The sequence below is a fragment of the Pseudoselenomonas ruminantium genome (assembly GCF_900142515.1).
GTDB classification, from domain to species: domain Bacteria; phylum Bacillota; class Negativicutes; order Selenomonadales; family Selenomonadaceae; genus Selenomonas_A; species Selenomonas_A ruminantium_D.
Genome location: NZ_FRBC01000007.1, coordinates 1 through 57,671 on the forward strand (window position 1 = coordinate 1; position 57,671 = coordinate 57,671).

49 protein-coding genes, 4 tRNA genes and 1 pseudogene (1 of these 54 running past the window's edge) are annotated in these 57,671 nt (G+C 51.2%); 7 read left to right on the forward strand and 47 right to left on the reverse strand.

The genetic code is table 11. From position 1 onward, the window contains the following. The 5 genes and pseudogenes from BUB68_RS04890 to BUB68_RS04910 all read right to left on the reverse strand — a co-directional run. Nucleotides 1-189: pseudogene (locus tag BUB68_RS04890) on the reverse strand (IS1182 family transposase); the annotation flags it as partial. A gap of 155 nt (nt 190-344) precedes the next feature. After that, complete coding sequence (lacG, locus tag BUB68_RS04895; RefSeq protein ID WP_073088658.1) at nt 345-1,775, reverse strand: 6-phospho-beta-galactosidase; 1,431 nt, start codon at nt 1,773-1,775, stop codon at nt 345-347. 16 nt (nt 1,776-1,791) lie between these two features. Continuing rightward, complete coding sequence (locus BUB68_RS04900; protein ID WP_143188087.1) at nt 1,792-2,109, reverse strand: PTS sugar transporter subunit IIA; 318 nt, start codon at nt 2,107-2,109, stop codon at nt 1,792-1,794. 140 nt (nt 2,110-2,249) lie between these two features. Next, a complete protein-coding gene (lacB, locus tag BUB68_RS04905; RefSeq protein WP_073088659.1) occupies nt 2,250-2,765 on the reverse strand; it encodes a galactose-6-phosphate isomerase subunit LacB in 516 nt (171 codons plus the stop codon). Between the two features lie 14 nt (nt 2,766-2,779). Further along, complete coding sequence (locus BUB68_RS04910) at nt 2,780-3,199, reverse strand: RpiB/LacA/LacB family sugar-phosphate isomerase (protein ID WP_073088660.1); 420 nt, start codon at nt 3,197-3,199, stop codon at nt 2,780-2,782. A gap of 168 nt (nt 3,200-3,367) precedes the next feature. On the opposite strand from BUB68_RS04910, the gene BUB68_RS04915 reads away from it, so the two are divergent. Beyond that, on the forward strand, nt 3,368-4,174 hold the full coding sequence (locus BUB68_RS04915) for a MurR/RpiR family transcriptional regulator (protein ID WP_073088661.1): 807 nt from the start codon (nt 3,368-3,370) through the stop codon (nt 4,172-4,174). A gap of 432 nt (nt 4,175-4,606) precedes the next feature. On the opposite strand, the gene BUB68_RS04920 is transcribed toward BUB68_RS04915, so the two are convergent. From BUB68_RS04920 to BUB68_RS04980, 13 genes are all read right to left on the reverse strand, one after another. Beyond that, complete coding sequence (locus BUB68_RS04920; protein WP_073088662.1) at nt 4,607-5,536, reverse strand: 1-phosphofructokinase family hexose kinase; 930 nt, start codon at nt 5,534-5,536, stop codon at nt 4,607-4,609. Between the two features lie 29 nt (nt 5,537-5,565). Next, nucleotides 5,566-6,420, reverse strand: a complete 855-nt coding sequence (locus BUB68_RS04925; RefSeq protein ID WP_073088663.1) for a tagatose bisphosphate family class II aldolase — start codon at nt 6,418-6,420, stop codon at nt 5,566-5,568. Nucleotides 6,421-6,602: 182 nt separating this feature from the next. After that, nucleotides 6,603-8,081 (reverse strand): glycoside hydrolase family 32 protein, encoded by a 1,479-nt coding sequence (locus tag BUB68_RS04930; protein ID WP_256625783.1) that lies wholly within the window; start codon nt 8,079-8,081, stop codon nt 6,603-6,605. Between the two features lie 34 nt (nt 8,082-8,115). Next, nucleotides 8,116-9,468 carry a hypothetical protein gene (locus BUB68_RS04935; protein ID WP_073088664.1) on the reverse strand — a complete coding sequence of 451 codons (1,353 nt, stop codon included), beginning with the start codon at nt 9,466-9,468 and terminating at the stop codon, nt 8,116-8,118. 72 nt (nt 9,469-9,540) lie between these two features. Beyond that, a complete protein-coding gene (locus BUB68_RS04940; protein ID WP_073088665.1) occupies nt 9,541-10,815 on the reverse strand; it encodes an oligosaccharide MFS transporter in 1,275 nt (424 codons plus the stop codon). 24 nt (nt 10,816-10,839) lie between these two features. Beyond that, nucleotides 10,840-12,216 (reverse strand): glycoside hydrolase family 32 protein, encoded by a 1,377-nt coding sequence (locus tag BUB68_RS04945; RefSeq protein ID WP_073088801.1) that lies wholly within the window; start codon nt 12,214-12,216, stop codon nt 10,840-10,842. 188 nt (nt 12,217-12,404) lie between these two features. Then, on the reverse strand, nt 12,405-13,379 hold the full coding sequence (locus tag BUB68_RS04950; protein ID WP_073088666.1) for a LacI family DNA-binding transcriptional regulator: 975 nt from the start codon (nt 13,377-13,379) through the stop codon (nt 12,405-12,407). A 141-nt stretch (nt 13,380-13,520) separates the two neighbouring features. Beyond that, on the reverse strand, nt 13,521-15,371 hold the full coding sequence (locus BUB68_RS04955; protein WP_081371855.1) for a glycosyl hydrolase 53 family protein: 1,851 nt from the start codon (nt 15,369-15,371) through the stop codon (nt 13,521-13,523). 13 nt (nt 15,372-15,384) lie between these two features. After that, nucleotides 15,385-16,773, reverse strand: a complete 1,389-nt coding sequence (locus BUB68_RS04960) for an S-layer homology domain-containing protein (protein WP_073088667.1) — start codon at nt 16,771-16,773, stop codon at nt 15,385-15,387. A 110-nt stretch (nt 16,774-16,883) separates the two neighbouring features. Then, nucleotides 16,884-18,545 carry a PTS lactose transporter subunit IIBC gene (locus BUB68_RS04965; RefSeq protein WP_073088668.1) on the reverse strand — a complete coding sequence of 554 codons (1,662 nt, stop codon included), beginning with the start codon at nt 18,543-18,545 and terminating at the stop codon, nt 16,884-16,886. A gap of 194 nt (nt 18,546-18,739) precedes the next feature. Next, on the reverse strand, nt 18,740-19,381 hold the full coding sequence (locus BUB68_RS04970) for an HAD family hydrolase (RefSeq protein WP_073088669.1): 642 nt from the start codon (nt 19,379-19,381) through the stop codon (nt 18,740-18,742). Next, entirely contained in the window at nt 19,378-21,078 is a 1,701-nt protein-coding gene (locus BUB68_RS04975) for a putative bifunctional diguanylate cyclase/phosphodiesterase (protein ID WP_073088670.1), read from the reverse strand. The genes BUB68_RS04970 and BUB68_RS04975 overlap by 4 nt, the downstream gene beginning before the upstream one ends. 166 nt (nt 21,079-21,244) lie before the next feature. Further along, nucleotides 21,245-22,525 (reverse strand): NCS2 family permease, encoded by a 1,281-nt coding sequence (locus BUB68_RS04980; protein WP_073088671.1) that lies wholly within the window; start codon nt 22,523-22,525, stop codon nt 21,245-21,247. Nucleotides 22,526-22,677: 152 nt separating this feature from the next. On the opposite strand from BUB68_RS04980, the gene BUB68_RS04985 reads away from it, so the two are divergent. Further along, nucleotides 22,678-23,328 (forward strand): Crp/Fnr family transcriptional regulator, encoded by a 651-nt coding sequence (locus BUB68_RS04985; protein ID WP_073088806.1) that lies wholly within the window; start codon nt 22,678-22,680, stop codon nt 23,326-23,328. Nucleotides 23,329-23,449: 121 nt separating this feature from the next. On the opposite strand, the gene BUB68_RS04990 is transcribed toward BUB68_RS04985, so the two are convergent. The 4 genes from BUB68_RS04990 to BUB68_RS05005 form a co-directional block, all read right to left on the reverse strand. After that, nucleotides 23,450-23,526, reverse strand: a tRNA-Val gene (locus tag BUB68_RS04990). Between the two features lie 4 nt (nt 23,527-23,530). After that, a tRNA-Val gene (locus tag BUB68_RS04995) sits at nt 23,531-23,607 on the reverse strand. 8 nt (nt 23,608-23,615) lie between these two features. Beyond that, a tRNA-Arg gene (locus BUB68_RS05000) sits at nt 23,616-23,693 on the reverse strand. Between the two features lie 73 nt (nt 23,694-23,766). Beyond that, the gene (locus BUB68_RS05005; protein ID WP_073088672.1) at nt 23,767-25,257 is read right to left on the reverse strand and encodes an oligopeptide:H+ symporter; all 1,491 of its coding nucleotides are present in this window, start codon (nt 25,255-25,257) and stop codon (nt 23,767-23,769) included. Nucleotides 25,258-25,720: 463 nt separating this feature from the next. Between BUB68_RS05005 and BUB68_RS05010 the strand changes: the two genes are divergently transcribed. The 3 genes from BUB68_RS05010 to BUB68_RS05020 all read left to right on the forward strand — a co-directional run bounded on the left by BUB68_RS05010 (nt 25,721) and on the right by BUB68_RS05020 (nt 28,104). Continuing rightward, on the forward strand, nt 25,721-26,107 hold the full coding sequence (locus BUB68_RS05010; RefSeq protein WP_073088673.1) for a hypothetical protein: 387 nt from the start codon (nt 25,721-25,723) through the stop codon (nt 26,105-26,107). A gap of 176 nt (nt 26,108-26,283) precedes the next feature. Beyond that, nucleotides 26,284-27,567, forward strand: a complete 1,284-nt coding sequence (gene guaD / locus BUB68_RS05015; protein ID WP_073088674.1) for a guanine deaminase — start codon at nt 26,284-26,286, stop codon at nt 27,565-27,567. Between the two features lie 12 nt (nt 27,568-27,579). Then, a complete protein-coding gene (locus BUB68_RS05020; protein WP_073088675.1) occupies nt 27,580-28,104 on the forward strand; it encodes a DUF1097 domain-containing protein in 525 nt (174 codons plus the stop codon). A 72-nt stretch (nt 28,105-28,176) separates the two neighbouring features. Here the strand turns inward: BUB68_RS05020 and BUB68_RS05025 are convergent. From BUB68_RS05025 to BUB68_RS05075, 11 genes are all read right to left on the reverse strand, one after another. Further along, a tRNA-Arg gene (locus tag BUB68_RS05025) sits at nt 28,177-28,253 on the reverse strand. A 63-nt stretch (nt 28,254-28,316) separates the two neighbouring features. Beyond that, the gene (murA, locus tag BUB68_RS05030; RefSeq protein ID WP_073088676.1) at nt 28,317-29,582 is read right to left on the reverse strand and encodes a UDP-N-acetylglucosamine 1-carboxyvinyltransferase; all 1,266 of its coding nucleotides are present in this window, start codon (nt 29,580-29,582) and stop codon (nt 28,317-28,319) included. 100 nt (nt 29,583-29,682) lie between these two features. Then, nucleotides 29,683-31,707, reverse strand: a complete 2,025-nt coding sequence (locus BUB68_RS05035; protein ID WP_081371856.1) for a SpoIVB peptidase S55 domain-containing protein — start codon at nt 31,705-31,707, stop codon at nt 29,683-29,685. A gap of 94 nt (nt 31,708-31,801) precedes the next feature. Beyond that, on the reverse strand, nt 31,802-33,283 hold the full coding sequence (locus BUB68_RS05040) for a phosphodiester glycosidase family protein (protein WP_073088677.1): 1,482 nt from the start codon (nt 33,281-33,283) through the stop codon (nt 31,802-31,804). 115 nt (nt 33,284-33,398) lie between these two features. Next, nucleotides 33,399-33,848: a rod-binding protein gene (locus BUB68_RS05045; RefSeq protein ID WP_073088678.1), complete on the reverse strand. Its 450-nt coding sequence runs from the start codon at nt 33,846-33,848 to the stop codon at nt 33,399-33,401. Nucleotides 33,849-33,862: 14 nt separating this feature from the next. Continuing rightward, nucleotides 33,863-34,975 (reverse strand): flagellar basal body P-ring protein FlgI, encoded by a 1,113-nt coding sequence (locus tag BUB68_RS05050; protein WP_073088679.1) that lies wholly within the window; start codon nt 34,973-34,975, stop codon nt 33,863-33,865. A 17-nt stretch (nt 34,976-34,992) separates the two neighbouring features. Next, nucleotides 34,993-35,598 carry a flagellar basal body L-ring protein FlgH gene (locus BUB68_RS05055; RefSeq protein WP_081371857.1) on the reverse strand — a complete coding sequence of 202 codons (606 nt, stop codon included), beginning with the start codon at nt 35,596-35,598 and terminating at the stop codon, nt 34,993-34,995. 15 nt (nt 35,599-35,613) lie between these two features. Next, the gene (flgA, locus tag BUB68_RS05060) at nt 35,614-36,402 is read right to left on the reverse strand and encodes a flagellar basal body P-ring formation chaperone FlgA (protein WP_081371858.1); all 789 of its coding nucleotides are present in this window, start codon (nt 36,400-36,402) and stop codon (nt 35,614-35,616) included. Beyond that, nucleotides 36,402-37,193, reverse strand: a complete 792-nt coding sequence (gene flgG / locus BUB68_RS05065) for a flagellar basal-body rod protein FlgG (RefSeq protein ID WP_073088680.1) — start codon at nt 37,191-37,193, stop codon at nt 36,402-36,404. The genes flgA and flgG overlap by 1 nt, the downstream gene beginning before the upstream one ends. A 196-nt stretch (nt 37,194-37,389) precedes the next feature. Further along, a complete protein-coding gene (gene flgF, locus BUB68_RS05070; RefSeq protein ID WP_073088681.1) occupies nt 37,390-38,190 on the reverse strand; it encodes a flagellar basal-body rod protein FlgF in 801 nt (266 codons plus the stop codon). 109 nt (nt 38,191-38,299) lie between these two features. Next, entirely contained in the window at nt 38,300-39,322 is a 1,023-nt protein-coding gene (locus tag BUB68_RS05075; RefSeq protein WP_073088682.1) for a rod shape-determining protein, read from the reverse strand. A 281-nt stretch (nt 39,323-39,603) separates the two neighbouring features. On the opposite strand from BUB68_RS05075, the gene BUB68_RS05080 reads away from it, so the two are divergent. Next, nucleotides 39,604-40,560: an L-lactate dehydrogenase gene (locus tag BUB68_RS05080; protein ID WP_014423306.1), complete on the forward strand. Its 957-nt coding sequence runs from the start codon at nt 39,604-39,606 to the stop codon at nt 40,558-40,560. A 729-nt stretch (nt 40,561-41,289) separates the two neighbouring features. Here BUB68_RS05080 and sucD read toward each other — a convergent pair. The 3 genes from sucD to BUB68_RS05095 form a co-directional block, all read right to left on the reverse strand. After that, complete coding sequence (sucD, locus tag BUB68_RS05085) at nt 41,290-42,195, reverse strand: succinate--CoA ligase subunit alpha (protein WP_073088683.1); 906 nt, start codon at nt 42,193-42,195, stop codon at nt 41,290-41,292. Nucleotides 42,196-42,210: 15 nt separating this feature from the next. Beyond that, nucleotides 42,211-43,398, reverse strand: coding sequence for an ADP-forming succinate--CoA ligase subunit beta (gene sucC / locus BUB68_RS05090; protein ID WP_073088684.1), 1,188 nt, complete (start codon nt 43,396-43,398; stop codon nt 42,211-42,213). Between the two features lie 263 nt (nt 43,399-43,661). After that, nucleotides 43,662-44,789: an aldose epimerase family protein gene (locus BUB68_RS05095; RefSeq protein ID WP_073088685.1), complete on the reverse strand. Its 1,128-nt coding sequence runs from the start codon at nt 44,787-44,789 to the stop codon at nt 43,662-43,664. Nucleotides 44,790-45,003: 214 nt separating this feature from the next. On the opposite strand from BUB68_RS05095, the gene BUB68_RS05100 reads away from it, so the two are divergent. After that, the gene (locus BUB68_RS05100; RefSeq protein WP_073088686.1) at nt 45,004-45,279 is read left to right on the forward strand and encodes a hypothetical protein; all 276 of its coding nucleotides are present in this window, start codon (nt 45,004-45,006) and stop codon (nt 45,277-45,279) included. A gap of 117 nt (nt 45,280-45,396) precedes the next feature. Here the strand turns inward: BUB68_RS05100 and BUB68_RS05105 are convergent, their stop codons facing one another. From BUB68_RS05105 to BUB68_RS05155, 11 genes are all read right to left on the reverse strand, one after another. After that, entirely contained in the window at nt 45,397-46,614 is a 1,218-nt protein-coding gene (locus BUB68_RS05105) for an FAD-dependent oxidoreductase (RefSeq protein WP_073088687.1), read from the reverse strand. 31 nt (nt 46,615-46,645) lie between these two features. Further along, nucleotides 46,646-47,437 (reverse strand): gluconate 5-dehydrogenase, encoded by a 792-nt coding sequence (locus BUB68_RS05110; RefSeq protein WP_143188089.1) that lies wholly within the window; start codon nt 47,435-47,437, stop codon nt 46,646-46,648. Between the two features lie 13 nt (nt 47,438-47,450). Further along, nucleotides 47,451-48,293, reverse strand: a complete 843-nt coding sequence (kduI, locus tag BUB68_RS05115) for a 5-dehydro-4-deoxy-D-glucuronate isomerase (RefSeq protein WP_073088688.1) — start codon at nt 48,291-48,293, stop codon at nt 47,451-47,453. Between the two features lie 3 nt (nt 48,294-48,296). After that, nucleotides 48,297-49,244: a sugar kinase gene (locus tag BUB68_RS05120; RefSeq protein WP_073088689.1), complete on the reverse strand. Its 948-nt coding sequence runs from the start codon at nt 49,242-49,244 to the stop codon at nt 48,297-48,299. 41 nt (nt 49,245-49,285) lie between these two features. After that, nucleotides 49,286-50,125: a sugar phosphate isomerase/epimerase family protein gene (locus BUB68_RS05125; protein WP_073088690.1), complete on the reverse strand. Its 840-nt coding sequence runs from the start codon at nt 50,123-50,125 to the stop codon at nt 49,286-49,288. A gap of 58 nt (nt 50,126-50,183) precedes the next feature. Beyond that, nucleotides 50,184-50,576 (reverse strand): hypothetical protein, encoded by a 393-nt coding sequence (locus BUB68_RS05130; RefSeq protein WP_073088691.1) that lies wholly within the window; start codon nt 50,574-50,576, stop codon nt 50,184-50,186. A 73-nt stretch (nt 50,577-50,649) separates the two neighbouring features. After that, nucleotides 50,650-52,362, reverse strand: a complete 1,713-nt coding sequence (locus tag BUB68_RS05135) for a glycoside hydrolase family 28 protein (protein ID WP_073088692.1) — start codon at nt 52,360-52,362, stop codon at nt 50,650-50,652. Nucleotides 52,363-52,393: 31 nt separating this feature from the next. Further along, nucleotides 52,394-53,938, reverse strand: a complete 1,545-nt coding sequence (locus BUB68_RS05140; RefSeq protein ID WP_073088693.1) for an S-layer homology domain-containing protein — start codon at nt 53,936-53,938, stop codon at nt 52,394-52,396. A gap of 75 nt (nt 53,939-54,013) precedes the next feature. Then, nucleotides 54,014-55,117: a glycoside hydrolase family 88/105 protein gene (locus BUB68_RS05145; protein ID WP_073088694.1), complete on the reverse strand. Its 1,104-nt coding sequence runs from the start codon at nt 55,115-55,117 to the stop codon at nt 54,014-54,016. A gap of 44 nt (nt 55,118-55,161) precedes the next feature. Next, nucleotides 55,162-56,694, reverse strand: a complete 1,533-nt coding sequence (locus BUB68_RS05150) for an MFS transporter (RefSeq protein ID WP_073088695.1) — start codon at nt 56,692-56,694, stop codon at nt 55,162-55,164. Between the two features lie 38 nt (nt 56,695-56,732). After that, a protein-coding gene (locus tag BUB68_RS05155) for a glycoside hydrolase family 28 protein (RefSeq protein ID WP_256625784.1) crosses the window boundary here: on the reverse strand, nt 56,733-57,671 show its 3' portion. 486 nt of this gene lie beyond the right edge of the window; 939 of the gene's 1,425 nt are visible here — the last part of the coding sequence; its start codon lies beyond the right edge, outside the window; it ends in the stop codon at nt 56,733-56,735.

Genomic DNA, 57,671 nt, shown 5'->3' on the forward strand with positions numbered 1-57,671 from the left:
GATATAACCGTAGGTCATGAATCCGAATAGCACTGTTTTCAGCATGCTGGCCGGGTTGTACCTGATACGCCCGGCAACATGAGCCGGAATCTGATTCAGATACTTCTCCAAGTCGATTTCCTCCATAAATCGGTCGAAAACCAGCACCGGATCACAGATATCCAGATAATCTGAAATAAATATTGGCAAAACAGCCTGTTTTGGTTTAGAATAATTGGTGGTTGAATTTTTCATAGCAAGTAAATTTTACCACAAAAGGCGGTTAGCTGACTTGGTTTTAGTCAGCTAACCGCCTTTGTTATAAGGGGGCGTGTTATTTCACAGCCCCTTTTGTCATGCCAAGATCAATATGCAATTTCTTCCACGGGAAGCAATTCTCTCCGCTGGCTCATTGCCTTGTACCAGTAAGCGCTTTTCTTGGGATAACGCTTCTGGTCGGTATAATCCACATAGAATAACCCATAACGCTTATTATAGCCATTGCTCCAGGATAATACATCCATGAGACTCCAGATATAATAGCCGCCCACATTGACGCCCTCAGCTATGGCTTTCAAAATGGCTTCCAGATGCTTCGTCACATACTCGATGCGAGGCGTATCGTCAATTTTGCCGTCTTCAAAATCATCCTTATAGCCCATGCCATTTTCAGAAATGAAGATTTCCTTGTAATTCGGATAATCCCGGGCAATGCGCTTGAGCTGCATATACATGCCTTCCGGATAGATTGGCCAGTCCCAATCAGTAGTCGGCACTTCCGGATTCGAAACGCGGGCACCAATTCCCTTGAGGCAGAATACACTGGTACCTTTTTCACCAGTGCTATTGTTGACCACCTGACTCTCGCCCTCATAAGCCTGCAGGAAATGGCTGGAATAGTAATTCATCCCCAGGAAATCAATCTGTTCCGCCGCTTTGGCAAAATCCACAAAATCCTGTGCTTCGGTGATGAGTTCCCCATTATTTTTCTGCAGGATCTCATGGATAAGTTCCATGGTTGTATCCGAGTATTTGCCCAGATAGCAGGCATCCAGCATGAAACGGTTGGAAATGGCATCATCCAGATCCCGGGCATGCTGGTTCTCCGGAGTGTCCATAATAGGCACCTTGCCTTCCAGCGTATGCACGATGCCGATTTTCCCCGGCAGATTCATGCTCTTGTAGAGATTCAACGCCCGGGCATGAGCCACCATCAGATTGTGCTCAATCTGGATAGCCTTGGCGATCTGGAAGGTTTCGTTGGGCGGGAAATTCCCGGCCAGATAACCGTTCTGGGCAATGGACCAGGGCTCGTTGAAAGTGGCCCATTTCGTGACCCGGTCGCCGAAGGCTTCAAAGCAGATCCTGGCATAGTCCACGAACTTGTCAATCAGTTCCCGGTTCAGCCAATGACCGTTTTGGAAATATTTAAGGGGTGTATCGAAATGATGCAGTGTCACAAAGGGTTCCACGCCCTGTCGGATGCACTCATCAATCAGCTTGTTGTAATAGTCAATGCCCGCCGGATTGACTTTTCCTTCACCCTCGGGGAGGATGCGCGTCCAGGACAGGGAAATACGGATGCCATTGATGTTGAAGTCATGTGCCAGCTGCAAGTCCTGCTTATACTGATGGTAAAAATCCGAAGCCGGATCAGCATTGAAGCGGGAACCGGGCCGGTTCATATACGCATCCCAGACGCAGGGGCCCCGCCCATCCTCCTGGGTAGCGCCCTCCACCTGATAAGCTGCCGTGGCCCCGCCGAAAATAAAATCCTCAGGAAATTTCTGTGCCATAACCGAGCCTCATTTCTTATTTATCGCGAAACATCTTCAAGAAACGCTTATCCATATCGGAAAGCAGCATTGCCGTCATCAGGTGATCCTGTGCATGCACGGTCAGGAACCCGATCTCAATATCTTCCCCAGCCGCTTCCTTCGTGATCAATTCCGTCTGCTGATTGTGGGCATTCAGGATCAGGTCATCCCCTTCCTTGATCAGCGCCTCTGCCTTGGCAAAGTCCTTCTCGCCAATGGCATCCATAGCTGCGAGATACTTCGTCCGCGCATCCCCTGCATAAGCCACAATCTCCATCGCAATCATTGCCATCTCATCTTTCGTCATTGCCATAAATGTCACACCTCTTCCAATCAATTACTTCAGTACGCTGAACCCATTACGCTGAAAAGCACCCTTTTCGCCCTTCGGGCACTTCCCCCAAGGAGAAAGCTAAAAGTAAGTAAGCTAACTAAAATCAATTATACCACATATCAATCGTGATAAAACCCTTCATCCCACTTTTGCAGATATTCATCAAAGAGCCCGTCATTCTCAATGCAGTCATTATCCGGAACAAGGGCATCAATCTTCGCGATCAAGGCGTCTTTTTCCGGTGTCGGCTTGTATTCTGCCTTCAGGAACGCTTCCAGGATATACTCAATGGAGCCAATGCCGATAACGCGGCCTCCGCAGCCAATCACATTGGCATTGAGGTTTTCTTTTGCCGCCACAGCCGTCTGTACATCAGCCACACAGGCAGCCCGCACACCCTTGACTTTCTGGGCAGCATTATTGATGCCGATACCCGTACCGCAGATGCATACGCCCAAATCCGCTTCGCCAGTGGCTACCAGCTTGCCGACCTTGCGGCCATAGATGGGGTAATGGGTGCGCACGAAATCGTAGGTACCCACGTCGATAACCTCATGTCCCTGCTTTTTCAGGAATTCTGCTGCCTTGATTTTGATATCCGTAACAATATGGTCACAGCCAATCGCAATTTTCATCTTCAATTCCTCCCTCAAAGTTCCCGGTTCAGCATGTCAATGCGAATCTGATGACGTCCACCATCATACTCAGTCTTGACGAAATTCTCCGCCAGTTCGCAGGACAGCTGCTTGGCCGTGACGTTAGCGCCCAATGTGATGATCTGGGTGCTGTTATGGCGGCGGGTCATGGAGGAAGTGTAGTCCTCATAGGTCGGGGCACAGACGATGCCATGATGCTTGGCAGCAATCATGAAGGGGGTCACGCCATAGTCATCCACAACAATACCTCTGGTAATCCCCTTCGTTTGAATGGCCTCTACCACATTTTCTGTGGCGGTAAAAATATCCGCAGCAGAAAGATCTTCTATCTCATAACCTTTGCCGGTCAAATATGCTTTGATGCTTTCTTTGAGTTCTGCGCCAGCACCATTGGCAGCCAATGCAACTTTCATGATGTAACTTCCTTTCTGTTCTAACCTTCGTTATGCTCTTATTATACGGCCTCCTTTTTCTTCCTTGTTTTCATTATTTGAAAGCATTTTCGTCAGTTGTCCTTTTGAAAATGTCTGTTTTAACTTTATAATATAAATATTGAATGAAATTTAAGGAGCTGAACAATCATGTTAATCAAAATCGACCATGATTTCCACGAGCATCTGACGGAAACGGAGAAAAAGGTCATTGGCTTTATCAATATGAATGCGGAGAAGATTTCCTCCATGTCCATCAGTGATGTGGCGGAGGCAACCTATTCTTCTCCGGCCACTGTTTCCCGCACCATCAAGAAATGCGGCATCTCAGGCTTTGCAGAATTGCGGTATATGATTACCCAGAAAACCGTCGTACATAAGGACAGCATTCAAGTCAATGAGATTTTCAACAAGAGTCTGATGGAAGTGACACAGACCATTGAACAGCTCAGCATTGAGACCATTCTGGCTGTGGTCCGGGAGATCCGGCAGGCCAAGCGCATCTATCTGCTTTCCCGCGGCCTTACGGAACATGTGGCCGATGAATTTGCCTTGAAATTGCAGCTGCAGGGCTATAATGTCTTTGCCAACAGTGATCCGTCCATCATGCAGGATATGACGCGGCGGGTGAAGAATCAGGAACTCGTGATTATCTTCTCCCTGTCGGGCAAGACTCCGGAACTCTTAACTGCCGCCGAAAATGCGTCATCCCTGGGTGCCCGTATCATCACGATCACCTGCGGCGCTCCGGATACCCCGCTGGCTCGCATCGCCCACCTCACCGCCTATGGTTTCAAGCACAGCCATGTGTCCATCAAGAACGTAGACGCCACCTCCCGCCTGCCCATCTACGTCATCAGCCGCATCATCATCGACTATCTGACCAAACAGCAGGAAGAAGAACGCGAAAAAGCCGCTCAAAAAGAGGCGGCTTATCGCAGGGAACACTATTTTTAAGTAAGTACGTGCTGCAGACGGGGGCATGTTTTGTGGACTTCGCTAAATGTCTGGCAAGATAATAGAGCATCTCGTTGTTACCCGCGCCGGTCACCACGGCGCATTGACATCGTAATGTATTGTTTATGCACCTCGCCAGCCAGCATAGCAATCGCTACGTTCCACAAAACACGCCCCCGTCTGCAAGCTGATTTATCATGCCTTTGCACAATCACGTTCTACCTTGGCGCTGGCGCTTGCTTTTTGGCCAGAGCGCACTGCCGAAGGCTGGCTCGTCATACGAAAGGACGGGAGGCAAAGCTGAAAGACGCGACGTGGTGACCGGAGCATGCGACTAAGAAAACGGCACTGTCATACGAGACATTTGCGCGGCGGCCAAAAAGCAAGTGCCAGCGCCTGCACGCAAGCACCCGCGCCTAGCATGCACTAACATCAGGCAATCTTCTCGATGGATATCTCGGCAAGCAGCTTCTCCACCACGCCTTTACGTACGAACCCGCTCTCCGCCTCCAGTGCATTAGCCGTCCCGCAGGCGGCTCCTAACCGCAGTGTTTCTTCGATTGGCAAGTTACGCGACAGGCCTGCCGCAATCCCTGCCACATAGGAATCTCCCGAGCCCACAGGATTCTGGCACTCAATCTCCGGCACGGTGACGCGGTAAATTTCATCATTCACGCCGACCAGTGAACCGCGGCTTCCCAGCGAAATCGCAGCCATCTCAATCCCTTCATCCATAAAGTGGCGAATCTCCCGCACCAAATCTTCCTCGCTGTGCAGGCGGTAGCCCCGCAGGGCTTCAATCTCATCCTGATTGGGCTTGATGAAATCCGGCCGCGCCGCAATCCCTCTGGCCAGCAAGTCGCCGCTGGTATCGAGCAGGAATTTCCTGCCAGCCTCATGGGCTTCCTCAATCAGGGAGGCGTAAAAATCAACCGGCACCCCTCGGGGCACGCTGCCCGAGGCCACCACAATATCAGCTTTCCCTAAAAGCTCCGTGTATTTTTCACGGAACTTTTTTAATTCCTCCAGGCTCACTTCCGGTCCCGGCTCCAAGATTTCCGTCTGGGCACCATCCTCGGTAAGTATCGCCAGACAGGAACGGGTTTCCCCTGCCACGCCGACGAAATCGCCGGTGATGCCATAATCATAGAGCCGGCCAGCCACGAATTCCCCGGTTTTGCCGCCAAGGAAGCCCGTCACCACCGTATCTTCCCCAAGGATGGTATCCACGTTGGCCACATGGATGCCCTTACCGCCGGGAGTATTATCCACGGATTTGGCCCGGACGATCTTCCCCTTGGCAAAATCCACCAGCTCATAGCGCTTATCCAAGGAGGCATTGAGATTTATCACGAGTATCATAAGCTATCCCTTCCCTGCGTTTTCCGCATTCAATAGCGGTTCTGGCTGCCGCAGACTTCAATCTTATGCTGGACTATGGCCTTCATGGCCGCCTTGCCCGGCGTCATATACTTGCGGGGGTCATTAGCCTCAGGATTTTCCTTGAAGAATTCTTTCACGGCATTGGAAAAAGGAATCTTCAGATCCGTGGCCACATTGACCTTGCAGATGCCTAAAGAAATGGCTTTTTGTACCAATTCATCGGGCACATCAGATGCCCCATGGAGTACCAACGGAATCTCCACCCGCTGGCGGATTTCCGTCAGGCGGTCAAAATCCAGCTTCGGCGTGCCCTTGTAAAGGCCGTGGGCCGTACCAATGGCCACAGCGAGGCTGTCAATGCCCGTGTCTTCCACATAACGCAGGGCATCTTCCGGATTGGTGTAAGCGCTGTCCGCATCATCTACTACCAAATCATCTTCCTGACCGACCAGCTTGCCTAATTCTGCTTCCACCGAAGCGCCGCAGGTATGGGCAAAGGCCACCACTTCTTTGACCTTGGCCACATTCTCAGCATAGGGCAGGCGGGAAGCATCAATCATCACGCTGCGGCAGCCGGCAGCCACCGTGCTTTCGATTTCCTCCACATCCTCATGGTGATCCAGATGGAAGGACATGGGGATATCATACTTTTCCATAGCCGTCCCTGTAAGCGCCACCAGATAATCCTTATCCGCATAGCGTACTGTAGACGGAGTAGCAGCGATGATCACCGGTGAATGCATCTCGCTGGCTGTATCCACGACCACCTGGAATGTTTCCAGATTGTGGATATTGAAGGCCGGTACCGCATAGTGTTTCTTTTGGGCATCCTTGAGCATATCATTGGTATTGTGCAGTTTCATGAGAATCTCTCCTTATGTAAAAACATTTAACCTGAGCTTGTGTTTATGCTTTCATTATAGAGATTCCGAAACCTCCTTTGTTTTCGCCTTTTGAAAATGTTTTCAAGGCAAAAAAAAACCCCGCCGGCTCGCAAAAGCCAGTGGAGCTTTGGGGATGAGCAAGGGGATGATCAATAAGTCCATCAAAAAGTACTGCTGCGCAGATTGGTCAGCATCACCTCGCTATCGCTGGAGAAAATTCCCCATTGATGTTCTGGCAGGCCGTACATGCGCGTGCTCAAAGCCATCTGGTCGTTTACGTAGAGCACAGCCACCGTGCCATCGATGAGCAGGGTGAAGTCATAGCTTTGCCCTGCCTGTAAGCTGACCGGTACGGAAAGTTCCGGCTTGGCCTTGTTTATTTTGGCTGTATCGGTGTTGTAGAAGGCCACCTGCTGTTTGCCCGGATCGAATACCAGATTCAAAGCACCGGTCTTGTTGGGGCCAACATTGAACATCAAGCCGAATTTTCCCTGTGGATTTACAGGGGTAAAACGCCCCGTGATTTTCCGGATGCCCTTGATCCGCGGCAGCACAACACTTTCATAGCCATTGGCCCCGAAGCGATAATCCTGACCATTTACCGTGACATCACTGCTCTGCGTAACCGGCTTCAACGCTTCTTCCTTATTCATGCGCGCGGCTGCCTTTTGAACCGGTACCGGATACAGCGTGCCATCGGCCCGCTGCTTGAGCTGATGCGTCACCATATTGCCCGCCCAATCGGTCGGTTTTTTATCCTGCCCATCCCACTTGGTCGGCGTCCAGCCCACCAGATAGAGATCGTTGTCATCCTTGGCCAGCTTGGCCGCATAGAAGCCACTGGCATCAAAGGCATCCTGTGCCGGCTTCTCAAATGGCCCTTGGGAATCCTTGGCCACACGGTAATGAACGACACGGCTCGGCCACTGATCCGAAAAGGTCAGATACCAGTAATCGCCGTATTTGACGAGTGTCGGACATTCCATATTGGCATCACTGCCCATATCATTTTCAAAGAAGATGCCCTTATTTTCCCAATGCTTGAGATCCTTTGACGTATAGCGGGCAATCACGCCGCGCGCCTTCTTGCTGCGGGTGGTGATCAGCATCCAGTATTCATCATAATCGGCATTGTAGAATACATTGGGATCCCGGAACGTGTCATCATAGATATAAGGCTTGCTGCCACGGAAGGTATCCTCCGGCAGTTTCTGCCAACTCACGAGATCTGTGCTGACTGCGTGCATGATGTTTTCCTTCGGCATCGTGCGCCAGTTGAATCCCGTGTAGAACGCATGGTAAAGACCATCCTTATCCCGTACCACAGAACCGGTCCCCAGCGCCGAATCCTTGGCAAACTCATTCGTCGTATCGTAAGGGATAACCCAGCTGTCGTGATGGAAATCGGTAAAATCTTTCGTCGTCCAGAGGCTCCAGGGGTGGAAGCCCGTATCCCCATCACGCATATCCTCCAGATAAAAGATCCGGAACTGTTGCCCATCGTAGAACGGCATGGTATCCCCCACCCAGCTGTAACCGGTATTCGGGAAAAGTGCCTGATGCGCCAATACCTGTGAACCGCCCAGGCAAAGAGTCGAAGCGGCCAGCAAGGCTGCCAGGATTTGTTTTTTCAATTTCATGTTCTGCCTTCCTTTCAAATCTGCCGTAAACCGCTTAGAAATACATTTCCCACTGGGTGCGGAAGAAGCTGTAAGCATAGCGTCTGCCAGGATCCCTGTCAAGGCATTTGCCCATCTTGCCAAAGGTATAATTGATCAGCAGTTTCGTATTGCGTACCGGCACGAAGTCAACACCCACGCGGAGGCCGTTGAACTCGCCCCAACGAGAATACTGCCATACCTTATCACCATCATTATTCGCAAGATTTTCGGCTTTATAATCACCATGCGTAAACTCTGCAATATCATCATTGAACCAATTGGTCATGCCGGAATGGCCACGCTGCAGATATTTCTTGATATAAATATCATAGGAACCGGGGATATCCGGACGGGCTTCCTTGTACTGCAGCTGAAGAACATGCGACTTATTCAAGGTCTGCGAATCAGATTTTGCCATGGCGGCCCAGAATTTCAAATCACGATTGAGCTTGGTATCGAAACCAAACGACCAGGTCTTACGTTCGAGACGGTCAGTACGGCGCTTGATCTTGCCATAATGCGTGGCGAGATTGGTATTCTTGGCTATGGGGATTTCACCAATCAGGGACACAACTTTCAAGTTTCCATCGCCGCCTTCATTCCAATAATTCAACTCATTTTCCTTGTCGCCATAGAAAATCTTGCTATAGGTATTACCAGCACTCAGCGTAAAGTTCGCTTTGCGCCCCCATTTGGTCGGTATTCCATAGCTGGCCTGCCAGCCATCAATCTTATCATCGAACGTGAACTTGTAGGGAGATTGCAGATAATAGCGGCCTGCTTTGACATTGACTTCACCTACACGGCCTTCCGCGTAAAGCTGCAGAACCGGACGGGAATACTTCTTGCCGCCGGGCTCATTATAACCACCATGTCCTTCATAAGCACCATGATTGTCCGTAAGATTATTCTCGAATTCATGTTCACTATGCAGCGACCAGCGATCATTGATGCGATACTTCGTGAACAGGTTGAGCCAGATGGTCTTATAATCATTGGGATCATTCCGGTCTTCATAATGATGCTTATCCCAACGCAGACGGCCATAGCCGTGAATTTCCACCGGCGGCTGCCAGCTTCTTTTCTCCACCTTTTTCATGCGTTTGTCCAGACTTTCCAGCTGGGCATTCAAACGACTCTGCAGTTCCTGCGCCTGATGCAGCTGCTCCTCCAACTGCTTGCGCATCACCTGCAAGGATTCCTGTGTCACGGGCTGCTGTGCATCAGCTCCCGTTTGATTTTCCGTTACTGCATTCTGTTCCATGGCCGGCTTCGTATCCATGACCACTGGCTGTGCCCCTACCGTACTGCTCATGCTGATAGCCAGCGCCGGCACCAGGCCACAAATCATCCGCTTCTTGTTCATGCTCTTTTCTCCCTCCAAAAAAGGAAACCGTCAAGTTTTGCCCTGCGGTTTCCTGTATCATCAACGTTCCTTTCAAGCTTCCAACGGCTGACCAGCCACATCCCGATCATCCCGTTTCAGGATGACAAAGGCATAAAGCGTAGCCGCGAAGACAATTCCCGCAATCACGAGGAACGTATTCTGATAGCCAATGCTGTCACGCAGGCTGCCCAGCGGCACGGAGAAAATGATACCACCCACGGAAGCCGCAATCTGGAACCCTACCATGTACAGGGTAGCCGATACACGTGTATCGAAATGCAAAGTGAAATAGCGGAAGATTGCCAGCACAAAGAGTGCCGTTTCCGGAGCATGCAGGAGTTTTATAAGGCCAATCCCCAGCGGAGTCGTAGCCAGGCCACAGCCGCCAATGCGGCAGATCATGATCATGCAGCCTAAAAGCAGCGCATGACGTACACCAATCTTTTTCATCAGCACCGGTACCAGCCCCATCATCAGGAATTCCAAAAATACCTGCACAGAGTTCAAGATACCATAAGCCTGCTGGCCTTCTTCCGGAGTGGCAAAGAACTGCGTGAAGAATTCCGGGAACATCTGCTGATCAAAAACCGTATAAAAAGTCCAGCTCAGAATAACAAAAACAATGATTTTCCAAACATCAAGGATACCAAATACCTGAATGATTTCCTTGAGCGAAGGAGATTTGACCGCCTTGTCGCGTTCCTCGCTGTTCTCATACGCAGCAACATTTGCATCCTTGTTTTCCGGCTTCATAAATAGCAGTACGGCAAGCAGTACAGCCGATACCGCCGAACCAGTCCAGAACACCAGATACGGATTGATTGTGAAGAGGAAACCTGCCGCCAGAGCTGACATTGCATAACCAAAGGAACCCCAGGCGCGGGCCTGACCATACTCAAAGCTGTAACGACGGCTGAGACGCTCCGTCACTGCCTCGAAGACCGGGCAGGCAGCCAGGTATGCCACAGCCAGATAGACCGCACCGACCATAGCACCAACATAGAAATTGCTCTCCAGCATGGGCACATACACCCAGGTGAAGAACGGTGCCAACAGGACCTGGCAACCCACCATGGCAATCAGCAGGTTTTTTTTCAGCCCCAGTTTATCCTGCAGTGATCCATAGACAAACATCAGTACCAGCGCCACAGCTGAACCAAAGGTATAGATGGTGCCGACCTGTGCCCCCGTAAATCCCTGCTTAGTCGTCAGCCATATCTGGAAGAAGGACCACCAGATTCCCCAGCCTGCAAAGAATAAGAGTATTTCCAACGAACCCGCCCGATAGAACGGATTGCGTAAAGCTTTCGAAAAAACGTTTTGCATGATTATTCTCCCCTTCAGCTTGAATCAATACTGATTACATTCGCCCTCCAGCCGCCACGCCTTGACCTGATTGGCAGCCTTAGCCAGCAGGCGGCAGTTGACATCTTTTTCCCAATAAATGCGTTCCGTGAACGTCAGTTCTCCGTCTGCCACGAACAGTTCTGCCGAGCTCTTGTCGATGAAGATCTGCAGTTTCAGCGGCTCTTTGCTGGTCAGTACCGCAGCCCGCTCGCCGTCTTTCGTGTTGCGATTCAGCACAAAGCGTCCGCCAGGCTCCAGACTCAGCTGCAGGCTCTTATCCCCATCGGACAGCAGCAGGAGTACCCCCTCGGCCTTTTCTGTAAAAGTCAGTTCCAGCTCTGCCTGACGCCCCAGCTTGTAATCACGCTCCGCTTCAAGGCAGCCATTCAGCAGGACTTCCTGCCGTAAGCCTGTAAGCTCGCGCACTGGTTTCTGCAGGAGGCGGCCATCTTTCACAGACAGTTCCCGCGGTAATGTGAGTGCTCCGGCCCAGCCATCTTCGATTTCTGGCATCGGGGAATCCCAGGCATTCATCCAGGCGATCATCACCCGCCGGCCATCCGGCGTCAACATCGTCTGTGTCGCATAGAAATCATGACCATTATCAATTTCCACAAAACCAGCATGCTGTAGTTTCTTATCCTCGACATTTCCCAGCAGATAACCGGTCTGATTCAGATTGCGGAAGCGGTCACCATCGGCCTCAAGTCCCTGCGGGGACATCAGCAGTATATCCTTGCCATCCAGATGGAAGAAGTCCGGGCATTCCCACATATAGCCTTCCTGCTCCTTGCCCACAGATTTGCAAAGTTCCGTATCCAACTGCCAGTGCAGAAGATCTGGCGAGCTGTATACCAGTGCCCGGCCCAGGCCATCCACATCCTGACTGCCCAGCACCATGTAGAACGTATCACCTTCCTGCCAGACCTTCGGATCGCGGAAATGCTTCGTATTGCCTGCCGGCGTTCTGAGCACCGGATTGGCACCATACTTCGTGAAGTGGATGCCGTCCTCACTCCAGGCCACGCGCTGATCCTGATAGAAATCCTCCGGATCTACCGCATTGGGCGTATGATGCCCCGTGTAGATCAGCCAGAGCTTATCATCATAGACCACCGCACTGCCGGAAAAACAGCCGTTCTCATTTTCATCCGGTGCCAATGCTACTGGCAGTGTTTCCCAGTGAACCAGGTCACGGCTGCGGGCATGCCCCCAGTGCATCGGGCCCCACTCAGCAGCATAGGGATAATACTGATAAAATATATGATACCATCCTTTGAAGAAGGAAAAACCATTCGGATCATTCATCCAGCCCCCCGGTGTCATTACATGATACCCCAGGCGATATCGCTGATTTGTGATTGTTATCGGCTCTTTCATGAACATGCGCTCCCTTGTTTCATCTAATCTATCGTGTTTCCTCTTTTTGAACCGGTTCAATGAACCGGTTCAAAAAGTATTTTAGACTTATTTGTATCGATTGTCAATGGTTTTGTAATTTATTTTTTTATATCTGTATTCTGACTATTGTGATTATAACGGTAAGCATACCGCCCAAGACCTGTGCGTTAACAGGTCTCTCCCGGCAGCAAGATTGGTGGCAATACCCATGGTGAATCATCCGGCCTGCCATTGATCATGTTCACGATTTTCTGCGCCGCCACCCCGGCCAGATCTTCGATGGGCTGACGTACTGCAGTCAACCTGCAGATACCATTCTGGGTGATGAACGTGCCATCATAGGCCACCATCTTCAACTGCTCTGGTACTTTGATCCCGCGCCGCACAGCCACCTGCAGGCAACTGGATACCGATATATCCGACCCCAATATGCCATCCACATCCGGATAATCCACAAAAATCTGCTCTGCCAGCGCCAACGATTCCGCCAGCCCAAAGCCATTCCAAGGAAGCGCCACGACATCCGTCTTCACCCCATGCGCCTGCATGACCTCATTGAAGGCCTGATGGTATTCGCCAGCTGGAGTCTTGACCATCTGCGATCCAGAAATCTCCACGATATGCCGGCAGTCATGCTGCAAAAAAGCCTGCGCGGCCAAATGTCCGCCCTGCACATGATCCGTATGCACGATGGGAATATCCGGACTCAGGTAACGGTCAAACGCGATAATAGGCTGCTTCAGTCCCTGATAGAGCGATGTATCCAACGAATGCGCTCCCATGATGATGCCGTCCATATTCTGACGCTGCAGCATCTCGATAAACACATGCTCCGCATTCTCCTTTTGCCGGGTACAGCAAAGCATGGTCTTATAGCCCAGATGATACAAGGCTTCCTCCAATGCTCCCACCAATTCCGCAAAAAAAGGATGGGAAACCGTCGGTACAATGATCCCCACCGTCATGGTTCGCCTGAGCGATAGATTGCGGGCCATCTCACTGGGTACATACTGCAGTTTCTTCACAGCCGCCTGTACCTTTTGCCTGATTGCCGCCGAACCGTAATCATTATGATTGAGCACCATGGAAACCGTGCCCACCGACACGCCCGCTTCCCGCGCTACATCACGAATTCTGGCCAAACTCCGCACCTCCTGTTACAATAAATCATCAGCAACACGCTACTCATTGTAACCTAAATCAACGTATTTTGCCAATAGTATTTAGCAGTCAAAAATCGCTCTCACCAGCCCCTATGCTTGTGAGAGCGATTTCCAGCCTCTTTATTTCTGCTTATAGAATTCGAAGTTATCCAGTGATCCCCAGGTTCCCGGAGCTGCTTCCATGGTCACAGCCACGGTGCATTTGCCGTCTTTTACCTCCACGTCCTTGATGGTGAACGTATGCCACTCGTTCCATTTCGTATCATGGATATCTACAGTCTGCGTGCCCGCGCTGGTCGCAGCGGTGAGCTGGTATTTGCTCTGGCCGCCGCCACCCTGGGTGGACACGGCTACGGTGTACTTGCCGTCAGCAAGGCCCGTGAATTCCTGGCTGGCCGTGAACTTGAAAGCCTTGTCGCTCCAATAATGCATGGCGCTGGTATCCAGTGCATCGCCGCCCTTGGTCACCACATCGAGCACCTTATCGCCGGTAATCGTCCAGCCATCCAGATTCTGCGCCTGTTCGAAATTGCCGTTCTTGAACAAATTCACCTTGTCGATGACGGATATGAGTCCCGTAACCGGATGTTTCTTGCCATCGACCGTAACGCTGCCCTTGACCGTATAATCCCCAGCCTGCTCGAATACTGGCGCAGGGTTATCCCAGCTAATCTCCAGATTCTCTGCATGATCATCCGAGAAGGTCACCCTTGTCTTGACCGGCAGTTTTGCCGATACACCCTTGCCGGCCTCAGCAGCCACGGCATCCACATCCTTGAATACCGGTTTGACTGTGGGCAGGCTCTGATTGCTGACATCGTTGAATACCTTCCACGATTCCAACGCCTTGCCCTTGTTGTCGAACATCACGAGATTATCCCATTCATCACCCTTATCCTTGAAGGCGCCTGCTCCGGGCACGGCATACCAGTCCGGTTCCCAGTAGAACATCCCGATGCCCTTGCCATTCGGCACATCAGCCAGGCTCTGCATGACGGTCCGAAGTCCCGTAGCCTGCCCCTGCACCGTGGAGCGGAAACCGCCCACGAGTTCAGCCTGAGCATCATAAGGGTTCTTCGTATCGTCGAAGTTCTCATTGGTATAGCCGAAGGCCGTTTCCACGATCACGACATCCTTGCCATAGCGGGCAGCCAGATCATTGATATTATTCCGCATCGCATCCATATTGCCATGCCAGAAGGGATAATAGGACAGGCCGATGATATCGAAATCATTGACGCCGTTATCTTTGATCAGCTGATTGTAGAAATTCTGCGAAGCTGCATTATCCCCACCTTTGTCGATATGGATCATGGTCCTGATGTTAGGATCTGTTTCATGGACAGCCTTGAGACCGCTGGCCACAAAGGATGCCAAGGTCTTGCCATTGTCATTGGACGGCAGTTTCCCGAGCGGCCAGATCATGCCATTGGTGATTTCATTACCCACCTGCACCATTTCCGGCAAGTGGCCTGCCTTTTTGAAATCACCCAGCACTTTTTTCGTGTAGTTATAGACGCTCTTGCTCACCTGCGAAGCCGTCTGCTTCTCCCATGCCTTGGGCACATACTGCTTGCCCGGATCTGCCCAGAAGTCGCTGTAATGGAAGTCAATGAGCACCTTCATGCCCAGTTCGTGAGCCCGCTTGGTCATGGCTATCGCACGCGCCGCCGTGGTATAGCCGCCGCCATTGGCATGGTCGGGATCGTTCCAGATACGCACGCGGATCCAATTGATACCGTATTTCTTCATCAGCGCCAGCTCGTCCATTTCCGTGCCGTCCATATCGTAGAATTTACCGCCGAGGGCTTCGAGTTCTGGCAGCATGGACACATCGGCACCCTTGATGAAATCCGCACTGAGATTGGGAATGGGATTGACCTGCACGGCCGCATCAGCGGGAGCAGCCACGAACAGGGAACCTGCCGTCAGAGCAGCCATAACTAAAGATTTCAAAGTTGATTTACGCATTATTTTCACCTCATCAGAAGCTATAGGACAGAGCGCCTAAGAAAATATCGTCATATTTGCTGAAGCCTGCGGTGTTCTTATCATAAGGTCTGAGTTTGTAATAGCAGAGTTCCAGATTCGTATTAGCAGCCAGCATGTAATCACCGGCAATACCCCAACCACGGGCACCATCGCGGCCATAGCCATTACCACCGGCAATGTTCATATGATGCGCCCAGTAAGTGCTATCCACAGCCACTTTGCCAAAGGCGAAATATTCACCATAGATCTTCCAGGTATTGGCCTTGCTCCAGATCATATTGCCGTAAGTCAGGCGAGTCCAGAAGCCGTTCTTGCCATTTTCCACCACGCCGGTATTGTTGCGTACACCTTCCGCAATCAGATTCCATTTTGATGTCAGCTGGGCATTGAAGCCAATCGCATGCTGATTCAGTTTGTAATTACGCTGTACCCAGGAGGCATCTTTGAGTTGTACCCAATTATTCAGCTGCGTATTGGTATGCAATGTGCTATAGGTGGCAGAGACCTTTGGACTCACCTGATAGGCCACATTGGCAAAGAAGGAAGGCATATTCTCTGCCTGCCAGCCTTCGGCTGCAATATCACCATAGCCCACCATAGCATTGAGTTTCGGTCCGAACTGATGGGACACATAGAAGCCATCAACAGGATTCTCCCAATAGATCAGCCCCTGCCCCATGCTCAGCTCCGTACGCCCTACGGAAAGCTTCGTGCCCGCATGGTTCCAGTTCAGGCTGAACTTATCCAGCCGGAAATGATCCTGATTGTTGGTGCCATGGCCATTCCAGGCATTGTCATTCTTGCCGCCTGCTCCGTCATGGACAAAGGACTTATCCTCGTATTTGATGCGGCCGTCCACACTGAGGTTCTTTGCCGGTTCAGCATAAATGCCCAGGCGTACCCGCTTTTCAGCCGCACTCTTGCGATCTCTTTGCCCATTAGTGGCCGGTTTCGTCATGGAGCCATCCTTGTTGGTTATATAGCGCAGGCGGGCATCGCCATACCATTTGAAGCCCGACCATTTCTTCAATTCCTGCACATCACTTTCCACATTTTTGAGCCTTACATCCATATCCTTCAGCTCAGCTGCAAATTCCTTTTCCAGCTTTTTCATGGCGCCTTTGTCTGCCGGGCGGGCCGTATCGTATTTGGCCAGTGCCTTGCTGACCAATTCGGCCATCTCATAGCGGTTCATGGTCTTCGTGCCCTGGAAGGTACCATCGCCATAGCCTTCCAGCACGCCATCTTTGGCCAGCATGGTAACCGCATCATAAGCCCAATGGCCTTCCGGCAGGTCCTTGAAGGGATTCTGGGCAGCATAAGCCGTAGAGCCCAGAGTCGTTGCTGCCAGCACTGCCGCCATAAGAGCTGATTTTTTCATGATGATTCCTCCTAAAATTCCTAATCTTCTGTAAAATTTTGCATAAAAATACTCCTGCTGCCACTGTTGCCATTACAGCTGGCAGCAGGAGTATTCGTTCCTACTAATTTTTAATGAGCCATCAACGCCAGGGCAAAATCCAGTGCCTTGTCCGGGTCACGGGTCAGGCCTACGTATTCCCGGCCACTCGTAGTGGCACTCTTGACACCTTTGGCCTCACAGTCACTCTTGAGCTCATCATACATGGATGCCATCTGGGGGGCTAAGACAATCAGATCGAAGTCCGTGATGATATCCTTGTGCTGGCCATAGGCCATAGCAATGGATTCCACAGGAGCATGACGATGTTCAGCGCCTTTCGTGATGGCCTTGGCCAACATGGAGCTGGTAGCACCGGAAGCGCAGAGCACCAATACGCGCTTGTCCTCGCTGGGCAGTTCCTCGGCTGCCACAACCGGTACCGCTTCCTCAGCGGGAGCTTCTGCCTGCGCTTCTTCCGTCACACCAGCTTTTTCCTTTTCCACCAGCTGGGCATCATAGACACGGAAGAACGGATAGTACATAACTGCATCCATAACCAGGAGCAGCGGGGCCAGCACAAAGGCCAGCTGGGCAAAGCCCGTACCGATGATCAGGCCGATGGGCGCGGGGGTCGTCCAAGGCAGGATGTAGGTAAAGGCGTTCATGCCCAAATTGTCCACGAAGAACTTGAACACCCAGACATTGAGAATCGGGGTCAGGACAAAGGGGAAGAACAAGACCGGATTCAGGACGATGGGAGCGCCGAAGATAATCGGTTCATTGACCGCAAAGGTCACCGGCACGATAGAAGCCCGCCCCACAGCCCGAAGCTGCTTGGACTTGGCAATGAAGGCGCACATGGCGCAGAACATCAGGGTTGCGCCCGTGCCGCCCAGCGTAGCGACAAAATAAGAAGTCGGATGCGTGAGGATATTCGTGGCATGGCCACCGGCACTGACGATCTGCAGATTTGCCTCGATATTGGCAATGTAGATAGCCGTCACTGCCGGTTCCACAATGGAGGGGCCGTGGATACCTACGAACCAGAACATGGCCATGGCACCGTAGATAATGGCCAGGCCGATATAACCATCAGCCGCCACAAACAGGGGTTTGAACACTTCCAGAATCCAGGCACCGAACATCATGCCCGTAGCTTCCTTGAATACAATACCGAAAACCCAGTAGATCATGACCGCTACCGACAGGGGGATGAGGTCGGCAAAGGTCTGGGCGATATAATGCGGAACTTCGTCCGGAAGTTTTATGGTAATATTGCGCTTAACGAAGAATTTGTAGATATTCGGCACCGTGAAGGCTACTACAAATGCAGAAAGCAAGCCTTTCGTGCCCATGAACTCGGTGGAGATGCCCCCTTCCACAGGAGCAACCGCCAGCAGCAGCAGACAGATGATGGAAACGATCATGACGGATACGTCATTGATCTGCCGCAGTTTCGGCATCTTGGTGTTGAGACTGTCCGTCAGGCTCTTGGCAATAGTAGCCACCATCAGGATCCCCAGCATGCCCATGCTGTAATTATAAGCCTGCCATAATACCGCACTGATCTTTTCCGGCCACTTATAGTCGAAAATCTCCGGCACACAGGCTACCAGAATGAACAAGGACGAGAACAGGATTACCGGTATACAACTGACAAAGCCATCCCGGATTGCCCGCAGGTAGATATTGTTAGAAACCTTCTCAAAAAAAGGCTTCATGGTTTCTACCATTTTGATGAGTTTTTCCATGATGATTCCCTTTCTTTCTCTCTGACTAAAGAACCTTTGCTAAGTTCTTCTTGTTATGCTTACAGTATAGAGGAAAATTGTTTCCCCGTGTTTTCACGTTTTGAAAATGTTTTCAATCCTGTTTGCACGCAAAAAGAACTGCCCTCTCATTGTCACCAAAGAGGGCAGTTCTGTCAAGAGACATATGTCACAAACTATATATTAATCTCGCTGAAGCTATTGACGATCTCATCAGCCTGACTCAGATCCTGCTCGCCGGAATTCGGGTTCCGATAAGCCACGCAGTACATGCCGGCGGCCTTGGCAGCCCGGATGCCATTGGTGGTATCTTCCACCACCATGCACGCCTCCGGCTTCACGCCCAGCCGTTGGGCGCTTATCAGATAGATAGCCGGATGGGGCTTGCTTTCCGGCAGCTCTCCCCCTGAGAGGATCGAAGTGAAATACTTCCGGATACCAAAACTATCCAGCACTGCATTCATGGCCCGCACATTAGAAGACGTAGCCAAGGCTATGGGAAAACCTTTTTCATGCAGTTTTTTGATGAATTCCACACAGCCCGGCACCGGTTCAATTTCCCCGCTTTCCAGCACTTCCAGATAATGGTCATGCTTATAAGCAGCCATATCAGCAGCCGTGACATCAGTACGGCCATATTTCTGCAGGGTATCCCCGAAAATCACCCGGCTCGTACGCCCCATATAATGAACCAGATCCGCTTCATCAAAGGGCAGATCAAAATGAGCAAAGGTATCCATCTTCACCCGGCTATGGATGGGCTCACTGTCGATGATAACCCCGTCCATGTCAAAGATAACGGCTTTTTTTTCAATCAATCTTCCTGACTCCTTGCAATCAGACCTTTGAATGTATCCACATCCAGCGGTCTGGAAAAATAATAACCCTGGACTTCCAAACAACCTATGCGTTCCAGGAATTCCAGCTGTTCTCTGGTTTCCACACCTTCCACCACCACATCCATATGCAGGCGCTTGCCCAGTTCCACGATGGTTTCCATGATGGCACCGGCACGGCTGGACTTATCCACTTCCTGCACAAAGGCCATGTCAATCTTGAGCACATCTACTGGCAGATCCTTGAGCATGGACAAGGACGAAAAACCACTGCCAAAATCGTCCATCATCACAGGGAATCCGCTTCCACGGAAGGCCCTGACTATCGCCATCAGTTGATGCGGATTTTCCATATAGGCACTCTCTGTGATCTCCAATTTCAACAGCCTGGGTTCCAGCTCATATTTTTTCACCAAATCTTTCAGGTATTTCAGCAAATCCTGACTGAAGAAATTCAAGCGGGACACATTGACAGAAATCGGTACAGGCTTGATGCCTGCATCCAGCTGCGAGCGCAGTACCTTGCAGGCTTCTTCCCATACAAAGCGATCCAGCCGCACGATAAAACCATTCTTTTCAAATACAGGAATGAACTTGCCCGGCATGATTATTCCCTTAGGATAATTCCAGCGCACAAGAGCCTCTGCTCCGATGACTCTCTGTTCCTCCATCCCATATACCGGCTGCAACTGAATGAAAAACTGATGTTCCTGCAATGCATATTCCATATTGCGGACAATCATCTGCTCCTCAATCATCTGGTCACGCATTGCCTTATCATAGAAAGCGTAACGGGGCATATACTTCCCTTTGATCCGGTTTAGTGCCATATGGGCGCGGTCACACATCTGATCCACCGGCAGGAAGGCATTATCTACCGGATAGACACCTGCATAGAAAAGAACATTGTGGCTGATTCCTAAAGACTGGATGGTGCTGTCCAGCCCGGCAATCAATTTATCCATATCCAATTTCTGGGTCGGCAGACACAGGGCAAAATGGTCAGCCTCAATACGGGCACAAACGCCCTCATCCCCCGTCAGCACATCCAGATAGAACGCTGCGGTCTTCAACACCAGGTTCCCAGTCTCAATGCGGAACAAGTCATTGACAACCTTGAAGCAGCTGATATCCATATAGACAATGCTGTGCGGGATCTGATAATGCGCCTGCATGCGCTCCGAGGCCCGCCGGTAAAAAGCCTCCCTGTTGTAAATCCCCGTCAGCTGATCCCGCTCAACAAATTGATGCATTTCCGCCAGCTGCCGATTCTGGGCTACCTGCGCAGCCCGCCGCCATTCATTCTCTTCCCGGGCCATGACATTGCGGATACGGCAACGCACGATAGTGGGATTATAGGGTTTCGTGATGAAATCCGCCGCCCCCATCTCCATGGCCCGCGCCTCACTATCACCATCATTATTGGCGGTCATGACCACCACAGGGATTCCTGCATATTGATCATTCTGCTTCATGAAGGACAGCACCTGAAAACCATCCATAACCGGCATGACAAGGTCTACCAGCACGATGCTGACCTTGTTGCCCGCAATAGCCTGCAGTGCCTCCTGACCATTCTCAGCCTCTATGATCTCATAATCATCCTGAAAAAACTGGGTCAGCACCACCCGGTTTATTTCCACATCATCCACAATTAACATCACAGGTTTATCGTCCACATTATCGCCTTCTTTACTGTGTGAGTTCATTATTTTGCCCATAGGTATACTGATTATATTATACTACAAGACCGGTGTAAAATCCTGCAAAGAAAAGATGGCAAAAGACTCTACTTTGTCTTGCAGGAACAAAATAGAGTCTTTCACCAAAAGCTTTATGTAAATTCTAGAACCTTGCCTGGAAAACAAGATTCAAGAGGAAAAGAAAGCCCAATACATAGCCAAGGGCATGTACCTCCCGCCAGCTGCCTTTCAGGCACTTGAGCAGGGGATATGCGGTGAAGCCAAAAGCCAGGCCGGTCGAAATACTGCCGGACAAGGGAATCAGCACCACCACCAAAAATGCCGGGAACCATTCTGAAAAATCGTTAAACGTCATATATTCAAGCTGCTGCATCATCATTGCTCCCGTAATGATGATGACCGGAGCAATTGCCGCAGATGGTACATAAGCCAGCAGGGGAATGAAAAACAAAGAGAGAATAAATAGTATGGAAGCAGTGAATGCCATCAATCCTGTGCGGCCGCCGCTGGCAATACCTGCCGCACTTTCCGCTGCCGCTACCGTAGGACTGGTCCCCATCGCACTGGAAATAATCGTAGTGAACGCCGAACCCTTGAACGTCTTGGCAAACTTGGCCTGATTCGGCAGGATTCCCTCCAGCAGCCCCATGGTTTCAAAGACCATGATCATGGACATGGAGAACACGGCCACCAAAAAGAGCGCGCTGTTCAAATGGGAAAAATCTGCCTGCATAAGCAGCTGAGGGTATTCATGGATATCCGCTACATTCACGGTAATCTGTGTGCTCTCCGTGACACCTGCGAAATAGCCAACCACACTGGTCACAATAATCGCGATGAAGAAACTGCCCATCACATTCCTCAGATACAGCCAGAGGCTCAGGATCAAGCCAAAAATAGCCAGGAGCGCCGCCGGATTCGTCAGCGACCCCAATTCAATGATCGAGTTGCTGCCGCGCTGGATCAGCGATGCTTTTTCCAGACCAATCTCCACCAAAAACAGGCCTATGCCCGCGGTAATGGCACATTTCAAGGATGCCGGCACCGCACGGCTCAGCTTGCCAGCCAAAGGTGAGCAGGCAACAACCGCAAAGATCAATCCCGATACTGCTGAAATCGCCAAAGCTTCATGCCAACTAAGTCCCATCTGCACGCAGATGGTATAGGTAAAGAATGCGTTGATCCCCATCCCCGGGGTGAGCACAATCGGTGCATTGGCCACAAAAGCCATCAACAAACAGCCTACAACCGATGAAAAAATCGTGGCAAAAACTGACAGTTCCACGGGAATCCCCGCGTCAGCCAAAATCAACGGATTGACAATTATGATATAGGAAATAGCAAAAAATGCTGTAATCCCAGCCATAACTTCCCTCTGCCATACCTTGGGATGGTCAAAAGCATGGCCAAAAACCTTACGCATAATTCTCACTATCACTCCATTCGTATCATTTCACATATACTTTAGCGGTTTTAGCCACAAAAAAAAAGGACATCGGTCCAAAAATGTCCTTTTTTTCAAAAAAAAAATGCTATATAATGGATATGATTTTCAAGACAGGAAAGGATAAATCTATGGAATTAGAATTCATTTTAGAACACATGCCAGAAGAAATCAGGCGGCAGACTACCCATAAAAATTACGTCAGCGGGGAAACCATTGTCCGCAAAGGCGAAGACGCCAAGCATGTCTATTTGATTACCAAAGGCAGCACCCGGGTCAGCAATGAATTCGCCAGTGGCCAGCGTTATACCTTTGCCTCTCTGGGCATAGCCGAGCTCATCGGCGACCTGGACGTATTGGCCGGCACAGGTGTCTATGCTGCCACCAATGAAGCCGATAGTGCCTGCGAGGTCATCGCCATGCGCGCTGAAACATTCCTTCAATGGATGCATATGGACAACGAATTTGCCGTAATGGTTGCCCGGATGCTGGCCGCCAAAATGTACCCTACCTCCAACGAAGCCGGCCGCATAAAATTCCAGCCGAGTTTTGAACGGCTCCACAGCTATCTTCTGAAGCGTCTGGGAGATATCCAGACCGATCTCTTCATCCTTCATACCAGCCGCCAGCAGATTGCTGACGATATCGGCACCAGCGTGAAAACGGTCAATCGCGGTGTATTGAAATTAAAAGAAGCAGGTCTTATCACCCTGCTCCACGGAAAGATCACCATCAACAAAGACCAGCAAAAAGCATTGAAAGATGCCCTTGCCGATGAATGAACCGGCCTCATGGCCTGACGCACAAAAAGCAAGATGAAAAGTCTGCTGATTTTTCATCTTGCTTTTCCATGCAAAAAACGGGAACCCCTTCATCCGAAAAGGCTCCCGTATATCATTCAAGTGGTGCTCGCCGAGGGATTCGAACCCCCGACCCCCTCCATGTGACGGAGATGCTCTAGCCAACTGAGCTAGGCGAGCAATATGGTGGGGTTAACAGAATTCGAATCTGTGACCTCCTCGATGTCAACGAGACACTCTAACCAACTGAGCTATAACCCCAATAAAAATGGTGACCCAGGAGGGACTCGAACCCCCGACCCTTTGATTCGTAGTCAAATACTCTAATCCAACTGAGCTACTGAGTCACAATAATTGCTCTCGCAATCAACATATATTATTATAGCGATTACGAAAGCAATTGTCAACACTTATTAAAAATTATTTTTCAAAAGCAGGTTCCGATGCCATAGTCTCCTCATCCTGCTTGTTGATGAGCTTGTTGAGCAGCGGTACCGTAGCAGCCATAACCACCGTTACGCCCAGGGTCACAAGACCGATCTGCGTGAAGACATCAGAATATACGCCCAACGTCAGAACAGGATCCGTAACATCCTTCGGCACAGCCGTGAGGCTGGCTACCCAACCACCGATGATGGAAGAAATAGCCGTGGTGAGGAACCATGCCCCCATCAGGAAGCCAATGAGTTTCTGCGGCACGAGCTTGGAAATCATGGACAAGCCCAGACCACTGATCAGCAGCTCGCCGATAGAGCTAAGGAAATAAGAACCAACCAGCCACCATGCAGATACGATACCGCCTTCGCTGGCAAAGTTAGCCGAGAAACCAACTACAAGGAAAGAACCTGCCGTCAGCAGCATGCCCAGAGCAAACTTAGCCGGCATGGACAGATCCTTGCCCTGGCTGCCAAAACGAGAATACATGAATGCCAGGACCGGGCTGGCCAGCATGATCCAGAACGGATTAAGCGTCTGGAAAACCTGCGCATCCGGAATGTTGATCCCCATGATGCTGTGTTCCACGTTCTTGATGGCAAAGAAGTTCAGGGACGTCGGCATCTGATTGTAAAGCGTGAAGAACACGATAGCTTCCACAATCAGGATCATTGCTGCGATCATATGGCTGCGGGTTGCACCCTTAGACTGGATGATCATCTTGAAGAATACACCATACACCAGGATGCCGATGATCAGGAGCAGCCAGTGAGCAACGGACAGGTGCGAGAGCAGCCAGCTGGAGACGAAGGTCATCGCTACCACACCAGCGATAACAGCAGCCAGTTTCGTGTAAGAAAGCTTTTCCGCACCAGCCGGGGAATCAATGCCCCGTACCAGATAACGGAAGCTGACAAAACCACCGATAGCCAGCACCAAGCCCATAGCGCAAATCATAAAACCTAAATCCAGGCCATACTTTGCACCGATGATCGGCACCAGCAACATGGAGATGAAGGAACCGATATTCACGGCCATGTAATACATGGTAAAGGCACTATCGAGTTCTTCTTCAGCCCCTTCATAGAGCTTGGAAAGCAGAGATGACGGATTTGCCTTGAAAATACCATTACCGCAGGCAATAGCGCCCAATGCCAGGAACACCATTTCCTTATTGGTTCCAGACATGCCCATCATAAAATAGCCAATCATCAGGACAACAGCACCCAAAGTGATGGTACGCTGCGTTCCCAGCACCTTATCCCCCAGGAAACCGCCGATGGATACATAACCATATACCATGGCGCTGAATGCACCAAATACTACAAAGGACTCTGCATCTTCCATGCCCAGGCTCTTAACGAAGAAGCCCGCCAGCACAGCCTGCAGACCGTAAAAACCAAACCGCTCCCAGAATTCCAGGAAGAAAAGCATATTAAACGCTTTTTTGCGATTCACAGGTTGCGTTTCTACCATAATCATTCTCCTAACTTCTCAAAAATACATATACACAGCATCACCAATCGGCAATGTTTGTTACGGGTAGACATTATAGCACAAATAAAAGTATCTGCAAAGTGTTGCAAAGTGTAAAAACTGTTACATATACAACTATACATTTTTCCGCTCTGTAAAACAAAGACATTTGTCCTATTGTTGCATGCATTTCTATATCTTACTGAATATATATCCTGTAAGAAAAAGTTGCGCATGAAAAATAGCACAAAAAAATATACATATCTGTAATGTTGTAATATAAAAGATACATTAGCACTCAATGTCCACACTGTGTATACACAGTCCCCTGCACTTATCTGCGGAACAAGTTTACAAAATTTGAACCATAATGCGGTATCTGTTACAATAAGGCAGGGATACGATCATACCGTCTCCCCTCGGAAATGAAACGTTTATTCTATTTACAAGGAAAGGTTTTGCTATGCTCTATATTATCAACAGCCTCATCACGGAAGGCGAATCCACTACCTTTTCTCTGGTCGGTGTGACCAGCGACAAGGACAAGGCTGCCCAATTGGCCGCAGATGTTTACAAAGATTACAACAAAGTTGCCTCCTTCCAGAACATCGAGATGATTACAGAATGGCTGGCCACCAGGAAGAGTTATTCCTTCCGCAAGGACAAAAGTCATCGCTTGCAGCTGTCTATCACGGAACTTGCAGAAGAAAGCGCCGCACCGGAAAACAAGATCATCTTCTCCGCAGCAGCAGAACAGGATGAACTGATGCGCAAAGTCAGCGAAGCCCTTTTCGAAGGCAAACATCATGCTGAGCGCAATAATGAAACACCTTCCTGTCCCATCGGCTGAAGCAGTGACTATTTACGAAAGGACCTTCCCTTTTGGGAAGGTTTTTTATTGTCCTGTCACGATTAAACAAAATAAAGTAATCCATAAACAGACACATGTCCTTTCTTGTTTCTTATTTTTTTCGTAAAATAGTGATAAATGGAAAACAAATGAATCATCACAAGGGAGTGTTGTTTATGGAAAGACATGGATCCTTCGTCCTGCAAGGCAATATCATTTATACCCCCGACAAAGATCATTTTATTACATTGAAAAATGGCTATATTGTAGTCGAAGAAGGCAGGATCTCGGCTATCTGTGCCACCAAACCAGCAGCAGCTGCTGCACTTCCCCTTAAAGATTGCCGCGGCAAGCTGATCATGCCAGGTTTTGCAGATCTGCATCTGCACGCGCCTCAGTATATCCAGATTGGCATGGGCATGGATGATCAGCTGCTGGACTGGCTCAACCGTTACACCTTCAAGGAAGAGCCGAAGTTCGCCGATCCTGATTATGCCCGCCAGATCTACCCCCTTTTGGCAGAAGAACTGGCTGATTGTGGCACTACCTCTGCTTCTATTTTTGCTACCATTCACCCGGAAAGTACGGATATCCTATGCGACATCCTCGCACAAAAGGGTTTACGTACCTATGTCGGAAAAGTCAATATGGACAATAATTCCGCACCGGCATTGACAGAAGACACCGCCCAATCTCTGTCAGACACCGAGGCCTTCATCAAAAAGTGGCATAAGCATCCGCTTGTCAAGCCAATCATCACGCCGCGTTTTGTCCCCTCTGTCACTGCAGGCATGATGACAGGCCTGGGAAAACTTGTCCGCGAATACAACGTGCCAGTACAGAGCCATTTATCGGAAAACAAGGGCGAAATCCAGCTCGTGAAGGAACTTTTCCCGGAAGACCAATACTATATGAGCGTCTATGACCGTTTTGATCTCTTCGGCACTACGCCGACCCTGATGGCTCACTGCATCCATCTGTCCGAAGAAGAAATTGCTATCATGGCCCGAAAAGATGTATATGCCGTGCATTGCCCTGCTTCTAATCTCAATCTAGCCAGTGGGCTGATGCCCCTGCGCCGGATGCTGGATGCCGGTGTCAAAGTGGTATTGGGCAGCGATATCGGCGGCGGTCATACCCTCTTCATCCCCCACGAAATCGTCCGGGCTATCGAAATTTCCAAAATCCGCAGCATCGACCATCCAGAAGAAGCGCCATTGAAACTTTGTGAAGCTTTCTATCTGGCTACAAAAGCTGGTGGATCCTTCTTTGGACAGACAGGAAGTCTGGAACCAGACTATAGTGCAGATTTCCTTGTTGTCACGCTGCCCATATTCCAACAGGATCGCACCATCGAGGAACAGCTGCAATACTTCATCTATCATGGCAGAGCACAAGATATCGAAGATGTTTATGTACAAGGACGGCCTGTCAAGCATACAGACAAACCTGCTGTTTAAGGAGTGCTGTCTATGGAACAGATCATAAGTGCAATCAAGAACATCAACCGTGAAGATACCATCATGGCTACAGCTTCCGGGCTGACTGCCGTTTTCCTGCTGGTGGATATCCCGGTCTGGGCCGTGTTCATCGGCTGGACCTGGTATCTGTCCATCGGTGCTGATGTACGTGCCATAAAAGAGGGTACCATCACCTGCATACTGGGTGGCATACTGGCCCTGTCGTCGGTGGTCTGCATCGATCTGCTGCAGCCTTGCCTGCCCTGGCTGCTGCCCAATATGATTGGCGTTTTCCCCAATATCCTGCTCCTGATTCTTTCCTTCAAGATTCCCGGCATTCAGCCGCTGGTTGGCTTCAATGCCTTCTCCTGCATTTTTGCCGGCTACTATCTGAACGCTTTCCCCGTCCATACCAATTACTGGCTCAATATCGTATTGGCCTTCCTCTATATCAACGGCGGCAATATCATCGGCCTGTTTGAAGGTTATATCGTACAGAAGATCTGCCGTTTGGCCGGCTATCCCCCCAAAAAGTAAATCCTCAAAGAAAAAAGCTGTGAAGCTGCGGATACATCCGCAGGCTTCACAGCCTTTGCTATATTCTGTAACTGGTGCGATTGGCGCGATTCGAACGCGCGACCTGCCGCTTAGGAGGCGGACGCTCTATCCAACTGAGCTACAACCGCAACATAAGATATTATAACAGAAAATGCACAAAAAATAAAGAGGCCAATCGGCCTCTTTTATGTTCAGGACTCCCGGCGGCAGATATCTGCTCCGAGCCCCACTAATTTCTGTACGAGATTGTCGTAACCACGATCGATGTGATGGATATAGCCGACCTGAGTCTCGCCTTCGGCAACCAGCCCCGCCAGCACCATAGCGGCACCAGCGCGAAGGTCAGTCGCCTTCACCTGACAGCCCGTAAGGTTCTCCACCCCTTCCACCACGGAAGTACGGCCATCAATCTTGATATTGGAACCCATACGTTTCAATTCATCCACATGCATGAAACGGTTTTCAAACACCGTCTCCGTCACCATTCCCGTGCCCTCGGAAATCGCCAGCATCGCCATGAACTGTGCCTGCATATCCGTGGGGAAACCGGGATATGGCATAGTCTTGATGTCCACAGCCTTGGTGCGTTTATTGCACGTCACGCGGATGCCATCCACATCTTCTTCAATCGTAACGCCAGCCTCTTTAAGCTTGGCAATAACAGGTTTCAGATGCTCACTGATGGCATTCTCGATATAAACATCCCCCTGAGTCATGGCTGCAGCCACCATATAGGTACCTGCCTCAATGCGGTCCGGAATGATGGTATAGTCACGGCCCGTCAATTTGGATACGCCTTCAATCTTGATGACGTTCGTGCCAGCGCCACGAATCTTAGCCCCCATCACATTGAGGTAATTGGCCAGATCGACAATCTCAGGTTCCTGCGCAGGGTTTTCCAGAACCGTAACGCCCTCCGCCATGGAAGCCGCCATCAGGATGTTCTCCGTAGCACCCACACTGGGGAAATCCAAATAGATTTTCGTACCCTTCAGGCCTTCCGGAGCAGTCGCCTCGATAAAACCATGACCGATCTTTATCTTCGCCCCTAAAGCTTCAAAGCCCTTCAAGTGCAGGTCAATGGGACGTGTCCCGATTGCACAACCTCCCGGCAAAGAAATCTTCGCCTGGCCGCAACGGGCCAACAATGGCCCCATGATCAAGAAAGATGCCCGCATCTTCCTGACCAGGTCATATGGAGCCTCACAGCTGCCAATCACCGTGCTGTCCACCTTCAGCTGATGTTTTTCTTCATCAAACTCAGCCTTGACCCCTAATTTTTTCAAAACCTCGGTAATGGTGTGCACATCCTCCAGTGCCGGAACTTCATCCAGGAGACTTTCCCTATCTTGTCCCAGGAGCGTCGCCGCAATGATTGGCAGAACGGCGTTCTTGGCTCCGCTGATTTTTACGCGCCCCTTGAGCGGACGCCCCCCATGTATAATCAACTTTTCCATTAAGTTCTTTATCCTCCTAATAGTCGCGCCTTTAAAAAGCACCAACCAATAGTTTACCATTAACCGCCAGTCTTTACAATAGGTCAGTTCACATTTACGCTCAGTCCCGTTCTACAGTCAATGCGGCATGGATCACATTATCAATGATGTAGCCGGTACTGAATTTTGTCTCTCCCGGAGTAGCCGCAGGTTTGCCGAATTTATCCAAGTTGCTGACCCTTGCCTTGGCCTTGCGGGCAGCAGCCTGCTGTGCCCGCAGCACTTCCCGTTTGCTGGGCGGATTCTGCACGGCACCGGGCGTGATGACGATTTCATTATTCCGCCCTGCCTTCTGCAGTTTCTGCAAGCGAGCCTCTGTTGTCAGCTTGCTTTCAGCCTCACTGGTCACATCCACACCAGCCTGCTGCAGGAGCATCAGACTGGTCACAGGCACCAGGCCGCCGCCGCGGATGTCGAGATTCATCGTGCCTGCAGGCTGGGCATCGGGCACCGTATACGGAATGATCAACGTTTCCTGCGATTTACGGTAAGGTTTGATGGTCGTCGTGAATTTCACGGTATCACCAGGTTTCACCTTCTTTTTGTCCGGTACTGCCGATACCAGCGAAGCCGTTTTACGCCCGCCATCCAAGGTTATATCCACCTGCACATCAATGATATCCGATTCTTTGTCCGTATTCTGGCAGATGGTACTCATGGCCTGCATGAGTTCCGCCATGGCAATCTGCCCTACATCTGCAGCATTGTAAAACATATTGTCCCGGACAAAGATCCCGTCCTTCACTGCATCCGTACGGATCTTGAAGCCGACTTTCGCCGTGCTGCCACTCAGATTATCGCTGGTCTTGGACAATGCCGCATAGGCAATACCACCAGACAGCTGCGGCAAGAAATCCTCATCATAGGCAATCCGCGCACCATAGTTATCATTGCGGGAAAGGGATTTATCCCTGACATTGACCTTGATGGGCACCACCGAAGGAAATTTCCCCAGGATACCGGATATCCCAGTGGCCCTGTCCTGATTGATGCGGCCAATGATACTGCCTATATTGGCAATCTTCATGCCATTGCTCTGGCCACTGATCGTACCGACAACCGTAGCATCCGTCATGAAGTAATTCACATTGCCCCGATGGAGGAAGGGATGACCGAAGGCCAGAATCTTATCTCCATCCACAGCCGTTACCGTTCCCGTTGCCCCCACAGCAAAATCACCATAAGCTACTGCCACACCAACAGCAGCGCCCGGCACCAGGCTGGCATGGTAATCGGTCGTATTCAGCTCCGCCCCGGTAGGTGCCCCCATAGGCAGGAACGTATAACTGTCCTGCGGATCGATCTGCCGTTTCAGGAAATCCAGCCCCGCCTGATTGAATCCGGAAAAATACATGACATCCTTGGGTTCGGATTTCACGTCCTTCTTTGCTGCCTTAGCTGGGGACTTATCCTTATCACCAGCATGTTCCCCGGCAGCTTCTGGCTGAGTCTTCTCTGACGCACCAGCCTTTTCTTTATCTTTCTGCGCATTTTTCCGTTCAGCTTCAGCAGCAGCCCGGGCACGCGCAATCAATTCATCTCCATAGACCTTCTTATCTTTGTTCTTGGCCCGTTCTTCCTTTTTTTTCTTATCCTCTTCGGCCTCTTTCTTTCTGGTCTCAGCAGCTTTTTTGAGATTCACCGTTGACAAAGTGGTCTTATTTTTATTATCCGGCATAGACCAAAGCGGTGTCATCTCATCAATCGGGGTGATGAAGAATGTGTAAGGCGTCATTCCCTTGATGCCAGCGGCCACCGCGCCGACCAGATAACCATTCACATAGACAGGGCTGCCGCTCATCCCCTGCAGGATACCGCCAGTCTGCTCAATGACCGGTCCGGAAGCCTTAGCCATGATCATGGGCTGGGAACCCTTGCCGTTATCCATATTACCTACAATATCCACCTGGAAATCTTTAAGCTGGCCACTGCTGTCCACTACAGTATAAGCCGTCCCCACCATGCCTTCCTCTACCTGACTGTGAGGCATAATAGGATCCATGGCATAGGTTGAAGCAGGTACCCACATCATCATACTGGCCAAACCTGCCGCCACCATCTTCCTTATATCTTTACGCAAAATCATTCACCTCATTTGCAGTTCTATCTCAAACTTATCCATCATTTCATTATACAGCCAGAAAATCCGTTTTGCTATAGGAACAAAGTCCCATAAGCATTTATTTTTTGGTCAGGATAAGGGCACTGCCCACATAGCGTTCCGAGCCATCACTCGGAGAGTTCTGTACCTGTCCGCCGATAACCAAGGCGCTGGAACCGCCACCGTCAAGATTCATGGCATCTTTGGCCCCCATCTTCACCAAGAGTTTCGCCCAATCAGTCAAAGTCAATCCCCGGCTGTTGCTCTGGCGGCCATCCACCACGCCGAAAAGATAGTTGCCATTTTTGAGAATGGCGACTGCACTGCGCGGTGCCCGTCCATAACGGATATCACCGGGGAATTGTTCCTCACCGGCAGTTACGCATACCTGGCCATTCTGCACCAGGCGCGGTCCGGCCCCCATGATATCCGGCGCCTTGTCCCAGCGAGCCCCCAGCTCCTGCGTGATTTCCCCCCGGTCACCGACCTGGACTCCCGCAAAGGCCTCGGCAGCAGTCCCATGTACTGACACCACCCAGCCATCAGCAGGAATCGGCGAATTGCCATCGCTGATGGCCGTTACCGTGCCATTGACCACCGTATACTCCTTGCCATACTCATTGGTACGGGTACGGCTGCCATACCAGTGGTTATAGATCGTGACATTATTGGCCCCTCGTTCGCAGTCCACACCTGAAACCGGCATACTGACCGAACCCAGCAGCACACTGCCTTCATAGGATACCGGCCCCATAAAGGGCTGGCCATAGCTGTTGATCCCTAACGCCGTGCGCCGATAATAGGTAGTCCCTGCCATATCCCCATCAATCTTGATCATGCCAATCGCATCACCATTCCCGGCAAAATAAGTAGCATTGACCGCAGCCACGGCATCGGTCATATCCGACATGCCACTGGTGGTCTGCAAGCCCGGAACACGTCCCTTGGCCAGCACCGGTTTGACCTTATAAAGATCCTTATCCGCCTCAACAAAATAAGCTGAAATCTTCCCCGCATCATCCCAATAAACATATTCACGTTTGGCCACACCCGGAGCCATCATTTCCGTATACAGGCCATCAAAATCCAGCGGCATCATATCCTTCATATCAGCACGGGCAGGCTTTGTTCCCGTCGCAGGTTTTGCAGGGATAACCGGTTTCCTGACGGCAGATTGCTGCGGCATGACATCCACGAAGATCCGATCCGGAGCAGCAAGTTTCCCCAATTTATAGGTCAGCCCCGGCCGCAGGCGGATACTTACGAGCAAATGCCCATCCTTCACCTTGTAATCTACAGATTCTACCCGGCTGCCAGAAATTGCTTCCTTGCTGACATAACGCTTGACAGCATCACTGAAATCCAGCGTCAGGACCCGCTTATCCGCTGACAGCGACACATTGTACCGGGGCATTTCCGACCAGTCAAAAACCAGCCGGTCATGCGCTGTCCCACTGTGATAACGCACAGCAGTCAGGTCTGCCGCTTCGATACAGGCGGGAGCACTCAAAAAAGATAACGTCAAAGCCCAAGCAGCTAAGCTGCGTTTTTTTATCAACAAAGAAAAAACCTCCTACATCAACAAACAAATCCGCAATGTACCGCCCCCTTTCAGGGAAGATGGCCACAAAGTGACCCTCTCCCTCGAAAGGGGGCGGCTTTTGCTATTCATTTTATCACATTTCACTTTTTTGTGCGACCTGTTGATTGGCTTTGAGCACCTGCGGTTTCAGCTGCTTATACATCATATCGGCAATACCGATGCCACCGCCGGCAGCTACTTTTTTCATCAGTTCATCATCCCGCATATCCTGAAAGATCTTCTGCCCATGTGACTCCCCAAAAAGAGAATCCTCGGGGACCGTTGCCCTCATCTGACGATACATCATGTTCAGGAACATAGCCTCAAAGCCCTCACAGGCTTCCTTCAATTCCTTGTCCCGCTTCGCCATGGCCGCATCATCCATGATATTTTTCCCTTTGCTGTTGGCTGCAGCAGTAGTCTTCCCCTGCAACTCCTTCAGCATATCCGCAAATTCAGCTGACTCAGCTGATGCCCGGGCAGAATCATAATTATTATTCGCCAGGGTTCCTAACCCCTGCGCGCTCAAAGGTTCTATCTGCATCATCCGCACCTCACTTAAATCAATTGCAGTTCCGCATGAAGGGCACCCGCGGCTTTCATCGCCTGCAAGATCGAAATCGTATCCCTTGGCGTTGCTCCTACGGCATTCAATGCACCGACGATATCGCTGACGTTGGCCGTAGCGGGCAATACGATGGTACTGGCTTTATCTTCCTTGACCTCTACATTTTCATTGCGGGTCTCAATGGTTGTACCATAACTAAAAGGTGCCGGCTGATTGGCTTCCTTCGTCTTTTTCACCTGGATTGACAGGCCGCCCTGAGTAATAGCAATCTCGTCTACCGATACGTCACCGCCCATCACGATAGTTCCCGTACGCTCATTGACGACAATCTTGGCCACTTTATCCGGCATCACCGGCAATTCCTCAATGGATGCTACAAACCCCACCACATTGCCCCGGTAGTAGGCAGGAATGTCAATATCGATACGTCCCGGATTAACCGCCACTGCAATGCCGCCATACTGGGAGTTGATCGCTGTTGCCATCCGGCTTGCCGTGGTGAAATCCGGATGGGAAAGTGACAACGAGAGCTTCCCATTATTGCCCAGATCATCTTCTACAGTACGCTCCACAATGGCTCCATTAGGTGTCATCCCCACCGTCGGAAAGTTCTTGGTTGCGGTGGACGAACCACGCCCGGCAGCAAACCCGCCTGTAGACACAGCGCCCTGAGCCACAGCATACACCGTGCCATTTCCTGCCCGCAACGGAGTCTGCAGCAAAGTCCCGCCCTGAATGCTATCCGCATCACCAATGGACGATACCGTAATATCAATGGTATCCCCTTCCCGGACAAAAGGAGGCAGTGTAGCCGTCACCATAACCGCTGCCACATTATCCGATTTCAGGGACCCTTGATTGACCGTCACCCCATAGGTCTTGAGCATATTGACGATAGACTGTATGGTCTCTGTTGTCTTATTGGAGTCACCGGTGCCATTAAGGCCCACCACCAGCCCATATCCCATCAGCTGATTGGAACGGACTCCCTGCACTTTGGCCACATCCTTTATACGCGTCACCGCGTTATCGGCTGCTGCCTGCGATGGCCAGCCCCCCAGCATCAGGGCACCAGCCAATAAACAAGCCAGTATTTTCTTCATACGAGCCTCCCATTTCATCAGAACAAAATGTTAAATACCTGCGTCAAAATCCCCTGCCGCTGTTTGGCATTGAGTGGCCCCTTGCCATCAAATCTCACCATGGCATTGGCGATTTTGGTGGAGGCAATGATATTATTGGCTGTCACATCTTCCGGACGGCAGATTCCCCGGAATGTGATCTTGTGTTCATTTTTGTTATGCCAGATAGACTGCGTCCCCTCCAGCACCAGATTGCCATTGGGCTGTATATCGACCACCGTCACCGTCACATTGGCTGTAGTCGAATTTTTCGCAGAAGATGCACCATTTGCTTTGAACGAATCTGAGCCGCTGGCCGATGCTGCCCGCAGGAAATCGAAAATCCCCACGCCTGTAGACAACGAAACATTGCCGCTCTTGCTGTTAGAACTTGATTTGCTGGTGGAAAGACTCGTGGACTCACTGATGGCAATCGTCAGGATATCCCCAACATCCTGCGCCTTCCGGTCGGAAAAGATATTGCGATATCTGCCACCGCCAGCCCAGAGGGACTGCGCCGAAGCTGCCGGTGGTGCGAGGCTCAGAAACAAGCCACCCACCGCCAATGCCAAAGCAATCTTTTTATGATATTGTTGTATCTGCATATTTCTTACCTGCCTTTACTGACCTGCAATTTCCACGGTCTCAGCATCAACGACCTTGCCGACGAGCATCTTGCCGGAACGGGCATTGCGCACTCGGATCGAGCCTCCGACCCTTCCCTTCTGCAAGGCAACGCCTTCCGCCTTAACCTGCACACCATGATAACTGGTGACCAGCTTCACAGGGCTGCCGGTATTGATTACCACGGGATTCTGCAGCATATTCTGCTCCAATGGCTGCCCCATATGGATATAACGCACGGGCACCCGCCCTGCGATATCCTCGTATTTTGTCAGATAACGCCCCGCACCGCCAAAGACTTCCCGTTCTTCGAGCCGTACAGCTTTTTCGCTGATTCCCTGCTCCAATGGCAGATTGCTGCCTGCCACCAGCACTTTCTCAAACACCTGCACCCGGTAATAGCAGATTGTACGGCGATAGAGTTTTTCATTGATATAGACCCGGATATGCACAGGCTGGACGTTGCCATAACGGAGTTTCCCCGGCAGTTCTGCTTCGTAGCGGATCTTTCCTGCCGGCAGGCGCATATCCGGCGGCGAAGTTGTCAGCGTCAGTACATAGCGCCTTTTTTCACCGATCTTATGCAGTTCAAGCTCCACCTGCTGTCGGGCAATCCCTGACAACTTCTGGGAACTCATCATCTGCGGGAAAGCCTCTGCCTGCTGTCTGCCGCCATAAAGGGCTTCTGCCTGCGGCAGAGAAACACAAAACAACAGACAGAAGAAGCCAATCCATAACATCCATGATGTAAATAGACTGGCCAGACGGGTTCTCTTAACTTTCATCAACGTTTCAAACCATTGGCAATTTCCAACATGGAATCCGACGTGGTCACTGCCTTGGAATTGGATTCATAAGCACGCTGAGCCACAATCATATTGACCATTTCTTCAACAATCTGTACATTGCTCATTTCCAGCGTATTTTGAGTCAGAGTGCCGCTCCCGTCAGTTCCAGGATTGCTCTCAATAGCATCCCCGGATGCCTCCGACACGATAAAGAGGTTCTTGCCGATAGCCGTCAGACCGGCAGGATTGACAAACCGCGCCAAAGTAATCTGCCCTACATTCTGCTGCGTACCACCTGCAGGGGTCTCCGAAACCTGACCATCACCAGAAATAACGATGGAATCCACAGGAGAATTCTCACCAAACGTAATGCCATCCGCCAGCAGATAACCATCGCTTGTTACCAGTCGCCGTTGCGAATCCAGCTTGAAGGAACCATCACGGGTATAACCTGTGGTCCCATCCGGCAAAGTCACCCGGAAATAGCCTTCGCCCTGAATCCCCACATCCAGCGGATTGTCTGTAGTTTGCAGCGGCCCTTGGGTTATCACCCGCTGGGTAGCCGCCACACGCGTCCCCAGTCCGATCTGCAGGCCCGTAGGATACTGATTGTCCTGTCCGCTCTGCGCTCCGGCATCCCGAAGGGTCTGATAGATCAGATCCTGGAATTCCGCCCGGACCTTCTTGCCGCCATAAGTATTGACATTGGCAATATTATTAGCAATCACATCAATATTAGTCTGCTGCCCTTTCATACCAGAAGCCGCCGACCAAAGCGCTCTCATCATAACGGGTTCCTCCCAACTATGCGAAAAATCTCAACAACAGCCCCTCTCACCGCTGCGCGGTTCCCCGACCGGGGTGTCCGCCGGACACCCGCGCCTTCGGCGCCCCCAAAGGGGGCGGGCTAGACTATAATGGTATATCGTTATCCTGCGCCCAAGAATACCTCTCCCATATATATCGAACAAAACTCCAAAAATCTTAAGACAATCTGCCAACTTCCCCCACAGATTTTTCCAACATGGAATCCTGCGTTGTGACGGCCTTGGATCCGGCTTCATAAAGCCGGTAATTATTGATAAGCTCTACCATTTCGGAAACCACATTTGTATTGGAACGCTCCAATAACCCCTGCTGGATCTCCCCTGTGGCTGGCTGCGGCTGCGCGCCTTCCTGAGGGAAATAGAGATTATCTCCCTGCTTGAGCACCGCCCGCCGGTTATCAAACTGCACAAACTGCAACTGCCCCACCTGCTGGCCATCAGCATAGATTTCCCCCTGGGAACCTACCATGACCTGAACTGCATCCTGCGGGATTGTGATACCTTGCCCATTCCGCCCCAAAACCATTTGCCCATTCACGGTCTGGATCTGGCCATTAGCCGACTTATAGAAATTCCCGTCACGGGTATACCGCACTCCATTTGGTGTCTGAATGGCAAAATAGCCTTCGCCAGATATAGCCAGGTCCAAGGGATTGCCTGTGGTCTCAAAAGCTCCCTGCGTATGCTCCGTAGCGATCTCATCAATATGCGAACCCAGTCCTAACGTCCCCACCACAGGATAAGAATCTCCCACATGGAACTGTTTGAAGCTGGTCACATCATTTTTATTGATGCCATCGTTGATACGCTTGATCAACATAGGATGGAACTCCCGGCTAACAGCCTCATCCCGCTTAAATCCATTTGTATTGGCATTGGCCAGATTATTGGCCAGCGTATCCGTACGCTTTGTTTCCGTAATCATGCCCGCACCAGCAGTATATAAACCACGCCACATAATGCGTCCTCCTTACCCCATCTCACATTTATCCTTGCTTCGTTTATTCGCGAAAAAAGGCGAAACTCCTTTCGGGTTTCGCCTTCGTCAAAAAATTATTTTCTTTCTATCAATGGCCTGTCTTGATGTTCTTGGCCTTGCCATCGAATTTGTCGAAGCTGTCCAGAGCCATACCGCAGCCAATGGCCACACAGCTCATGGCATCTTCAGCCAGCGCGGTGGGAATATCCGTCTCCTTGCGAACCAGCTCATCCAAACCATAAAGCATAGCTCCGCCGCCTGTGAGCACAATACCGCAATTCATCACGTCAGCGGCCAGTTCCGGCGGAGTTTCCTCCAAGACCTTCTTCACGCAGGCCACAATTTTCGTCACGGAATCATGCATGGCCGCCGAAGCCTGTTCCGTGGTGATGGTGACGTTCTTGGGCAGGCCGGAAAGCATATCGCGTCCGCGAATCTCCATCGTTTCATTGCGGGCACCCACGAAAGCGGCACCGACACGCATCTTGATGTCCTCAGCCGTACGCTCACCGATCATCATATTGAATTCCTTTTTCACATAGGCCATGATGTCCTCATCAAAACGGTCACCAGCCACCCGGAGCGATGCGCTGTTGACGATACCGCCCAGGGAAATCACCGCGATGTCCGTCGTGCCGCCGCCGATATCCACGACCATAGAACCACGTGGTTCCACGATATCCAGACCGGCGCCGAGAGCTGCCGCCAGCGGTTCTTCAATCAGCTGGGTATGGCGGGCACCAGCCTGCTCCGCAGCTTCCTGCACAGCTCTCTGTTCTACCATGGTGCAGCCGGAAGGAATGCAGATCATGATACGGGGACGGAATACAAAACGGCGGCCCACTACCTTTTCAATGAAGTGGCGCAGCATGCTTTCCGTGATATCATAATCCGCGATAACACCTTCACGCAGCGGACGGATGGCAACGATGTTGCCCGGCGTACGGCCAATCATCTGACGCGCTTCCTCACCGATAGCCAGTACCCGGTTGGTATCCCGGTCTACCGCCACCACGGATGGCTCCCTCAGGACAATGCCCTTGCCCTTCACATAAACCAGCACATTCGCCGTACCTAAGTCAATACCAATATCTAAAGACATGCCAAACATATGTCAAAAATCTCCTTCCGAAGTCATCTTCATCGCAACACACTATAATATATAATAAAAAAACATGAATTACAACAGCTTTCCCTTTTAAAATCGGATATAATTTTTAGCTCAGCCAAAAATTGACACATTTTCCCTTCATTTACAACATTTCACCAATTTTGCGAAAAATATTGCTTTTGTTTCTTTAAAAATCTTTGTTGACACCAGGTATTAATAGTGCTACGATTAACACGACTTAGGGATATATTTCACAATTAGACTCAGGGGGTAATAACAAAATGAACAACAGAAGAAAAATCGTCGTCATCGGCGCCAGCAACGTTGGTTCCGCAGTAGCCAACAAGATTGCTGACTTCCAGCTTGCTACGGAAGTAGTCCTCATCGACCTCAACGAAGACAAAGCTTGGGGCGAAGCTAAGGACTCCAGCCATGCAACGAGCTGCATCTACAGCACGAACATCAAGTTCCACCTCGGTGACTATGAAGACTGCAAAGATGCAAACATCATCGTTATCACTGCTGGTCCTTCCATCCGCCCGGGCGAAACTCCGGACCGTCTGAAGCTGGCTGGCACCAACGCTAAGATCATGAGCTCCGTAATGGGCGAGATCGTTAAACGTACGAAGGAAGCCATGATCATCATGATCACGAATCCGCTCGATGTTGCTACTTATGTTGTTTCCACCCAGTTCGATTATCCGCGCAACCTCATCCTCGGTACTGGTACGATGCTCGAAACTTACCGTTTCCGCCGCATCCTGGCTGACAAGTACCAGGTGGATCCGAAGAACATCAACGGTTATGTTCTTGGTGAGCACGGCAACGCTGCATTCGTTGCTTGGTCCACGACTGGCTGCGCTGGTTTCCCCATTGATGATCTGGATGAATATTTCCACCGCACGGAAAAACTCAGCCACGAAGCTGTTGAACAGGAACTGGTTCAGGTTGCTTATGATGTCATCAACAAGAAGGGCTTCACGAACACCGGTATCGCTATGGCAGCTTGCCGCTTCATCAAGTCCGTTCTCTATGATGAACACACGATCCTGCCCTGCTCCGCAGTTCTCGAAGGCGAATATGGCATCAAAGACGTTGCCCTCTCCATTCCTCGTATGGTTTGCGCTGATGGTATCATGCGCTCCTTCGAAGTTCATCTCACGGATGATGAACTGGAGAAGATGCACAAAGCTGCTCAGAGCGTTCGTTCCGCTCTCGATGGCGCTGGCATCAAATAATTGCTATATGGCAAACAAAAACGCTGGACTTTTGTCCAGCGTTTTTTATACGCAATTGATACGTTCGTGCTAAAAGTATTCCGTTCATACGCCATCAGCGGTTCACGGGGGAGTGCTTTTTCTGTTTCCGCTAAACGACCCTCCCTGCAAGATTAGAGTTACTTAGCCGGATGCGCCGGGCAAGCCAGCGGCGCGTCTTTCAACGTGCTCTTTAGCTGCTGCCTGCGTCGGGCCGGTCTTCGCTGCGCTCAGACAGTCGCTCCTACAGAAAAAGCACTTCCCCGTTCGCCTCAAGCCACGATTTTGCCAATTGGCACGAATCGGTTATCCCGCGACAAGAACATCGATGTGCTTGTAGCTTACAGCTAGAACATAGCAATATACACAAACGTAACTTTGGGTGGAGGTGGGGATGCTTTTTCGCCGACGGAACGACTGTCCGAACGAAGTGAGGACTGGCCCACAAACAGCATGTGCTGGACGCTTCGTTGACAGACGCGCCGCCGGCCTGCCCGGCGCCAAGTTGCTGGAAGTTGCGTACTTTTGCTGGCGGGTCATTTAGTGGAGCGGCGAAAAAGTATTCCCACCTCCGCCCCACTGCGCCGTAACAAACAGAGTTCAGGCGCGCACCAACAAACTGGCATGAATAAAGTCCGCTGACAAAACTTTTGTCAGCGGACTTTTAAGGTTTATGGGAATATTTTACATCGCTCTTTTGGCAGTTTGTTTTCAGCAGGTATGGCACTCGTCGTAGATGCCGGCTTTTTTCAGCGTATCGACAACCGTTGCACCGATATGGGCTACGGTATCGGCTACCTGAATATCCACGGCATTGAGAGCCTTGATCTTATCAGCAGCCGTACCTTTGCCACCGGAGATGATGGCACCAGCGTGGCCCATGCGTTTTCCCGGAGGCGCCTGACGGCCGGAGATGAAGGCTGCTACCGGTTTTTCCGGCATGTTTTCCTTGATCCACTTAGCCGCATCTTCCTCAGCCGTACCGCCAATCTCACCGATCATCAACACAGCCTTGGTTTCCGGATCCTCTTTGAAGAGCTGCAGTGCATCGATAAAGTCTGTGCCCTTGACCGGGTCACCGCCGATACCGATAGCTGTCGTCACGCCGATACCAGCATTCATCAGCTGGAACGCAGCTTCATACGTCAGGGTTCCGGAGCGGGAAACCAGGCCTACATGACCCTTCTTCTGGATATTGCCCGGGATGATGCCGAGCTTGGCTTCATCCGTGGTCAGGATGCCCGGGCAGTTCGGCCCGATCAGGCGGGTCTTCTTGCCTTCCATATAGCGGCGTACCTTGACCATATCCTCAACCGGGATGTGTTCCGTAATGCAGACCACCAAATCAAGTCCGGCATCCACACCTTCCATGATGGAGTCAGCGGCGAACCTTGCGGGTACATAGACCACGGAGGCCGTAGCCCCTGTTGCGTCCACTGCGTCCTTGACGGTGTTGAATACGGGAACACCCTCTACTACCTGGCCGGCTTTGCCCGGCGTCACACCAGCGACAATCTTCGTGCCATAGGCCAGCATCTGTTTCGTATGGAAGGTGGCCTGTTTGCCCGTAATGCCCTGTACGATTACCTTTGTATCTTTATTGACTAAAACACCCATGTCAGATGGCCTCCCTTATTCTGCTGCTTTGACTCGTTTGACGATCTCTTCTGCGCCGCCCTCCATAGTCGGTGCCATGATGACATTGGCAATGGGGGAATCCTGCAAGATCTTGCGGCCCTGTTCCACATTGGTACCCTCTAAGCGCACCACAACAGGCACCGGCAGGGATTTGCCATCATCAGAAATGATCTTCGCAGCTTCCACGATACCAGCGGCTACCGCATCACAACGGTTGATACCGCCGAAGATGTTGACGAAGATACCTTTGGCTTGACCGCCATCCAGCATGATCTGGAATGCTTCGGCAATCTTTTCCGGTGAGGAATCGCCGCCCACATCGAGGAAGTTGGCCGGTTCACCGCCATAATGCTTGATGATATCCACCGTAGCCATAGCCAAGCCGGCACCATTGACCATGCAGGCCACATCGCCGCCGAGGTTGACATAGTTAAGGCCAGCTTCTGCTGCACGGCGTTCCTTCGGATCTTCCTCGCTCTCATCGCGGAGTTCTTCGATATCCGGATGACGGAAGAGCGCACTGTCATCAAAGTTCAGCTTTGCATCAAGAGCCACGACATCATCATCGGCCGTCACCACCAGCGGATTGATCTCAGCCAACGAGCAGTCCTTGCCGACAAAGGCATTGTAGAGGCAGCCCATCAGCTTGGTTGCCTTGCGGATGGCCTCCTGCGGGATATTGATATTGTAAGCCATGCGGGTAGCCTGGAAAGGTGCCAGTCCCACAGCCGGATCGATGTATTCCTTGAAGATCTTGTCCGGCATCTCAGCTGCAACCTTCTCGATCTCCATACCACCTTCTTCAGAGCCCATCATGACCACACGGGCCGTCTGACGGTCAATGACGAAGGAGAGATAATATTCCTTCTTGATATTGGAACCAGCTTCAATCAGGAGGCGGCCAACTTTCTTGCCTTCCGGGCCTGTCTGATGGGTAACCAGCGTCTTGCCTAAAAGTTCCGTAGCATAGGTCTTCACCTCGTCCAGGTTCTTCGCCAGTTTGACGCCGCCTGCCTTGCCACGCCCGCCTGCATGGATCTGGGCTTTGACCACGACCACCGGTGTACCGAGCTTCTTGGCATTTTCCACGGCTTCTTCCACACTAAAGGCAGGGTATCCTTCTGGTACATTGACACCATAGGATTTCAATACTGCCTTGCTTTGATACTCATGAATATTCATCAAACATGCCTCCCTAAAATTGGTATGACGTTTCGAGAATACCTAACTAGCTTTCGTTCTCGTTTACATGTATATTGTATGCTTTTTTCGTATTTTTGTCTACTATTTATTATTCATAACTAGCATTCGCAAAAATTATCATAATTTATGCTTATTTAGTGAAATTTTTCTTTTTCCCGCTTATTTGATAAATATTCCATATCAATTAAATAAATCTCACTTATTTGTCAAGAAATTTCACTCCTGCTGCTGACAAACTATACTCAATCCTTCGGGAACAACACAAATATCGTCTGCGCTTCCCACTTTTCACCCGCTTTGATCACAGGCTGCGGGAAAGCGGGATTGGCCAGGGAATTGGGGAAATACTGGGTTTCCAGGCAGAAACCGGAACGGCGTGGGAAGGTCACACCATCTTTGCCTGGCAGGCTGCCATCCAGGAAGTTGCCCGTGTAGAACTGAACTCCCGGCAAGGTGGTATAGCAAGTCAGGGTCAGGCCGCTCTGGTCCGATTCCGCATAAGCAGCCTTCTTGAGCCCCCTTTTCTGATAATCAATCGGGCAATGGGGATCATAGCCGAACATCCCCGGTTTCATCTCCACATGCACCGGTTCATCCCGCAATACCCAGTTATGGTCATACCCTTTACCCATAACCAGTTCATCAAAATCATCATCAATATGCTCACCGATGCGTACCGGCTGCCGCAAATCCATCGGCGTGCCCTCAACCGGCAGGATCCGTCCATCAGGCAGGGATTCGCTGTCAGCCCAGGTATACTGATCGGCAAAGATCTGGATTTTCTGATCGAGAATGGACGGTGAGGCAAAACCATCCAGATTGAAATAGCTATGGTTGGTCAGGTTGCAGATGGTATCCTTATCACTGACAGCCTCATATTGGATCGACAGTTCATTATCGTTGGACAGCGAATAGATAACGGTTACATCCATATTGCCAGGATATCCCCCATCACCATCCTTGCTATGATAGGTGAGTTTTATCCCTTCATAGATTTCCTCAGCCTGCCAAAGTTCATTATGGAAGCCTTTGGAACCACCATGGATATGGTTCTGCATCCTGGAACCGTCATTGAGATCCAGCTGGTACTCCTGTCCGTTGATGACAGCCTTGCCACCAGCAATGCGGTTCGCATGACGTCCCACTAAGCCCCCCATGCTGGTATCATCCTTTTCATAAGCAGCGGCATCCGCATAACCCAACAGAATATCTATCTTCTTTGCATCCTTGCCAAAAACCCGCCAGCTCACCAGCCGTGCACCGTAGTTGGTAATCTTTACTTCCGTGCCTTTGGTATTGCGCAATGTGTAAAGGAACACCTCCTGCCCATCACTCAATTTGCCAAAAGATTCTTGCTTAACTGTTGCCATTTAACATACCTCCCAGGTTTTTGACTTAGAATTGCGTATGATTTCCTACAATTCTATACAAGTTCACTTTACTCTTTCTTGTTTTATTTGTCAACCACCTGTGAAGATTCAATTTAATTTATCATTTTTGACAAAGTGTGTTATAATACTTTATATTGGTTACATATTTATAAATGAAATTATTTTATATGTTTTCAAGGGGGATTATCAAGATATGGCAAACGCTAAACACGCTTATGTCTTCTTCAACTGCGATGAAGAAAAGACACAGAAAACCATGAACATCTTCTACAACAAGACCATCTATCAGGGAACGAAAAAAGCCCGCAAGGAATTGCTGGCCAAGGTCGAAGAAGAAGTGAAAGCCGGCCGCATCAATGTGATTGATGACAATATGGATGCCGTGAGCACGGCCATTCTGGAAGGGGAACCCACCAACGCCAGCAAGTACATCCAGTATGGCGCTATCGAAAGCTTTCCCATCGTGTAAACACACATACGCAGAACGAAAAACCTCCAGCTCGATGAATAAGCTGGAGGTTTTTTCGTACAATTATTCATATTATGTTTTTATCGATTTTCCCTTGGCAGACGCCTATTTACGATCTTATAACGACTGCAAATAGGCGTCCATTTGTTCTGCCACTTTCTTCGCAGCCTTAGCAGCCTCCACTACATTCCATGGGCCAGTGACCACATCACCAGCAGAGAAGATTCCCGGTCGGGTGGTCTGTCCATGCTCGTCCACAGCAACCAGTCCCTTGTCATTCACATCGAGCCCGGATGTGGTGTTCACGAGCTTATCCTTAGGACGCTGGCTGACGGCGATGATGGTACTGTCAGCGGGAGCCAGTTCTGCCAGCCCCTGGCTGACCATTTCGCCGGCCTCGGAAAATTCCCGTTTGACAAAGACAGGCCCTTGTTCTGTAATCTTCTCTACCGCCATGCCATAGAGTATCTCCGCACCGTCCGCGATTGCATAATCCAGTTCGCGCTGGCTGGCCGTGACATGATTGCTGCGGGCATAGATGCTAACGAAACGGCAGCCCTGACGCAAAGCTGTACGAGCCGCATCCATGGCCGAATTGCCAGCGCCAATCACCGCCACCCGCTCACCCAGTGCATAGGCACCGGGATTCTGCAGATAGTCAATAGCATAATGGACATTGCCCAGGCTCTCACCGGGCACGCCTAAACGCCGTGCCCGCCAGGTGCCCGTACCGATGAAGATTGCCTGATAACCATCGCTGATCAGATCATCCAGATGCAGAGCACCGCCAATGGTGGTATGCGGCCGGATATGAATGCCGAGCAGGCGCATTTTTTCCTTGTAACGGCTCAGAATCGTCCGCGGCAGGCGAAAATCCGGAATGCCATAGCGCATCATGCCACCGATATGGCTCTTGCGCTCAAAGATGGTCACATCATAACCTTTCTGTGCCATCTCCACTGCCACTACCAGTCCGGCTGGACCGCTGCCAATCACCGCCACCCGCTGTCCCTTGAGCGGTTTCTTCTCCAGCTGCAGCTTCTCAAAGAAGCCATTGGAGATATAATGCTCAATGCTGGAAATCTGCACCGCACTGCCCTTGCGCCCCTGAATACAATGGCCTTCGCATTGTTTTTCATGGTCACAGACCAGAGAACAGATGATGCTCATGGGATTGTTGGCAAATAACATCGCTGCGGCCTCATTGCCCTGACCGGCCAGGAACAACCGGATCATTTCCGGGATATTGGTGCCGATGGGACAACCTTGCAGCTGACACAGTGGCTTCTTGCATTGCAGGCAACGCCTCGCTTCGTTGATTACATGAACTGCCATTAGGATTCACCTCTAAATTGTTTTCTCTGTCTTAGGGCTGTTTGCCGATATAGGCCAGAATACCGCCATCCACATAAAGGATATGGCCGTTGACAAAGTTCGAAGCATCAGAGGCTAAGAAAATGGCCGGACCTTCCAGATCCTCGGTAGTCCCCCAACGGTTAGCCGGCGTCTTGGCCAGGATAAACTCATTGAAAGGATGTCCCGGCGCGCGCAAAGGAGCCGTCTGCGGCGTGGCGATATAGCCCGGTCCAATGCCATTGCACTGGATATTGGCATTTCCATACTCCGAACAGATATTGCGCGTCAGCATCTTGAGGCCCCCCTTGGCTGCCGCATAAGCCGATACCGTCTCCCGCCCCAGTTCGCTCATCATGGAGCAGATATTGATGATCTTGCCATGCCCTTTTTTCAGCATGCCCGGAATAACAGCCTTGGATACGATAAATGGCGCATTGAGGTCGATATCCACCACCTGCCGGAAATCCTCGGCTGACATTTCCAGCATGGGAATGCGCTTGATGATGCCGGCATTGTTCACGAGGATATCAATCGTCCCCAATTCCTTTTCGATATCGGCGACCATCTGCTGTACTTCCTCTTCCTTGGTCACATCGCAATAATAGCCCTTGGCCTCGATACCCTCGGCTTTGTATGCTGCCAGTGCTTCCTCCATATGCTTCTCACCACGGCAATTGAAAGCGATCTTGGCACCAGCCTTGGCATAAGCCTTGGCAATGGCAAAGCCTATGCCATAAGCCGCACCAGTCACCAGCGCCACCTTGCCGTCCAGCGAGAATTGTTTCAGATATTCCATATCCATCTCCATGCGCTCCTTATCTCAGTTCCGTATTCTTGATGTGGTCCATATCGTCAAAAGCCTTGTTCTCGCCGCCCATAGCCCAGATAAACGTATAGTTGGCCGTGCCGCAGCCGGCATGGATGCTCCAGGAGGGGCTGATGATGGCCTGCTCATCCTGCATCACCACATGGCGGGTTTCCTGCGGTTCGCCCATCATATGGAACACCACTTCGTCCTTCGGAATCTCAAAATAGAAATAGATTTCCATACGGCGCTCATGGGTATGCGCGGGCATTGTATTCCAGACACTGCCCGGCTCCAGAGATGTCATGCCCATGGAAAGCTGGCAGGTTTCCAAAACGTCTGGATGGATGAACTGATTGATGGTGCGCTTGTTGCTGGTCTTGGCATCGCCACAGGGAACCTTGTTGGCATCCTTGATGGTCAGAAGCTTTGTCTGGCAAGCCTTATGAGCTGGCGCCGAGACCATGTAGAATTTGGCCGGCTTGCTGCCATCCTGGCTCTTGAAGGTGACTGCTTTCGTGCCCATGGTGATATAGAGACAGTCTTTATAGCCCAATTCATAGGCCACGCCATCAGCTGTGATCGTGCCAGCGCCGCCTACGTTGAAGATGCCGATTTCCCGGCGTTCCAAAATGAACTCCGTACCGAAATTATGCCATACATCAATTCCCTTGTCCAGCGCTACTTCCTCTCGAACCGGCATGCAGCCAAAAGTCACCATACGGTCCACATGGGAGTACACGGCCGTCACTTCATCGGCACGGAACAAGTTCTCGATCAAAAACTCCTGCCGCACTTCCTCGGTCGTATAACGCTTGAAATCTCTTTGATTTGCCGAATAACGAATATCCATTGTTCAAACTGCCTCCATAAAATGTTGTAATTCCGTGCGATTGGGCAGGCCCTCATTGTCACCTGCCGACATGATGGCCAATGCGCCAATCGCGGCGCCGCGCAGGGCGGCTTCTTCCAGCGTCCTGCCTTCCAGCAGGGCCGACACGGTGCCCACGGCAAAACCATCCCCGGCGCCTACCGTATCCACCACATGTTCCACCCGGAAGGACGGCGCGATAAATTCCTTGCCATTCCGCTCCTTGCCATAAGCACCCTTGCTGCCGCCCAATTTGATGACCACGGCTTTAGCACCACGGTCCAGATAGAAGTCGGCTACCTGCTCCGGCTTTTCCATCCCGGTAAGGATCTTGCCTTCCCCGAGTCCCGGCAGCACCAGGTCGGCCTTCGCGGCCAGACGGTTCAATGTCCTGACCATGACCTTATGGGACGGCCAGAGAGCCGGGCGCAGGTTTGGATCGAAGGAGACCATTGCCTGATGGGCATGGGCCTCATCCATCAGTTTTTCCACTGCGGCACAGCAGCTGGCGGATAGCGCTGCGGGAATGCCTGTCACATGGACATGCCTCACCCCCTGCCAGTCAATGCCCTGCAGATCCTCCGGCGTGAAATAGGAAAAGGCCGTATGGCGGCGATAATTGACCACCAGCGGATCTACACCCTCCGGCGCTTTTTCCTTGAACTGCATGCCGGTCAGATGTTCCCGGTCAACCTGCACATAACCGGCTTCGATGCCATTTTCCTGCAGGAAATCCCGGATATGCTGGCCGATGGGATCACTGCCCACCCGGGAGACATAGGAAACCGTATGTCCCAGCCTGGAAAGGCCGATAGAAAAATTCACCTCCGCACCGCATACCAGACGGGTGAAGGTCTGTACATCCTTCAACGGTTTTGCCTCCTCCGCAACAAAGAGTCCCATGGGCTCGCCGATTGTCAGTACCTCAGCCATAAATATCTATCCTTTCTCGCCTCTGCTGACAGCTTTTTGCCTCAAACCTCAGCATAGATTTCTTCCAAATATTTTCGCGCAGCCACGGCATTTTCTGGAATCGTATTTTCCAGCGTTGCCTGGATGCCGTATTTTTCCTGTTTCAGATAAGCCAACAATGGCTTATAATCCATCAGTCCCGTGCCCGGAGCAACGGCTGACAGCTTTTCTCCCTGCACCTGGAAATCCTTCAGATGCACCACTTCCACATATTCACCGAACTGTTCGATTGCTTCCCCGATAACCCTCTCCCTGTCCTGATAGTTTTCGCCAGACAGGAGATTCACCGGATCGAAGATGATCCGCAAATTCGGCGAAGCCACTTCCCGGATTACCCGCCGAGCCACCTGGGGATTCCAGACAATGTGGTTCCAGACCGGCTCTATGGCCAGCAGCACGCCTAATTTCTCAGCGGCCTCCACCACTGGCTCCAGACCATGCAGGAACGTTTGCAGGGCCATTTCCGTATGACATTGTGGTTCATATTGATATTCTGCATTGGGAGCGCCGGTTTCCGTCCCTACCACCGAACAGCCCAGACTCACCGCCATGCGCAGATGGGCGATGTAATTTTCTTGAATCCTCTGCAATTCTGCGCGGTCCGGATGGGCCAGATTCTTATAACAGCCCAACACCGCCACATCCACATCATGCGAGGCAAAGATATCCCGGATATATTTGCCAAATCCAGCGGTCAATTTTCCCGGTTCCAGCTTGAAACCAGGTATGGTCTTTTCCAAGGCCAGATGCACGCAGGAAAATCCCTGCCCCCGTGCCCAGGCTGCCCGCTCGGCTAAACTTCCCGGCCGCATGTCATGCAGCCGAATCCCTAATTGCAACATTGTCATCCCTTCTTTTCATATCCCTTATTTATATTCCATATAGGTGTCAATAAATCCTTCATTCAGTTTCCACATGGGCACTGATTTTCCAGACAGCAATATCACTGCTGGAGAATTCCGACGCGTGTATATTCTCTGCCGTCAGCGTATAGGGAACCTTGTCACTGCCCACGGAAATATCCAGATCACTGCCCCGGCAACTGCCTACCAGCAGCGGATAACCATCGGCGTCCGACAGGGTATAACGAACGGTAAGCTGCCTGACCTTCTGGAATTCTTCACTTTCATTCTTAAAATTGCCATGCAGCAAAACCTTGCTGCCGGAAAGTTCTACCTGCGTCACCTTGAAGGATACTTCCTTGTCTGCCGCTTCCGTGACAGCCAGGAAACTATTGCAGCACAACAGGCACAAGAGGAACATGATGCCCGTCAGACGGTATAATCTTTTCATGTACTGACCTCCAGTCTAACCTCATCCGCCCCTTACGGGGCGCCTTCCCCAGAGGGGAAGGCTTGCCGGAGGGTTAGAATTTATTGATAGGGGTATTACTCTGTTTTACATTGTCGAAATCGATGTTTTCGGCATTGGTGATGATCCAGGGCTGGCCTTTATCAATCGTGACGTTCTTGAAGCTGATATCATGATGTTTGGCTTCGGGCAAACCCACGATTTCGATAGCAGCTTTGCCGGTTTTCTCCACCGTGCAATCCTCTACACGGATATTGTAGAAACTGCCAGCCTTGCTGGCCTTGGGGAAATCGGTCTTGGCATTGGGATCGCTGTAAGCCGTCGTGGCAATGAAGAAATTCTTCGTAAGGTTCCGGGCCGCATTATTGCGGAAATAGATATCCCGTGCACCACCGCCGTTGGCAGGATTGGTCTTCATGCGCAGGGCAATCTCCGTGCCATCAATGACATTATCCTCTGCCAGCAGGTTCTGGATGTAGGCTGCCGTATGGCTGCCCATGACCACAGCTCCATGCCCATGATGGAAGGAGTTGTTGAAGATCCAGATATCCTCGGTGGGAGCGCCTTTCTCACCCTTTGCTCCCTGACCGGCGGCAAAGTTCACACAGTCATCACCGTTGTTGAACACATTGTCATAAACCTTCAGACCCTTGCCATGACCAAACTCGATACCATCACCATTATTGCAGTTGAACGTCTGGAAATTCGTGTTTTCCACTACCACATCATTGCACTTCTGCAGCACCAGCGTGTGGTTGGCCGGATTTTTGAGCGTTACCCCCGTGACGTAAACATGGTCGACGCCCTTCAGCAGGATCAGGCTGGAACGACGGGGATAAGCCTTGTTCTCATCCATCCCCTCATCCTTCTCCAAAGCAGCTACCTGATTAGCGGCCAATACGCCGATCTTGGAAACATGATTGGCCGGCAGCGGTTCGCCTTTCTTTGCTCTGGCCCTGTAAAGATAATTTCCCTTCTCATCCATCTTCCAGCCATTACCATCGATAGTGCCTTCCCCGACAATGCGGATATTCTGCAGCTGCTTGCCATCCTGACCGGGGCGGGCATTGATCAGAGAAAAATAACGTTCATCAGAAAGATAGGGATAAAGCTTGTAATGATAAGGATAAGCGGACGGATCTTCTGTGCCCAGAAGCGTCGCGCCTTTCTGCACTTCCAGCGTCATGTCGCTCTTGAGCCACAGACTGCCGGTCTTGAAATTTCCCGCCGGAATGACAACCGTGCCGCCAGCAGGGCAGGCATCAATCGCCTTTTGGATAGCCTCGGTATTCAGGGTGCTGCCATCCCCGACAGCACCATACCGGGTCACATCCAGGGATTCACCAGCCGTAAGTGTAGCCGTGCTGAACTTATTGCTGTCCGCCGATTCTTCCCCTTTTGCATCCACAGCCCGTACGGTAAAGCTGTGCCTGCTGTTCGCCTGCAGGCCCGTAACCCGGTAATTATGGCTTACAACCTTCTGTCCCTGCGGAGATCCGGCGTAGAAATCCCGGATTTCCTTTTTGGCTTCAGAAGAAAAATCCTTATCGGTCTGCGCTACCAATTTCCCATCCATATAAACGTTGTAGCTGACCACATCATCGCCTTTGGCCGGACGGTCCCAAACAAGGCTCAGACTGCTTTCCGTCACAGCCTGCCCCGGAGCCGTAAGTCCCGTGGGTGCAGCAGGTGCTGCCCACACATCCTGACTCAAAGCCATGCCAATAACCAATGCCAACGCAGCGATTTTCTTTTTTGTACTAAACATTTACTTGCAGCCTCCTCAAAGCCATAACCGATCAGAAGTAGTAATACGCCTGCACACGATACTGATTGCCATGATCCATATCCGTACTCGTCTTGCCCAAAGAATGATAGTGCATCCAGCGGAAGTCGAACATCACATTCTGGATGGGCACATAGCGATAATCGAGGATAAAGCCCCGTTGTCCTTCACCCGACTTATTCTTCAAGTCATAGGTGGACTTGATGCCGGTATAGCGTTCCTGATGCAGCAGGTCGAGCTGGAGCTTGCTGGAATGCGGATTGCTGGCTGCTACCTGTCCCCAGCGGAAGGATATGCCATAGGCCTTGTTCTGACGGCCATGATCGCTGTTCTTGCCCCGCGTATCATCGGAGATAGCAAAGTTGCCCAGGACTTTCAGCTTGCGGGAAGCCTGCCAGCTGACACTGGTCTCGAAGATGTTAGGATCATTATAGTGTGAGGTCTTCGCTTTAGCCCTAAGAGCAGCGAGATCACTCTTGGCAAAAGCAATATCCTTGCCACTGCGGTAGTCACCGCTGCCCCGGGCGGTCAGATGCCAGAAGCCCATATTCCAGGCAAAGTCCTTGCTGGCCTGATAAGAAGTCTGTATCTGTGTCATATTAACGCCCAGGCCGTCCGGATTCATATCTGAACCTGATACGCCCCGTTCTGCCTTATATCCATACGCACTTCCAGCTTTGTCTGAATATGTCGTATTGATTTTCCCATCGTCACCGCTCCAGCTTGAAGTATTGTAATCCACCTTGCCCCAGGTGGCCCCAGCCTTCCATTTGCCCATCTTACGGGTGTAATCAATCCCCTGATAATACTGCCCCATGATCATGGAATCACCATAGACCGTCGAGCCCTTCACACGGCCGATGCGCACGGAACCGCCTGCCAGCGGACCGGTCACAAAGGCCTTATTGACATCTGCGGTGCCAGAGGTATTCTCACCGGTCGTACGGGAATCACCGTCGCCATCTTTTGCCCCCAGGAAGTCAATCTCCCCGGTCCAGCCAGCCGCAATATCGAATTTCGTAAACAATTGCCAGAGCAGCTGATGGTTCTTGGTCCCGCCAAAAGTACTATAATTTTTCTCCTTTTTATCATTCTCTGAATGTCCCCAGTCATCACGCAGGCGGATCAAGCCGGTCAGACTGAAGTTCTTCGGCATCTGTTTGATCTTGGGGCCTTTAGGAGCTGCTTTGGCCTCGTCCGTCTTTGCTTTGACACCGGGCAGTTTCACATGCATGTCCGTGAGTTCCCCGGAAAATTCCTGCATCAGGCGCTGGATGCGCTGCGTATCCTCTGCTCCAGCCCGGTCCATGGCACTCATGGCCTTAGCCGTGAAGATGGCCATTTCCATCCGGCTGATGATGCGCGTCTTCTTGAATTCCCCTTTTTCATAGCCGTAAATCAAACCGTTGTTGACCAGCGCATCCACATCGTCATAATAGCCACTATCCGGCGGCACACTGGCAAAGGGATTATCGGCGGCTTCGGCCGCACCGGGCAGGCTGCCCATACCTAAAAATGCTGCACTGACTAGACCTAAAAGCATCTTCTGTTTTATCATCGTTTCGTTTTCACTCCTAAGGACACACAATACGAAAAATCAACAGCCAACTACTTACTAAATCCTTTTCCACGTTCAAAGGCGCTCATATTCCGCAGCCGCCAGGATGAAGGGGCCCAATCCCTTGGGTTCATTGGTCACAATAGGTTCACTGATATAGTAGGCAAAGGAACCATCCCGCTCGCCGTAAGCCTTGGTGGGCTGGCCGCCCAGACCGGCGACGAAACAGATCTTATTGAGGCAGATCGTGCCCATGGGCGTTTCGGTGATGAATTCATCAATGAGCCCATGATAGGAGAGTTTGGCAAACTCCCGCATGCTTTCCGGCAGCCAGCCCATGCGCACACCCTTGAACAGAGCGTAGGCGATCATGGACGAACCCGAAGCCTCCACATAGTTGCCCTTGCGGTCGCCGCAGTCCGGCACCTGATACCAGACATGGGACTGGGGGCTTGCCACTTTGATCAGTGCCTGCATCGTGTCGTTGAGGATCTGGATGAGCTCCGGCTTATACTGATTGTCAGCCGGCAGCTCTGCCAGCGTATCCACCAGCGCCATGCAGTACCAGCCAATGGAACGCGCCCAGAAATGCTTGGACAGGCCGGTCAGCTTGTTGGCCCAGGGCTGCTGGCGGGCATCGTCATAGGCGTGATACAGAAGGCCCGTCTGCTCATCAAGCGTGTGCTTGCGGGCAATGATGAATTGCCGGGCAATATCATCATATTCTTCCATGCTGCGGCTGAACTCGCTGACGTACTTGGCATAGAAGGTCGCGCCCATATAAAGGCCGTCCAGCCAGATCTGTTCCGGATAGATCTCCTTGTGCCAGAACACCCCTTCCTTCGTGCGGGGATGATGCTCAATCTGGCTGCGCAAGAGCTCCAAGGCCTTGCGGTATTTCTCCTCATGGGTTTCCTTGTAGATGGTCAGCAGGATCTTGCCATTGTTGAGGTGATCGATATTGTATTCCTTCACATCATACCCGCGGATACTGCCATCCTCCCCGATGAAGGTATCCATGCAGGACTTGATGTAGTCAAAGTATTTCTGCTCTCCCGTCTGCCGCCAGACCTCAGCAATGCCGTCCAGCGTCAGGCCAAATTCATAAGCCCAGTAACTCGTAAGGTCGGTCTTGCGCTGGATAACGGAGTCGGCCATCCACTGTGAATATTTTTTCATTTTCTTCGTTCTCTCCTAAATATTGCAAAAATTATAAAGTAAATTCAGTGCGAATGAACACCTGCAGGTTCATCATGGACACGCATCAGATCGTTATGACCGAAGCACTGCTCATACTTCCAACCCGTCAGGGATTCTACGGCCTTGCGGGTTTCTGGCGTAACATCAGCCATGCTGCCGCCCGAACGGATGCGATGCACCTCATCCACGAGGAGCTTGTGATTTTCCTTCGTCAGCGTCAGATTGCGGGAAATCAGGTAAACGATACCGCAGAGAACGATTGGCACCACGATGGTCATGACTAGCACGCCGTCAATGGCCAGTGCCGTCTGCTGGCCAGCGCCCTTCTCAAAGCCGAAGAGCGCCAAACCAACGCCCAGGAGGAAACCTTCCGCCGCCGAGGCGAGCTTGGACAGGAGGCCGTTCACGCCCGTGAAGATGCCCTCGCGGCGTTCCATGGTAACGGCTTCATCGATATCGGCCATGAAGGGCAGCTGGAATACCGGGATATAGTCGGCACCGGCCTTGCCCACGTTGTTGATGATGGCCAGCACCGTCAGCCAGACAATCACAGCTTCTTCGCCCATGCTGGCCTGATTCTGGAACAGGATATAGTAACCAGCCAGCGAAGCCGTCACGATAACGCCAACCACCTTGAAGGCGAACGGGCCGCCGCGGCGGTAGCAGATGGTGATGAAGATAGCCAGAGCTATAAAGGATACCAAAGTGGCAAAACTCGTGATGATGGAAGTCGCGCTGACCGACAGGGACAGGGCGTAAACCACATAATAGGTGAAGACACCAGCAGCCAGATTCTTGTAGATACCGATAAAGAGCATCATGCCCGCATGGAGGCGGAAAGCCCGGATGCGCATGGAGGCAAACACGTCATTGACCAGCTTGCGCAGTACATGGGATACGGAACCCATCTCTTCCGTATAATGGATATCTTCCGGCGCACGTTCATAGGTCAGGAAATACATCACCGCCAGCGAGAGGGATACCACCACAGCATAAGTCAGGCCAGTGTAGAAGAACGCGTCCAGATTGCCTTCACCGAAACGCTGGAAGAAGAAAGCCGGGAAAAGCAGGGCAATGGTGCTGGCAAAGGTGCCACAATACTGCTTGGCCGAAACCAGCTTGGTCTTTTCGGCAGCAACCTGCGTCATCTCTGCCGGCAGCGTCGGACCGGGCACCATCACGCTGGTAAAGACGATTTCGTAAATGATGTTAGCAACCACATAGAATTCAAAGCTATGCCCCGGCGTCCACAGGATTGGATAAGTGATCAGAACCAGAGGAATACCGGTCAGGACAAAGAACTTGCGCCGCCCGAATCGTTTGCCCAATCTGGTACGGCCAAAGTTGTCGCTGATATAGCCCATCACCGGATTGCCCACAGCATCGATACATCTGGCAATGGTAAAGATGAGACCTGCCTGCACGGCAGGAATATCACAATACATGGTGTAGAACAACATCAGAAAAGCGGAACTGAGTGCCTGCGTACCACCACCCAGGAAGTTCAAACAGGCATAGCCCAGCACATTCCACCAAGTTACTTTTCTTGCTTCCATCTTGATCCTCCTAACACACGACGTTAAAAGTCCGGCTCTTATCTGACCTGCCCGTCAGAATCAATGTCCACCAGCCGGTCCGGCTGGCGTCTTCCGTTAATGGTCACATTCTCGAAGGCCAGTCCCTGGACATTTTCCAGCACAGCCTCGCCTTTCACCCCTTCCAGCTGCATATCCCGGAAGGTGATATTGGCAATCGGCGCATCGGCAAAGCCCTTGAGATAAAAGGCATAACGTGCATCAATGCTGCCGCCCTCTGCGGTCCGGAAACCATCCAGCGTGACATTATCCAGCTGCGGCAGGAAATCACCTGCATGGCCCTCCTCGTAGAAGAAATCCGCGTGCACCACCGCCAGCCGCGCCTTGTTGACCACGCTGTCCTTCACATAGACATTTTCCAGCGTGCCGCCCCGCATGGCATTGGTCTTGAAGCGGATGGGGTAATCGAGATTCGGGCTGTCGAAATGGTTGCCCATAGCGAATACATCATGCACCCCGCCGGAAATCTCACTGCCCAGGGTGATGCCGCCATGACCATTGGCAAAGCGGTTATAACGGATAACCACATTGGCCGTGGGCACCCCGATGCGCCGCCCATCCTCATTGCGTCCGGATTTTATCGCAATACAGTCATCGCCCGTGAGGAAATAACAGTCCTCAATCAGCACATTGCGGCTGGATTCCGGATCGATGCCATCATTGTTGTAGAGATCCGTCTCAATATGCACGCCTTTGATCCAGACATTCTCGCAGAGCACGGGATTGATTTCCCAAAAGGGTGAATTCACAATGTGCACGCCCATGATGCGGATATCCCTGCTGTTGTAGAACTGGATGAAGGGCGGCCGCAGGGTGGAGACATCATCGGCAAAGATGCGCTCATTCACCGGAAGACCGGCAGCCCCGGCCTGGAACAGGCGCTGCCTTTGCTCCTCCTGATCCGGCTCACCGAAGTAACCGAACTTCCAGGGCATCCA

Excerpts from the sequence above, each read along its gene's own strand:
- lacG (WP_073088658.1), bottom strand. The coding sequence starts at position 1,775 with ATGGCACAGAAATTTCCTGAGGATTTTATTTTCGGCGGGGCCACGGCA.
- BUB68_RS04900 (WP_143188087.1), bottom strand. The coding sequence starts at position 2,109 with ATGGCAATGACGAAAGATGAGATGGCAATGATTGCGATGGAGATTGTG.
- lacB (WP_073088659.1), bottom strand. The coding sequence starts at position 2,765 with ATGAAAATTGCGATTGGCTGTGACCATATTGTTACGGATATCAAAATC.
- BUB68_RS04910 (WP_073088660.1), bottom strand. The coding sequence starts at position 3,199 with ATGAAAGTTGCATTGGCTGCCAATGGTGCTGGCGCAGAACTCAAAGAA.
- BUB68_RS04915 (WP_073088661.1), top strand. The coding sequence starts at position 3,368 with ATGTTAATCAAAATCGACCATGATTTCCACGAGCATCTGACGGAAACG.
- BUB68_RS04920 (WP_073088662.1), bottom strand. The coding sequence starts at position 5,536 with ATGATACTCGTGATAAATCTCAATGCCTCCTTGGATAAGCGCTATGAG.
- BUB68_RS04925 (WP_073088663.1), bottom strand. The coding sequence starts at position 6,420 with ATGAAACTGCACAATACCAATGATATGCTCAAGGATGCCCAAAAGAAA.
- BUB68_RS04930 (WP_256625783.1), bottom strand. The coding sequence starts at position 8,081 with ATGAAATTGAAAAAACAAATCCTGGCAGCCTTGCTGGCCGCTTCGACT.
- BUB68_RS04935 (WP_073088664.1), bottom strand. The coding sequence starts at position 9,468 with ATGAACAAGAAGCGGATGATTTGTGGCCTGGTGCCGGCGCTGGCTATC.
- BUB68_RS04940 (WP_073088665.1), bottom strand. The coding sequence starts at position 10,815 with ATGCAAAACGTTTTTTCGAAAGCTTTACGCAATCCGTTCTATCGGGCG.
- BUB68_RS04945 (WP_073088801.1), bottom strand. The coding sequence starts at position 12,216 with ATGAAAGAGCCGATAACAATCACAAATCAGCGATATCGCCTGGGGTAT.
- BUB68_RS04955 (WP_081371855.1), bottom strand. The coding sequence starts at position 15,371 with ATGCGTAAATCAACTTTGAAATCTTTAGTTATGGCTGCTCTGACGGCA.
- BUB68_RS04960 (WP_073088667.1), bottom strand. The coding sequence starts at position 16,773 with ATGAAAAAATCAGCTCTTATGGCGGCAGTGCTGGCAGCAACGACTCTG.
- BUB68_RS04965 (WP_073088668.1), bottom strand. The coding sequence starts at position 18,545 with ATGGAAAAACTCATCAAAATGGTAGAAACCATGAAGCCTTTTTTTGAG.
- BUB68_RS04980 (WP_073088671.1), bottom strand. The coding sequence starts at position 22,525 with ATGCGTAAGGTTTTTGGCCATGCTTTTGACCATCCCAAGGTATGGCAG.
- BUB68_RS04985 (WP_073088806.1), top strand. The coding sequence starts at position 22,678 with ATGGAATTAGAATTCATTTTAGAACACATGCCAGAAGAAATCAGGCGG.
- BUB68_RS05005 (WP_073088672.1), bottom strand. The coding sequence starts at position 25,257 with ATGGTAGAAACGCAACCTGTGAATCGCAAAAAAGCGTTTAATATGCTT.
- BUB68_RS05010 (WP_073088673.1), top strand. The coding sequence starts at position 25,721 with ATGCTCTATATTATCAACAGCCTCATCACGGAAGGCGAATCCACTACC.
- guaD (WP_073088674.1), top strand. The coding sequence starts at position 26,284 with ATGGAAAGACATGGATCCTTCGTCCTGCAAGGCAATATCATTTATACC.
- BUB68_RS05020 (WP_073088675.1), top strand. The coding sequence starts at position 27,580 with ATGGAACAGATCATAAGTGCAATCAAGAACATCAACCGTGAAGATACC.
- murA (WP_073088676.1), bottom strand. The coding sequence starts at position 29,582 with ATGGAAAAGTTGATTATACATGGGGGGCGTCCGCTCAAGGGGCGCGTA.
- BUB68_RS05035 (WP_081371856.1), bottom strand. The coding sequence starts at position 31,707 with ATGATTTTGCGTAAAGATATAAGGAAGATGGTGGCGGCAGGTTTGGCC.
- BUB68_RS05045 (WP_073088678.1), bottom strand. The coding sequence starts at position 33,848 with ATGCAGATAGAACCTTTGAGCGCGCAGGGGTTAGGAACCCTGGCGAAT.
- BUB68_RS05050 (WP_073088679.1), bottom strand. The coding sequence starts at position 34,975 with ATGAAGAAAATACTGGCTTGTTTATTGGCTGGTGCCCTGATGCTGGGG.
- BUB68_RS05055 (WP_081371857.1), bottom strand. The coding sequence starts at position 35,598 with ATGCAGATACAACAATATCATAAAAAGATTGCTTTGGCATTGGCGGTG.
- flgA (WP_081371858.1), bottom strand. The coding sequence starts at position 36,402 with ATGAAAGTTAAGAGAACCCGTCTGGCCAGTCTATTTACATCATGGATG.
- flgG (WP_073088680.1), bottom strand. The coding sequence starts at position 37,193 with ATGATGAGAGCGCTTTGGTCGGCGGCTTCTGGTATGAAAGGGCAGCAG.
- flgF (WP_073088681.1), bottom strand. The coding sequence starts at position 38,190 with ATGTGGCGTGGTTTATATACTGCTGGTGCGGGCATGATTACGGAAACA.
- BUB68_RS05075 (WP_073088682.1), bottom strand. The coding sequence starts at position 39,322 with ATGTTTGGCATGTCTTTAGATATTGGTATTGACTTAGGTACGGCGAAT.
- BUB68_RS05080 (WP_014423306.1), top strand. The coding sequence starts at position 39,604 with ATGAACAACAGAAGAAAAATCGTCGTCATCGGCGCCAGCAACGTTGGT.
- sucD (WP_073088683.1), bottom strand. The coding sequence starts at position 42,195 with ATGGGTGTTTTAGTCAATAAAGATACAAAGGTAATCGTACAGGGCATT.
- sucC (WP_073088684.1), bottom strand. The coding sequence starts at position 43,398 with ATGAATATTCATGAGTATCAAAGCAAGGCAGTATTGAAATCCTATGGT.
- BUB68_RS05095 (WP_073088685.1), bottom strand. The coding sequence starts at position 44,789 with ATGGCAACAGTTAAGCAAGAATCTTTTGGCAAATTGAGTGATGGGCAG.
- BUB68_RS05100 (WP_073088686.1), top strand. The coding sequence starts at position 45,004 with ATGGCAAACGCTAAACACGCTTATGTCTTCTTCAACTGCGATGAAGAA.
- BUB68_RS05105 (WP_073088687.1), bottom strand. The coding sequence starts at position 46,614 with ATGGCAGTTCATGTAATCAACGAAGCGAGGCGTTGCCTGCAATGCAAG.
- BUB68_RS05110 (WP_143188089.1), bottom strand. The coding sequence starts at position 47,437 with ATGGATATGGAATATCTGAAACAATTCTCGCTGGACGGCAAGGTGGCG.
- kduI (WP_073088688.1), bottom strand. The coding sequence starts at position 48,293 with ATGGATATTCGTTATTCGGCAAATCAAAGAGATTTCAAGCGTTATACG.
- BUB68_RS05120 (WP_073088689.1), bottom strand. The coding sequence starts at position 49,244 with ATGGCTGAGGTACTGACAATCGGCGAGCCCATGGGACTCTTTGTTGCG.
- BUB68_RS05125 (WP_073088690.1), bottom strand. The coding sequence starts at position 50,125 with ATGTTGCAATTAGGGATTCGGCTGCATGACATGCGGCCGGGAAGTTTA.
- BUB68_RS05130 (WP_073088691.1), bottom strand. The coding sequence starts at position 50,576 with ATGAAAAGATTATACCGTCTGACGGGCATCATGTTCCTCTTGTGCCTG.
- BUB68_RS05135 (WP_073088692.1), bottom strand. The coding sequence starts at position 52,362 with ATGTTTAGTACAAAAAAGAAAATCGCTGCGTTGGCATTGGTTATTGGC.
- BUB68_RS05140 (WP_073088693.1), bottom strand. The coding sequence starts at position 53,938 with ATGATAAAACAGAAGATGCTTTTAGGTCTAGTCAGTGCAGCATTTTTA.
- BUB68_RS05145 (WP_073088694.1), bottom strand. The coding sequence starts at position 55,117 with ATGAAAAAATATTCACAGTGGATGGCCGACTCCGTTATCCAGCGCAAG.
- BUB68_RS05150 (WP_073088695.1), bottom strand. The coding sequence starts at position 56,694 with ATGGAAGCAAGAAAAGTAACTTGGTGGAATGTGCTGGGCTATGCCTGT.